This window comes from Bradyrhizobium sp. USDA 4541, from assembly GCF_024171085.1.
GTDB classification, from domain to species: domain Bacteria; phylum Pseudomonadota; class Alphaproteobacteria; order Rhizobiales; family Xanthobacteraceae; genus Bradyrhizobium; species Bradyrhizobium australafricanum.
Genome location: NZ_JALJZF010000001.1, coordinates 7,165,683 through 7,222,488, shown reverse-complemented (window position 1 = coordinate 7,222,488; position 56,806 = coordinate 7,165,683). Strand labels below are relative to the sequence as shown.

General features: G+C 61.2%; 55 protein-coding genes and 1 pseudogene (2 of these 56 only partly in view). 32 read left to right on the top strand and 24 right to left on the bottom strand.

Going from position 1 to position 56,806, the window contains the following annotated elements; translation table 11 throughout:
• From tnpB (J2R80_RS35035) to J2R80_RS35015, 5 genes are all read left to right on the top strand, one after another.
• On the top strand, positions 1-65 hold the 3' portion of the coding sequence (gene tnpB, locus J2R80_RS35035) for an IS66 family insertion sequence element accessory protein TnpB (RefSeq protein WP_092084175.1). Its footprint begins 283 nt before the window's first position; the window shows 65 of its 348 coding nt (coding positions 284-348); its start codon lies beyond the left edge, outside the window; it ends in the stop codon at positions 63-65.
• 47 nt (positions 66-112) lie between these two features.
• Positions 113-1,777, top strand: a complete 1,665-nt coding sequence (locus J2R80_RS35030) for an IS66 family transposase (protein ID WP_253637928.1) — start codon at positions 113-115, stop codon at positions 1,775-1,777.
• A 154-nt stretch (positions 1,778-1,931) separates the two neighbouring features.
• Complete coding sequence (locus J2R80_RS35025; protein ID WP_057016786.1) at positions 1,932-2,330, top strand: transposase; 399 nt, start codon at positions 1,932-1,934, stop codon at positions 2,328-2,330.
• Positions 2,327-2,674, top strand: coding sequence for an IS66 family insertion sequence element accessory protein TnpB (gene tnpB, locus J2R80_RS35020; RefSeq protein ID WP_057016787.1), 348 nt, complete (start codon positions 2,327-2,329; stop codon positions 2,672-2,674). Before J2R80_RS35025 ends, tnpB (J2R80_RS35020) begins: the two co-directional genes overlap by 4 nt.
• A 47-nt stretch (positions 2,675-2,721) precedes the next feature.
• Positions 2,722-4,386, top strand: a complete 1,665-nt coding sequence (locus J2R80_RS35015; protein WP_057016788.1) for an IS66 family transposase — start codon at positions 2,722-2,724, stop codon at positions 4,384-4,386.
• A 472-nt stretch (positions 4,387-4,858) separates the two neighbouring features.
• On the opposite strand, the gene J2R80_RS35010 is transcribed toward J2R80_RS35015, so the two are convergent.
• The 5 genes from J2R80_RS35010 to J2R80_RS34990 all read right to left on the bottom strand — a co-directional run bounded on the left by J2R80_RS35010 (position 4,859) and on the right by J2R80_RS34990 (position 10,943).
• Entirely contained in the window at positions 4,859-5,236 is a 378-nt protein-coding gene (locus J2R80_RS35010; RefSeq protein WP_210189659.1) for a TadE/TadG family type IV pilus assembly protein, read from the bottom strand.
• A 2-nt stretch (positions 5,237-5,238) separates the two neighbouring features.
• Positions 5,239-5,814, bottom strand: coding sequence for a TadE/TadG family type IV pilus assembly protein (locus tag J2R80_RS35005; RefSeq protein WP_092090350.1), 576 nt, complete (start codon positions 5,812-5,814; stop codon positions 5,239-5,241).
• Positions 5,811-7,127 (bottom strand): TadE/TadG family type IV pilus assembly protein, encoded by a 1,317-nt coding sequence (locus tag J2R80_RS35000; RefSeq protein WP_253640192.1) that lies wholly within the window; start codon positions 7,125-7,127, stop codon positions 5,811-5,813. The genes J2R80_RS35005 and J2R80_RS35000 overlap by 4 nt, the downstream gene beginning before the upstream one ends.
• 341 nt (positions 7,128-7,468) lie before the next feature.
• Positions 7,469-9,049 (bottom strand): hypothetical protein, encoded by a 1,581-nt coding sequence (locus J2R80_RS34995; protein ID WP_253640191.1) that lies wholly within the window; start codon positions 9,047-9,049, stop codon positions 7,469-7,471.
• Between the two features lie 835 nt (positions 9,050-9,884).
• On the bottom strand, positions 9,885-10,943 hold the full coding sequence (locus tag J2R80_RS34990) for a hypothetical protein (protein WP_253640190.1): 1,059 nt from the start codon (positions 10,941-10,943) through the stop codon (positions 9,885-9,887).
• A 347-nt stretch (positions 10,944-11,290) separates the two neighbouring features.
• Between J2R80_RS34990 and J2R80_RS34985 the strand changes: the two genes are divergently transcribed.
• The 15 genes from J2R80_RS34985 to J2R80_RS34915 all read left to right on the top strand — a co-directional run bounded on the left by J2R80_RS34985 (position 11,291) and on the right by J2R80_RS34915 (position 25,852).
• A complete protein-coding gene (locus tag J2R80_RS34985) occupies positions 11,291-12,787 on the top strand; it encodes a hypothetical protein (protein ID WP_253640189.1) in 1,497 nt (498 codons plus the stop codon).
• Between the two features lie 273 nt (positions 12,788-13,060).
• Positions 13,061-13,273, top strand: a complete 213-nt coding sequence (locus J2R80_RS34980; RefSeq protein ID WP_209909537.1) for a Flp family type IVb pilin — start codon at positions 13,061-13,063, stop codon at positions 13,271-13,273.
• Positions 13,274-13,592: 319 nt separating this feature from the next.
• Complete coding sequence (locus J2R80_RS34975) at positions 13,593-14,099, top strand: prepilin peptidase (RefSeq protein ID WP_253640188.1); 507 nt, start codon at positions 13,593-13,595, stop codon at positions 14,097-14,099.
• 1 nt (position 14,100) lies between these two features.
• Entirely contained in the window at positions 14,101-15,066 is a 966-nt protein-coding gene (gene cpaB / locus J2R80_RS34970) for a Flp pilus assembly protein CpaB (RefSeq protein WP_253640187.1), read from the top strand.
• Positions 15,066-16,268 (top strand): AAA family ATPase, encoded by a 1,203-nt coding sequence (locus J2R80_RS34965; RefSeq protein WP_245376284.1) that lies wholly within the window; start codon positions 15,066-15,068, stop codon positions 16,266-16,268. The genes cpaB and J2R80_RS34965 overlap by 1 nt, the downstream gene beginning before the upstream one ends.
• The gene (locus J2R80_RS34960) at positions 16,265-17,707 is read left to right on the top strand and encodes a CpaF family protein (protein ID WP_253640186.1); all 1,443 of its coding nucleotides are present in this window, start codon (positions 16,265-16,267) and stop codon (positions 17,705-17,707) included. The genes J2R80_RS34965 and J2R80_RS34960 overlap by 4 nt, the downstream gene beginning before the upstream one ends.
• Entirely contained in the window at positions 17,704-18,636 is a 933-nt protein-coding gene (locus J2R80_RS34955) for a type II secretion system F family protein (protein WP_253640185.1), read from the top strand. The genes J2R80_RS34960 and J2R80_RS34955 overlap by 4 nt, the downstream gene beginning before the upstream one ends.
• Positions 18,633-19,535 carry a type II secretion system F family protein gene (locus J2R80_RS34950; protein ID WP_253640184.1) on the top strand — a complete coding sequence of 301 codons (903 nt, stop codon included), beginning with the start codon at positions 18,633-18,635 and terminating at the stop codon, positions 19,533-19,535. The genes J2R80_RS34955 and J2R80_RS34950 overlap by 4 nt, the downstream gene beginning before the upstream one ends.
• A gap of 14 nt (positions 19,536-19,549) precedes the next feature.
• Positions 19,550-20,956, top strand: a complete 1,407-nt coding sequence (locus tag J2R80_RS34945) for a TadE/TadG family type IV pilus assembly protein (protein WP_253640183.1) — start codon at positions 19,550-19,552, stop codon at positions 20,954-20,956.
• Positions 20,957-20,966: 10 nt separating this feature from the next.
• On the top strand, positions 20,967-21,398 hold the full coding sequence (locus tag J2R80_RS34940) for a TadE/TadG family type IV pilus assembly protein (protein ID WP_253640182.1): 432 nt from the start codon (positions 20,967-20,969) through the stop codon (positions 21,396-21,398).
• Positions 21,379-21,816, top strand: coding sequence for a hypothetical protein (locus J2R80_RS34935; protein WP_253640181.1), 438 nt, complete (start codon positions 21,379-21,381; stop codon positions 21,814-21,816). Before J2R80_RS34940 ends, J2R80_RS34935 begins: the two co-directional genes overlap by 20 nt.
• Before the next feature lie 539 nt (positions 21,817-22,355).
• A complete protein-coding gene (locus J2R80_RS34930; RefSeq protein WP_253640180.1) occupies positions 22,356-24,014 on the top strand; it encodes a type II and III secretion system protein family protein in 1,659 nt (552 codons plus the stop codon).
• Between the two features lie 12 nt (positions 24,015-24,026).
• Positions 24,027-24,434: a hypothetical protein gene (locus tag J2R80_RS34925; RefSeq protein WP_253640179.1), complete on the top strand. Its 408-nt coding sequence runs from the start codon at positions 24,027-24,029 to the stop codon at positions 24,432-24,434.
• 172 nt (positions 24,435-24,606) lie between these two features.
• Complete coding sequence (locus tag J2R80_RS34920; protein ID WP_253640178.1) at positions 24,607-25,155, top strand: tetratricopeptide repeat protein; 549 nt, start codon at positions 24,607-24,609, stop codon at positions 25,153-25,155.
• Between the two features lie 133 nt (positions 25,156-25,288).
• Positions 25,289-25,852, top strand: coding sequence for a hypothetical protein (locus J2R80_RS34915; RefSeq protein ID WP_253640177.1), 564 nt, complete (start codon positions 25,289-25,291; stop codon positions 25,850-25,852).
• A gap of 640 nt (positions 25,853-26,492) precedes the next feature.
• Here J2R80_RS34915 and J2R80_RS34910 read toward each other — a convergent pair.
• From J2R80_RS34910 to istA, 3 genes are read right to left on the bottom strand one after another with little or no spacing between them, the layout of a single operon-like run.
• Positions 26,493-26,774, bottom strand: coding sequence for a hypothetical protein (locus tag J2R80_RS34910; protein WP_253640176.1), 282 nt, complete (start codon positions 26,772-26,774; stop codon positions 26,493-26,495).
• 18 nt (positions 26,775-26,792) lie between these two features.
• Complete coding sequence (gene istB, locus J2R80_RS34905) at positions 26,793-27,536, bottom strand: IS21-like element helper ATPase IstB (RefSeq protein WP_076828398.1); 744 nt, start codon at positions 27,534-27,536, stop codon at positions 26,793-26,795.
• Positions 27,537-27,547: 11 nt separating this feature from the next.
• The gene (gene istA, locus J2R80_RS34900) at positions 27,548-29,086 is read right to left on the bottom strand and encodes an IS21 family transposase (RefSeq protein WP_083715045.1); all 1,539 of its coding nucleotides are present in this window, start codon (positions 29,084-29,086) and stop codon (positions 27,548-27,550) included.
• Positions 29,087-29,572: 486 nt separating this feature from the next.
• Between istA and J2R80_RS34895 the strand changes: the two genes are divergently transcribed.
• The 3 genes from J2R80_RS34895 to J2R80_RS34885 are packed head-to-tail and all read left to right on the top strand — an operon-like array spanning position 29,573 to position 32,030.
• Positions 29,573-29,974, top strand: coding sequence for a transposase (locus tag J2R80_RS34895; RefSeq protein WP_139486052.1), 402 nt, complete (start codon positions 29,573-29,575; stop codon positions 29,972-29,974).
• Positions 29,971-30,318 (top strand): IS66 family insertion sequence element accessory protein TnpB, encoded by a 348-nt coding sequence (tnpB, locus tag J2R80_RS34890; protein WP_092084175.1) that lies wholly within the window; start codon positions 29,971-29,973, stop codon positions 30,316-30,318. The genes J2R80_RS34895 and tnpB (J2R80_RS34890) overlap by 4 nt, the downstream gene beginning before the upstream one ends.
• A 47-nt stretch (positions 30,319-30,365) precedes the next feature.
• A complete protein-coding gene (locus J2R80_RS34885; RefSeq protein WP_253637928.1) occupies positions 30,366-32,030 on the top strand; it encodes an IS66 family transposase in 1,665 nt (554 codons plus the stop codon).
• Between the two features lie 950 nt (positions 32,031-32,980).
• On the opposite strand, the gene J2R80_RS34880 is transcribed toward J2R80_RS34885, so the two are convergent.
• From J2R80_RS34880 to J2R80_RS34855, 6 genes are all read right to left on the bottom strand, one after another.
• Complete coding sequence (locus J2R80_RS34880; protein ID WP_209909499.1) at positions 32,981-33,880, bottom strand: phosphatase PAP2 family protein; 900 nt, start codon at positions 33,878-33,880, stop codon at positions 32,981-32,983.
• Between the two features lie 219 nt (positions 33,881-34,099).
• Entirely contained in the window at positions 34,100-35,221 is a 1,122-nt protein-coding gene (locus tag J2R80_RS34875; RefSeq protein WP_253640175.1) for an acyltransferase, read from the bottom strand.
• Positions 35,222-35,428: 207 nt separating this feature from the next.
• Positions 35,429-35,842, bottom strand: coding sequence for a hypothetical protein (locus J2R80_RS34870; RefSeq protein ID WP_253640174.1), 414 nt, complete (start codon positions 35,840-35,842; stop codon positions 35,429-35,431).
• Positions 35,843-36,085: 243 nt separating this feature from the next.
• Positions 36,086-36,646, bottom strand: coding sequence for a hypothetical protein (locus J2R80_RS34865; RefSeq protein ID WP_253640173.1), 561 nt, complete (start codon positions 36,644-36,646; stop codon positions 36,086-36,088).
• Positions 36,643-37,827, bottom strand: coding sequence for an ERF family protein (locus tag J2R80_RS34860; protein ID WP_253640172.1), 1,185 nt, complete (start codon positions 37,825-37,827; stop codon positions 36,643-36,645). The genes J2R80_RS34865 and J2R80_RS34860 overlap by 4 nt, the downstream gene beginning before the upstream one ends.
• Entirely contained in the window at positions 37,811-38,626 is an 816-nt protein-coding gene (locus tag J2R80_RS34855) for a YqaJ viral recombinase family protein (protein ID WP_253641058.1), read from the bottom strand. Before J2R80_RS34855 ends, J2R80_RS34860 begins: the two co-directional genes overlap by 17 nt.
• Positions 38,627-39,524: 898 nt before the next feature.
• Between J2R80_RS34855 and J2R80_RS34850 the strand changes: the two genes are divergently transcribed.
• Positions 39,525-39,746 carry a hypothetical protein gene (locus J2R80_RS34850; protein ID WP_253640171.1) on the top strand — a complete coding sequence of 74 codons (222 nt, stop codon included), beginning with the start codon at positions 39,525-39,527 and terminating at the stop codon, positions 39,744-39,746.
• A gap of 257 nt (positions 39,747-40,003) precedes the next feature.
• On the opposite strand, the gene J2R80_RS34845 is transcribed toward J2R80_RS34850, so the two are convergent.
• Positions 40,004-40,213 carry a hypothetical protein gene (locus J2R80_RS34845; RefSeq protein ID WP_253640170.1) on the bottom strand — a complete coding sequence of 70 codons (210 nt, stop codon included), beginning with the start codon at positions 40,211-40,213 and terminating at the stop codon, positions 40,004-40,006.
• Positions 40,214-40,547: 334 nt separating this feature from the next.
• On the opposite strand from J2R80_RS34845, the gene J2R80_RS34840 reads away from it, so the two are divergent.
• Positions 40,548-40,937 carry a hypothetical protein gene (locus J2R80_RS34840; protein ID WP_253640169.1) on the top strand — a complete coding sequence of 130 codons (390 nt, stop codon included), beginning with the start codon at positions 40,548-40,550 and terminating at the stop codon, positions 40,935-40,937.
• A gap of 177 nt (positions 40,938-41,114) precedes the next feature.
• On the opposite strand, the gene J2R80_RS34835 is transcribed toward J2R80_RS34840, so the two are convergent.
• The gene (locus J2R80_RS34835) at positions 41,115-41,360 is read right to left on the bottom strand and encodes a helix-turn-helix domain-containing protein (protein ID WP_253640168.1); all 246 of its coding nucleotides are present in this window, start codon (positions 41,358-41,360) and stop codon (positions 41,115-41,117) included.
• 231 nt (positions 41,361-41,591) lie between these two features.
• Here J2R80_RS34835 and J2R80_RS34830 point away from each other — a divergent pair, with 231 nt between their 5' ends.
• Both J2R80_RS34830 and J2R80_RS34825 read left to right on the top strand, forming a co-directional pair.
• The gene (locus J2R80_RS34830; protein ID WP_253640167.1) at positions 41,592-42,569 is read left to right on the top strand and encodes a restriction endonuclease; all 978 of its coding nucleotides are present in this window, start codon (positions 41,592-41,594) and stop codon (positions 42,567-42,569) included.
• A gap of 235 nt (positions 42,570-42,804) precedes the next feature.
• On the top strand, positions 42,805-43,935 hold the full coding sequence (locus J2R80_RS34825; RefSeq protein ID WP_375162620.1) for a hypothetical protein: 1,131 nt from the start codon (positions 42,805-42,807) through the stop codon (positions 43,933-43,935).
• A gap of 147 nt (positions 43,936-44,082) precedes the next feature.
• Here the strand turns inward: J2R80_RS34825 and J2R80_RS34820 are convergent, their stop codons facing one another.
• Positions 44,083-44,928: a site-specific DNA-methyltransferase gene (locus J2R80_RS34820; RefSeq protein WP_253640166.1), complete on the bottom strand. Its 846-nt coding sequence runs from the start codon at positions 44,926-44,928 to the stop codon at positions 44,083-44,085.
• Positions 44,929-44,961: 33 nt separating this feature from the next.
• Here J2R80_RS34820 and J2R80_RS34815 point away from each other — a divergent pair, with 33 nt between their 5' ends.
• The 3 genes and pseudogenes from J2R80_RS34815 (at position 44,962) to J2R80_RS34805 (ending at position 47,394) form a co-directional block, all read left to right on the top strand.
• A complete protein-coding gene (locus J2R80_RS34815) occupies positions 44,962-45,435 on the top strand; it encodes a transposase (RefSeq protein ID WP_253610664.1) in 474 nt (157 codons plus the stop codon).
• A complete protein-coding gene (gene tnpB / locus J2R80_RS34810; RefSeq protein ID WP_076834308.1) occupies positions 45,416-45,769 on the top strand; it encodes an IS66 family insertion sequence element accessory protein TnpB in 354 nt (117 codons plus the stop codon). The genes J2R80_RS34815 and tnpB (J2R80_RS34810) overlap by 20 nt, the downstream gene beginning before the upstream one ends.
• A gap of 52 nt (positions 45,770-45,821) precedes the next feature.
• Positions 45,822-47,394: pseudogene (locus J2R80_RS34805) on the top strand (IS66 family transposase).
• Here the strand turns inward: J2R80_RS34805 and J2R80_RS34800 are convergent.
• From J2R80_RS34800 to J2R80_RS34785, 4 genes are all read right to left on the bottom strand, one after another.
• Positions 47,366-48,010 carry a ParB/Srx family N-terminal domain-containing protein gene (locus J2R80_RS34800; RefSeq protein WP_253640165.1) on the bottom strand — a complete coding sequence of 215 codons (645 nt, stop codon included), beginning with the start codon at positions 48,008-48,010 and terminating at the stop codon, positions 47,366-47,368. The pseudogene J2R80_RS34805 and the gene J2R80_RS34800 overlap by 29 nt on opposite strands.
• Positions 48,011-48,042: 32 nt before the next feature.
• Positions 48,043-48,789 (bottom strand): hypothetical protein, encoded by a 747-nt coding sequence (locus J2R80_RS34795; RefSeq protein WP_253640164.1) that lies wholly within the window; start codon positions 48,787-48,789, stop codon positions 48,043-48,045.
• Positions 48,790-49,214: 425 nt separating this feature from the next.
• The gene (locus J2R80_RS34790) at positions 49,215-50,333 is read right to left on the bottom strand and encodes a hypothetical protein (protein ID WP_253640163.1); all 1,119 of its coding nucleotides are present in this window, start codon (positions 50,331-50,333) and stop codon (positions 49,215-49,217) included.
• Between the two features lie 238 nt (positions 50,334-50,571).
• A complete protein-coding gene (locus tag J2R80_RS34785) occupies positions 50,572-50,838 on the bottom strand; it encodes a hypothetical protein (protein ID WP_016846025.1) in 267 nt (88 codons plus the stop codon).
• 417 nt (positions 50,839-51,255) lie between these two features.
• Between J2R80_RS34785 and dinB the strand changes: the two genes are divergently transcribed.
• Positions 51,256-52,503, top strand: a complete 1,248-nt coding sequence (gene dinB, locus J2R80_RS34780) for a DNA polymerase IV (protein WP_253640162.1) — start codon at positions 51,256-51,258, stop codon at positions 52,501-52,503.
• 114 nt (positions 52,504-52,617) lie between these two features.
• On the top strand, positions 52,618-52,827 hold the full coding sequence (locus tag J2R80_RS34775) for a hypothetical protein (RefSeq protein WP_092084574.1): 210 nt from the start codon (positions 52,618-52,620) through the stop codon (positions 52,825-52,827).
• Positions 52,828-52,908: 81 nt separating this feature from the next.
• Here the strand turns inward: J2R80_RS34775 and pyk are convergent, their stop codons facing one another.
• The 3 genes in view from pyk to oxlT are tightly spaced (at most 30 nt apart) and all read right to left on the bottom strand, a layout consistent with a single transcriptional unit that may run on beyond the window.
• On the bottom strand, positions 52,909-54,324 hold the full coding sequence (gene pyk, locus J2R80_RS34770) for a pyruvate kinase (protein WP_253640161.1): 1,416 nt from the start codon (positions 54,322-54,324) through the stop codon (positions 52,909-52,911).
• Between the two features lie 3 nt (positions 54,325-54,327).
• Positions 54,328-55,623: a glycerate kinase gene (locus J2R80_RS34765; RefSeq protein ID WP_253640160.1), complete on the bottom strand. Its 1,296-nt coding sequence runs from the start codon at positions 55,621-55,623 to the stop codon at positions 54,328-54,330.
• A 30-nt stretch (positions 55,624-55,653) separates the two neighbouring features.
• Positions 55,654-56,806 carry the 3' portion of an oxalate/formate MFS antiporter gene (oxlT, locus tag J2R80_RS34760; protein WP_253640159.1) on the bottom strand. The gene runs 206 nt beyond the window's last position, so the window shows 1,153 of its 1,359 coding nt (coding positions 207-1,359); its start codon lies beyond the right edge, outside the window — the gene reads right to left on this strand; it ends in the stop codon at positions 55,654-55,656.

The following is a 56,806-nucleotide window of genomic DNA, read 5'->3' as shown; positions in this document are numbered from 1 at the left end:
ATCTGCTGTCTGGAATCGATTGGCGTAACCCTCAAGAAACCCATCGGCCGACGCGGGTCGGATAGCCGCTTTTACGGTTTGAATCTGCTGCTTGATCTGATTCAATGGCTTCATGATATCGAAGCCGGACGATCTTCCATCGGACCTCGTCAGTGCCCTGGCGGCGCTGCAGGCCGAGCGTGAGGCACGGCTGCGAGCTGAGGCGGTGGCTGCCAATTGGCAGGCGCAAGCCGCGAATGCGCAGGCGCAACTGTCGGATACCGAGGCGCTGATCGCGCATCTCGAGTTGCGCATCGAGAAGCTGAAACGCGAACTGTACGGGCAACGCTCCGAACGCACGGCACGGCTGCTCGAGCAGTTGGAGCTAGAGCTGGAAGAGCTCGTCACCACAGCGAGCGAGGATGAGCTTGCCGCGCAGGCCGCAGCGGCGAAGACGCAGAACGTCCGCCCCTTCATGCGCAAGCGGCCGGTGCGCAAGCCGTGGCCGGACGACATCGAACGCGAGCGCGTCGTCATTGAGGCTCCAACGACCTGCGCCTGCTGTGGTGGATCGCGGTTGGCGAAGATCGGTGAGGATGTGACCGGGACGCTGGAGGAGATCCCGCGGCGCTTCAAGCTGATCGAGACGGTACGGGAGAAATTTACCTGCCGCGATTGCGAGAAGATCAGCCAGCCGCCGGCGCCGTTCCATGCCACGCCGCGTGGCTTCATCGGCCCACAATTGCTGGCGACGATGCTGTTCGACAAGTTCGGCATGCACATCCCGCTCAACCGCCAGAGTGCGCGCTTCAAGGCCGAGGGGATCGACCTGCCGTTGTCGACGCTGGCGGACCAGGTCGGCCACGGGACCTTCGCCGTCATGCCGCTCTTCCACTTGATCGAACGCCATGTGCTCGCGGCCGAGCGTCTTCATGGCGATGACACCACCATCCGTATCCTGGCGAAGGGCAAGTGCACGACCGGGCGGATCTGGACTTATGTGCGGGATGACCGGCCCTTCGCCGGGCCTGCGCCGCCGGCGGCGGTCTATTACGCCTCGAGCGATCGACGAGGCGAGCATCCCCAGAAGCATCTGGCGGCCTTCGCCGGTATCCTGCAAGCCGATTGCTACAACGGCTTCGAGCCGCTGTTCGACCCGCAGAAGAAGGCGCTGCCGATTACGCCGGCGTTTTGCTTTGCCCATGCGCGGCGGGGCTTCTTCGAGCTGGCTGACATCGAGAAAAATGCTCGGGAAGGCAAGAAGGGCAAGCCGGTCTCTCCGATCGCGCTGGAGGCGGTCAAGCGCCTCGATGCGTTGTTCGAGATCGAGCGCGCCATCAACGGCCGTGGCGCCGACGAGCGGCGCGCCGTGCGCCAGGAAAACAGCAAGCCGCTTCTCGAGGACATGCACGCTTGGCTGCTGCGTGAGCGCGAAACCCTCTCGCGCTCCTCCGAGGTCCTGAAGCCGATCAACTACATGCTCAGGCGCTGGGACGACTTCGCCCGCTTCCTCGACGATGGCAGGATCTGCTTGACCAACAATTGTGCCGAGCGCGCATTGAGAGGCATCGCATTGGGAAGGCGCAACTGGACCTTCGCCGGCAGCCAGCGTGGCGCCGACCGCGCCGCCATCATGCTGACGATGATCACGACCTGTCACCTCAACGACGTCGATCCCAAGGCCTGGCTTGCCGACGTCCTCGCCCGTATCGCCGATCTTCCCGCTTCGCGTCTGCACGAACTGCTGCCCTGGGAATGGAAACTCCTGCGCCAAGCCGCCGGTCAGCAGGCCGCCTGACCTTCACGCAACGCCATCATAGAGCCCGCCGCGCCCGCGCGCATGCGTCAATCAGGCGGTCTTCGTCGTATGCGTAGTATCCCTCCGTTGAGGGCCGCCTTGTTTGACGAACGCGATCGCTGCAGGTCCTAGGGGTAATCCTAGGAGAAGCGCTATGACGATTTCGAGGGCGGAGGTGATCACGTCGGTCGAGCGGCGGCGCCGCTGGTCGCAAGATGAGAAGGAACGGCTTGTTGCAGCGTCGCTGGAGCCCGGCGCCAATGTTTCCGAGGTGGCTCGCGTGGCCGGGCTTCATGTGAGCCAGCTGTTCAGGTGGCGCAAGGAGCTTTGCAGGCACGGCGAAGCGAGCATAGCGCCGTTTGTTCCGGTCGAGATTGGGTCGTCCGCGCCACCGCGGGAGGTGGCCGAAGCGCCGTTGACGACGACGACGCGTCGACGCAAGAGCCACGGCATCATCGAGATTGATCTTGGTACCGGGCACCGCATCCGGGTCGATGGCGACGTTGATGGAGACGCGCTACGTCGTGTTCTCGATGCTTTGGTCCGCCGATGATCCCAGTTCCCACGGGCGCGCGAGTGTGGCTCGCGACAGGCTACACGGACATGCGCCGAGGCTTTCCGTCGTTGGCACTCCAGGTGCAGGAGGTGCTGCGCAAGGACCCGCTCAGCGGTCATCTGTTCGTCTTCCGCGGTCGCCGAAGCGATCTTGTGAAGGTGATCTGGCACGATGGCCAGGGAGCATGCCTGTTCACCAAGAGACTCGAGAGAGGAAAGTTCGTCTGGCCATCGGTTGCGGGTGAAGCTGTGACGATCTCGCCGGCTCAGATGAGCTACCTGTTGTCCGGAATCGATTGGCGTAACCCTCAAGAAACCCATCGGCCGACGCGGGTCGGATAGCCGCTTTTACGATTTGAATCTGCTGCTCGATCTGATTCAATGGCTTCATGACATCGAAGCCGGACGATCTTCCTTCTGACCTCGCGAGCGCCTACCTTGCGCTGCTGGCCGAGCGAGAGATGTTGCAGGCTGAGCGCGATGTCGCCGTCGCGGATGCCGCCAGTGCGCGGGCGGAGCTGTCGGACAACGAAGCGCTGATCGCACATCTTGAGCTGCGGATCGAGAAGCTCAAGCGCGAACTGCACGGGCAGCGATCCGAGCGCTCGGCACGGCTGCTCGAGCAGTTGGAGTTGGAGCTCGAGGAACTCGTAACCACGGCGAGCGAGGATGAGCTTGCCGCTCAGGCGGCGGCGGCGAAGACGCAGAACGTCCGTCCCTTCACGCGTAAGCGGCCGGTGCGCAAGCCTTGGCCAGACGATATCGAACACGAGCGCGTCGTCGTTGAAGCTCCAACGACCTGCGCCTGCTGCGGTGGATCACGGCTGGCGAAGGTCGGCGAGGATGTGACCAAGACGCTGGAGGAGATCCCGCGCCGCTTCAAGGTCATAGAGACGGTACGCGAGAAGTTCACCTGCCGCGATTGCGAGACGATCAGTCAGGCGCCTGCGCCGTTCCATGCCACGCCGCGCGGCTTCATCGGTCCACAATTGCTGGCGACCATCCTGTTCGACAAGTTCGGCATGCATATCCCGCTCAACCGCCAAAGCGCGCGCTTCAAGAGCGAGAGGATCGACCTGTCGTTGTCGACGCTGGCGGACCAGGTCGGCCACGGGACCTTCGCGGTCATGCCGCTCTTCCACCTGATCGAACGCCATGTGCTCGCTGCCGAGCGCCTTCATGGCGATGACACTACCATCCGGATCCTGGCGAAGGGCAAGTGCACGACCGGACGGATCTGGACGTATGTACGGGATGATCGGCCCTTTGCCGGGCCTGCGCCGCCTGCGGCGGTCTATTACGCCTCGGGTGACCGACGAGGCGAGCATCCCCAGAAGCATCTGGCCGCCTTCGCCGGCATCCTGCAAGCCGATTGCTACAACGGCTTCGAGCCGCTGTTCGATCCGCAGAAGAAGACACTACCAATTACGCCGGCGTATTGCTTTGCCCATGCCCGGCGAGGCTTCTTCGAGCTGGCTGACATCGAGAAAAATGCTCGGGAGGGCAAGAAGGGTAAACCGGTCTCCCCGATCGCACTGGAGGCGGTCAAGCGGCTGGACGCGTTGTTCGAGATCGAGCGCGCCATCAACGGCTGTGACGCTGACGACCGGCGCGCCGTCCGCCAGGAACAGAGCAAGCCGCTTCTCGACGACATGCACGCCTGGCTGCTGCGCGAGCGCGAAACCCTCTCGCGCTCGTCCGAGGTCCTGAAGCCGATCAACTACATGCTCAGGCGCTGGGAGGGCTTCGCCCGCTTCCTCGACGACGGCAGGATCTGCTTGACCAACAATTGCGCTGAACGCGCATTGAGAGGCATCGCCTTGGGACGGCGCAACTGGACCTTCGCCGGCAGCCAGCGTGGGGCCAACCGTGCCGCCATCATGCTGACGATGATCACGACGTGTCGTCTCAATGACGTCGATCCAAAGGCCTGGCTTGCCGACGTCCTCACCCGTATCGCCGATCTTCCCACTTCGCGTCTGCACGAACTGCTGCCCTGGGAATGGAAGCTTCTGCGCCAGGCTGCAGAGCCCTCCGATCAGCGGGCCGCCTGATCTTCACCCAACGCCATCATAGCGCTCTCGAGACCCGCGCGCATGCGTCAATCGGGCGGCCCTCGTCGTGTGCGTACTATGCGTACGCCAGGTTGGCGGTCTCTTTCGTAGGAGAGGGCCACTATGATCAAGGGCTTCGCGATAGCCGCATTAGTGGTGCTTGGAGCATCGCAAGTAGATCAGTATCTCACGTATGGTCGGTACACCGACGCGACACTGGCCATGCTGAGGCAGATCAGGCACTCATTTCGTATTTGAAACGACGCTGCGTGAACACAGGGACCCCTCTAGCCTGTCGTGCTATTGTATTGGGGGATTCGGAGCGATCTAGATTAGGCCCGCGGAGGGGAGGCCATCCGCGGCGCCGCTTAGGCGAGCAAGCCCGGCCTCGCATGGATGCATTGCCTACAGGCGGGAGCGCGCGTTTGTTAGACACCAACCGGCGCAGACGCGGGGAAAGAACGATTCAATATCAGGGAAAACAGGCCGTTGCCGAAATCGGGATCACCAATGTCCTGGACCCCACATTCATTGAGTAGTTGACCGACGCGCTGACGGAATTGCCGCAAGCAGCAGTGGTATAGGTGAAGGTGGGTGATACATTTGGGCCGAAATACCGGCTCTTGGTGTAGGCAAGCGTTGTCGCGGCATCCGAGCAGACTGTAGTTTTGATAGACGCACACCGGGCGCCGTCTTCCACGGCAAAGTGCAGGCTGCCGATGAGAAAGAGGCCGATGCACAGTGTGATGGTGCCGACAAGGAGCGCGATCAAAATGGGCGCAATAAGAGCGAACTCGAGCGCTGTCGTTCCGCGTTGATCGAGGCGTAAAGTTTTCAGGAGCTTTCGCACGGTCAGCCTAATCTGATCATTGCCGTTCCGTTGATGGGTGTCGGGAGACCACTGGCGATACTGAGCCCCGGGAATAATGGCGCGTAGCTGAACGTTGTTTGGATGACGATATAATCGCCAGGCTGCAAGGTTGGCATGCCGGCGGCAGAACAATCGGCAGGCTTTGACGTGACATTACTGACGTATTGCAACGCGTTCGACGAATTTATGCAGTAATAGCCCTCCGACGGCGATCCCGAGATCATCGAGACCCGCGTCCCCAGGGATGTGCTCTGAAGGGCATTCTGTATCGCGATTGTCAGGCCGGGGCAGTTCGTCGTGGCCGGCAGTTGCGACAGATCGCAGGTCTTCCACGCGGCCTGGCCGGCCGCTTGCGTGGCGTTCTCCAGCTGCATCCGCTGGTAGATGTAGAGCGATACATCGGTGACGTTTGCGAGGGCGACCGCGAGTATGATTACGAACAGACCGAACTCGACCGCGGCTACGCCACGTTGATCGGTCCCGATCGCCTTGATCTGAGCAGGGAAGCCGCGCGGCGATTTACGTAACGACCTCGGCCATGTCAGGGGCCGTTTCATAAGACCAACATCGCTCTGCCCGGGATCGTCGTGTTCGGCATCGACAATCCTGCAGGAACGCATTCGCCATTCGGCAGAATCATCCCCGTTCCGTTCACGGTGATATCCTTGACGACCATCGCAAAGCAGGATTTACCGAAACCGGCTTTGTTCACGGCGCCGCTCAAGGTGACGCTCGAATTCGGCAGATAGACGAGGCCGGTGATGTCCCACGCCGGACTGTTGCCGGCCGCCGAAACGTCCACACCATTCGTCAGCTTCGGATCCTGGTAGATGGCGACGCCTGACCAGGTTCCGGATGTCGGTGCGGCGATGTCGAGCGTGCCACCCCCCGTCGGGCCGTGGGTGTACGAACCCGAATTATCGCCAGAGAAGATCACTGTAAGGCCGGTCCCCTTGGTCGTCGTCAACGCGTAGCCGTTGGTGTCCAATTGACCGTTTTCGATGACCAGCACCGTTCCCGCCGGCGCGTCGATGGTGACATTTCCGGTCAGTTGAAGATCACCACAGACCACGAAGGTACTGCCGAGTGATTGGGAACCGGACCATTGGTTACTGGCCGGCAAGGCCGGATCTTTCTTTTTGGTCGGTTCCTGCGGATAGGAGCTGCAGGGATCGGGTGGAATTTTGCTGGCGAGGGCTGCATAGGTATCCACGACCGCGGGCACATTCGAATACTGCGTTACGCCGCAGCCGTTATTGGTGTTGTGTGCCGCACCGATCGGTGCCCCCAGATTGCCGCCGTTGCACGTCGATCCCGTGTTCGACATCGCGTTGCAGGCCATGCTGGCCTTTGGTGCACCGTTGGACCGGATCCCTTGAGGTCCAAGCGCCAGCAAGCAAAAGTCTGTCGGCGTGCTCGGCCGTTTTGCAACCGATGCGGCACCGATCTGCTTTGCTGAGCCACCATTTAATGTTGCGTCACCCCTGTATCCGATAACCTGCGACAGATACAGCGGCACATAACCTGAAATGGTCGCGCTATAGCAATTGTTGCCACCGCCGGGACAAGCTGCCGCGTTGGAGACGGTGACGCTGACGTTGCTCGTGCCATCTACGAATCCATATCGCGCCGCGACCGCCTTGGCTTCGACATCGTAGTTTGAGCCGTTGTTGGTCGCAGCCGCGAGAGCGGCCGCATCGGCCGCGTTTTGCATGCCGCGCGTCATCATGGACCAGTTCGAAACCTCAAAGCCGATACCCAGGGCTCCGATCAGAGGAACGAGCAGGACACCCATGATCACGTTGACGGCGCCGCACTCATCCGAGCGCAGGCGGCGGATATGAAAAAACCTCGAATAATAAAAGGCCACGACAATCCTCATTGATCATTCACGAGGACCGGAAAGCACAAATCAATGCTTCAGCCGTGACACAAAATCATTAAGAGAACGCCTATATTTCCCGGAATAAACAATGGAACGAATATTCAATTGCATTTAGACCCCGAGTGAATTCACGTCTATTTGCTAAAATCTTCCTGAAGTTCCGTGGAAGTACGGATTCCGTGGAAGGCCTATGATGGCTGCGCTCGGTCGATTTTCGCGAGACGCCCGCCTTGAGTGCGGCGCTGTTCTCTGGCCGTTCGTTAGCGATGGATGGCAGCCAGAATGACCGTTACGGGGGCGCATGGTAGCTTCCCCGCATCCTCCCCCTAATGCAGCGCGACAGACCGATCCTTGGCCTGCTGGATGCCGCCTGCAAGCGCCTTTGCGTATAGGTCGCGCGCCTTCGTCACATCGCCGCGCGTTCCGTAGGTCTTCCACGTGGAAAGAACGAGGGGATCATATGTCTCCGCGAGCATGAAGCTCGCCTGTGCGCTACCCGTCCCGACAGCGTGTTCGAGTACGATCCGCGCTGCACCGATATCCCCCTGGACGAGCAGAGCGCTGGCGCGCGCCAGCAACCTGGCAACTTCCGGATCACCTTGCGCCTCAGCGGCCGCTGGCTGCTCTGTCGCAGCCGTCTCCGCGGCTTGAGTCAGCGTGGGTTCGCGGCCCGGTGCCGGCGCATCGGCGCTGTCGCGCTCCTTCTTCAGAGACTGTCGCAGCTCCGCCCTCGCGCCCTTGGTGGCCTGCTTCGCCTGCGCCGCTCCGCCCCCGGCCTTGCTTGATAGCGCCAGCTGGCTTTCCAGCTCCGCCCGTACCCTCGCGAGTTCGCCAGTCAGTGCCTCGGCCCTGTCGTGCTCCATCTTCAAAGACTGTCGCAGCTCCGCCGTGGCACTCTCGGCGGCTTTCTTCGCCTGCGTGGCCTCGTCAGTGGCCTTGCTTGACAGCGCCAGCTGGGTCTCGAGATGCCGCCGCATCTTCGCAACCTCGCCCGTCAGTGCCTCGGTCCCGTCTTGCTCCGTTTTCAAAGATTGTCGCAGCTCTCCCGTCACCTTCTCGGCGACCTGATTGCGCTGCGCCGCCTGGTTGCGCGCCTTATTTGTCTGCGCTATCTGCGTCTCAATGATCTGCTGCGACCTCGCCAGTTCATGTGCTAAGTCCTCTGCGCGGCGCTGCTCCTTTTCAGCAGACTGTTGCTCTTCCGGCTCCATTGCCTCCACAGCTTGCTTGCCCTGTGCGGTATCACGCGGTGTCTGTGATATCGCCCGGTCAGCCTGCTGATGAAGTGCCGGATCCCGAACCGATGAATCGGCTTTTTCCAGATCGTCTTTTGGGATCTGGGTCTCTTGCTTGACGGCCTCCACGCCAGCTGTGTCAGACCTGACGTTATCCTGCCCACCAATGTATCGCGTCACATGGGTGGAGAGTTCGGCGTGGAAATACCAGCCGATAAGCGACGCCCCGACGATCACCGCGGCGATCGAGGGGATGGCGCGCCGCGCCGTCAGTCCGCGCTCCTGTTTGCTTCTCTGCGCGGCCCGCGCTTCAGCCAGGACGCCGGTGACCGGGTCCGCGTTCGTAACCAGACGAGTTAACTCCGTCACCCTCGCGCGTTCGGCCAAGCCCGCGGGGAAACAAAAAGAGCGGGGTCCTGGCGACGCCGGGGGGGCGATCGATCCAGTTTCCTTTGGCGGAATAAATTCATCTTGCAGAATAAATTCATCGCCTTCCTCGGGAAGGTGCATTGTTAGCCAATGCGTCGGCGTGATCTCGCTTGGCTCGCCATTTTCCTTGATCCACCCACGCCCCTCAGCGGACCACTGAGCAGATTCAAAGCTTCCGCTTACGTCATCCTCAAGAATGACGAACGTCCCATCCTTTGGAGCGGTGTCGATCACGCGGCGCATGCAAAAAACGCCTATTCGATGCGGTTATCCAATTTTTTAGAAAGACTTCGCCAATGCACAGATTCTACGATTCTACTCCACCCCACCAAAGGCCTCAAGAAATAGTCATTTAGGTCTTTGGCGGTAGTCCGACCGCAGCACGGCGGCGGGCACCTACTAGGCTGGGCGTGGCCGAACTTGTCCGCCACAGCGGCTGCTTTCAGGCGGCTGAGGGAGTCAAATCCGTATTTTTGCGGTTCAATGTTAACTTCCGTGCCAAAGCAGATCACTCGCTTATGCGAGTGGACGCCCTGTGACTGCACCAGAGCTCTTTCGGCCTCGGTCACTGCTGGCGCTGGTGCTGACCAGACAGGTTAATCCATGTGCAATTTGACGATCCGAATTCCAGCGTAGCGCCGGCTCCGAGCTCGCGTGACTCGTGGCCAAAGGCGCGTTCGAGCCAGTCCTCGTAGGTTAAATCTGTTAGCCGCACCGCACTGCCTGCTGTTCAGATTCAAAGCGAAATGCCTGGCCTGATCATCACGCAGGCGGTGGAGCAGGCGTCCTGCGTAATCAAGGCGACGGAGCTGGTGCGGCCGCTGCTGCCGTTTCCCGAATTGCTCGATCGGGAAAATGCCCCGCGCAACGCGTTGGCAGGGCAGGTCCAGCCAAGGACAATGTCGCTGCTCGAGCGAAACGTGCGGATCCAGAAGCTTCATTCGCAGCTTCTCAATGAAGAGCGCAGCCGCGCCGGCCGACGCCGGCAAGCCGCCGCTGGCGGTCACCCACTGGCGGCAATTCCGGGACGTGTTATTGACGTGAGCCATGGTGCGCCTGAATTCATTGATTTCATGGATTATGTTCCGGAGGCGCCGGATGGAGCTAAGGGGCGCCTCGGCGCCAATGCATCATATACAGCAGGAATCGACCAGGGGAGCCCGAGCATGAGCAACGGGGTATACAGCGCTCCCCAATAATCATTGAATGGCTTGCCGACAACAGCAAAGATGCAGAGGTAGGTCGTCACGGTGATGGCAGCTCTAAGCCCATCGCGCCATGCAAAAAGTCCAAGCAGCGCGGCCGGCAAAAGCGCGGCCGTTATCCATAGTGGCGTCAGATTGAAAAGACCGTTGAAATGCGCGGTCTCAAGGACGAACCTGATCCCACCAAACCTTATCCATCCATTTGGATCGGCGCGATCGGTGGGCGCGATTTGTTGCATGACCTCGATCCAATGCCACGAAAAATATGCAAAGTATGCTGAGAGGCCTAAAGCCCACCCAACTAGTTCTCGCGCATTCGCTCGATATGCGGCAAAGGCAACGCAGATCAGGATATACGGTGCAGCCAGTTCTCGGATGAATAGTGCTGCCAGCGCTGCCAATAGACCGACAAGCCATTGGCCATTGCCGTAGTTCAGCACGGACAGCAATATCAGCGCGCCGGTCGCCACTTCTGACATTACGATGCCTCGATCGCGGGCCAACAGAACAATGCTAAAAAAAATCCCGATGATCGCAGGTATAGCTAGCGCTATGTTGCCCTGTGCGCGGATCATCCTGTAAGCGAGAAGAAGCGTCGCTGACGTAAGAACCGCCAGCAACTTTTGCGCCCAGACGATCGACGGTAGAAGCGAAAGAAGCTCCATCCAGGCCGGGGTTCGCCAGTTGAACACTGACCGTAGGCCGTAGCCGTGCGCCAAAAGAATTTCGTGAGCGGCTTCATAATAGCCTACCCCACTGTGCATGAGCGCTAAAATATCTAGGTAAGTGTCGGGATCAGTATATTTGTGAACGACTGAACTCGTGATCGGCGCCGTTTCCGCAAGAACGACGAGCCACAATGCTGAAATGAACGCAACTAAAACGATAGTGAGGGCAATTCTTTGCGGCATGCCCGCGAATCGTGTCATCATTAGACCTCTCGAAATTGTTGAGAGAAACCGGGGAGTTCTTTAGCCTCACTTGCGGAACGAGAGTAAAACTCTCCCGAGATTGGTCAATGGAGTGGGAGTTCTGATCGTAGGCATCCTTCTCGAGATTGGCGCCGCCCAGCGATATAGTTGTGTCGACGCTTCGCTCATCTTGCTACGCAAGCTCGGCCACATCATTACGCATGATCGTGAGCGACAACGGCGGCGATATTGGCGCGCCCGGGCGAGAGGGACTCGGGATCTAGTAGCAGTGCGTCGCGCCCCGGCAAGGCGATGCGGAACGACTACAAGTTTTTGGAGACAATGATCGATTGCGCGGGATAGAAAGCATGCGTTCAAGCCATCATTCGCTTCTGGTGGATACCGAAACCGGGCCGAACCCGGAGCCTGCACGTAGCGATTACCTTCGGCCTTGGTTGCCGCTTATATTTGCCGCAACCGCCTATCTGACGCTTATCACCAGGAGTGCCAACCTATTAAAGGATGCAGACCTCTATTGGCACATAGTTGTTGGCCAGTGGATTGTTGATCATCGTGCCGTGCCTCACGTCGATCTGTTCTCCTTCACGATGCGCGGTGCACCCTGGATAACCAGTGAGTGGCTATCGGAAGTCCTTTATTTCGTAGCGTACAAACTGGCCGGATGGACGGGGCCCTTGATTCTAGCAGCGCTTTCAGCGTCGGTCGCGTTTTACCTGCTTGCGCTCTTGCTTCTGAAGAGACTGCCCAACATACCGGTCATGATCTTGCTGACGGCCGGAATTGCTATGACGTCGTTCCACGTATTCACTCGACCACACGTCCTGGTCTTTCCCCTGATGGTGCTGTGGGCTAACGCGCTGGTCGAGGCGAGCGAGCAGCGGCGGGCTCCTTCCTTCGCATATCTCCCGCTCATCACTCTTTGGGCGAATCTGCACGGAAGCTTCACGCTGGGCTTGGCCTTGATTGCGCCGTTCGCCCTGGAGGCACTTTGGACCGCAGACAAATCCGCTCGCACGACGGTCGCGATGCAATGGATTCGCTTCGGGGTACTGGCGCTTGTGGCCGCCTGCATCACCCCGTATGGGCCGGAATCGATCCTGGTTACTTTGCGCATCTTGCGCCTTGGAGCAATTCTTTCAAAGATCGGCGAGTGGCAACCACTCGACTTCGGCGAATTAAATGCCGTAACGCTGTGCCTCATCGCTGGCCTTGCCTACCTGCTGTACAGCGGCCTCAAGCTGCCTCCGATCAGGATCGCCGCGCTTCTGGCGGTAATTTATCAAACTCTCGCCCACGTGCGGTATGCCGACATCCTCGCGCTGGTTTCGCCGTTCTTCATTGCAGGCCCGTTGGCACAGCATCTGTCGTGGGCCCAGTTGCAGCACGGTCGAAAAGTGGTGCCCCCGACAAGATCGGCGATTTTCGCGGCGATCGCGGCTCTTGTCATAGCCAGCGGTGTGGTCATCGCGGCGATGGATATCGCGCCGCCACTCGTGCCGCGCGCCGCGGTCGAAAAGCTCAAGGAGCAAAAGGCAGATCGCGTTCTGAATGACTACTACTTCTGCGGATACCTGATCTTCCAGGGCGTTCCGGTGTTCATTGATTCACGCGTTGAACTGTACGGGCCGGCCTTTCTCACCCGCTATGCGCGTGCGATTGGGCTCAGCGACGTAGCGGATTTCGTCAGGCTGCTCGATGAGTACAAGATCGACGCAACGTTGCTATTCCCGTCGACTTCGGCGGTGGGCCTGCTCGATCGGTTGCCGGAGTGGGAGCGGGCCTATGCCGATGACGTGGCCATTGTCCACGTCCGGCGTAAAGCAGGCGCGGATACCGTGAAGTAACTGTCCGACCCCGGGAAATCCACGCACCGTATTCACCCGGACCGGCGCGAGTGATGTTGCGGAGCGTCGGAAATTCCGAGTTAATTCAAGAGATTCCGGAGCAATGTCTGCGCAGTATCCGTATTCTTCCCGTGTCGCCGGCGCAGCGTCGGTAGGGTTAACAAACGATTACCGGATGACAGCTATCTCGCGACGGATTATAAACAAAGTCGAGTTGGCACCGGATTTGCCCGCCAACTTGTGGCGTAAATTTGTAACAAGGGATTTTGTCCTATGCTGAAGTATTACATCAAGACCACCGAAGCCTTTAAGCGTCTCCGCGCCGACCAGGATGGCGTTGTGTCGTTCGAGTACGTGATCGTCGCCGCTTGCATCATTGTTGCAGTCGGCGCCGCTTTCGGCCTCAGCGGCGGTGGTGCCCTTTCCACCGGCCTGTCGACTGCGATCAGCGCCGTCGTCACGAAACTCACCAACGCTCTCACGTAAGAGGCTTAATACCGGGACATTGGTATAACCAGTGTCCCGGTATTTCCGGCGCATCTGTTCGGAGAGTTGGATTGTCGCCTTTCGCGCGAAGAGGGGGGATTCCAACGCTTAGCGTCACTGCTGCGGTCTCTGCTAGCGCTGTGCGTGCCGTGTGATCGCCAGTGGAGGTGATAGCGCTGCGCTCGGTACCGCAGTCGGAGGTTAGTGCAGTCAGTCACCCGCTTCGCGCGGCATTGAGATTTGCGAGATTTGGCATCAACGTTTTCTGCAGTGCGCTAATATTCAATTCTTTATTCAATTTTTTTCAGGCGCGTGTTTGATGAGTTGGATTGTTCCCATAGCTTCGGTTCTGGAAATCCTGTTGTTGCTGCATGTGGCAACGATCGATATTGCGACTCGACTGATCAGCAACGAGATTTGCTTAATATTAGCGTTCCTCGGGATCATCGGTCAATTGCTCACGCCGATGCAGCTTGCCCAGTCGCTGATTGTCGCTGCTATTCTTTTTCTCGTTCTGCTCATCATCTACCAGCGCGGCATGATCGGCGGCGGTGACGTCAAGTTAATCGTCGCGTTAGCGATCGGTCTGCCGCCGACCTCCGTGATCCAACTGTTGACTGCGACTGCACTGGCCGGCGGTGTTCTCGCCGCCGTGCATCTCATGATGCGTCGCCTGCCACAACCCCGGCTCGCGCCTGCCGGATCATCTCTGATACGTCGCGTCTATGCAGTCGAGCGCTGGCGCCATTTGCGGCATGCGCCGCTGCCTTATGGGGTCGCTATCGCATGCGGGGGCATCTGGACCATTTTGAGCAAAGGATTTTGACATGTCATCCGCTTTGCGCGTCTCGATCATCATGGTGCTGCTACTGGCGACGACGGCGCTGGGGCTCATCGCCTATGGCATGAACCAGCCAAAGGCACCGGCAGCGGTGGTTGCGGCAACTGCACCGGCTCCGGCCGGCCCTGCCACGGTCGGATATTTTGTTGCGGCGCATCCGCTCTCGAAAGGGACTTTGGCACGTGAGGAGGACTTCACCGTGCGCCAGGCGACGTCGGAGAGCGTCCCCGCGGGCGCGATCCTTGAGACGCCCGACTCCAAGGCGGGACTTCCCGGTTCGCTGGTTCGCCGATTTGTTGACACGGGCAGTCCCGTGACGTTGCAGGACATCCTGCGGCCGCGTGATCGCGGTTTCCTCGCCAGCGTTCTGGCGCCGGACAGCCGTGCGATTAGCATCAAGGTGGACGAGGAGACTGGCGTCTCCGGTCTGGTCAGGCCCGGAGATTATGTGGACGTGGTGTTGACCCAGGTGTTCGAGAAGGCGAATCCCGCACGTCGGGCGGTCAGCGAAACCGTGCTGGGCAACGTGAGAGTCATCGCCGTCGACCAGGAGATTGCTCAGGGCGGTCGAGCCGCGGCCGCTGTGGTTGGTAAGCAGGCACAAACTGTCTCGCTCGAACTCACGCCAGACCAGGTCAAGAAAGTCACCGTCGCAAAGCAACTTGGAACGCTGTCTCTGGTCGTGCGAGCGGCGGTTGAACAGTGGGCCAAAGCCGACACGAATGTAATGTCAAGCTGCGATGTTTCCCCCGAGCTCGCGCGGCAAAACGCTATCGCCGGCCAGAGTACAACGATCGCAATCTATAGCACCACCGGCCTGAAGCAATACTCGGTAAGGCGACAGGATTCGGACGACGGCGAAGCGGGCGTCGGTTGCGATGTATTGTCGGACGCCACCCAGCACGCTGCATCCGCAATGGACGATCCTGGCAAGGTGTCGGAGAAACGTTGATGAGTATGAACATGGCCGTGGTGGAATCCCCCGACGAGACGACGTCCGCCATCACGCGTAACCGTATCGTCTGCTTCGTGAACGACGAGCTTAGCGCCGCGGCGCTGCGCAAGGGTCTCGAGGGTAGCAACCTGGTTATCCGGCGTGGCACCATCCGTCATGCCACTCGTATGCTCGAGACGGACACTGACCTGTTCGCTCTGGTGACCGACATCAGCGGGATCGATGATCCCTTCACCGAACTGGAACGTCTGGCGAGCGTCTGCCCGCCCGATGTCAAGGTATGTCTCATCGGCGAGAACAGGGAGATCACATTCTATCGCGAATTGATGGAGATCGGCCTTACCGAGTACCTCCCAACGCCGATTACCCGCGATATGGTGCTGGACCAGTTTCGTCCGAAGCTGTTTGGCGATGTCGCGCCCGCCCACAACGATCGCGGTGGACATGTAGTGTCGATTTGTGGTGCGCAGGGCGGCGCTGGAGCGACGAGCGTCGCGATCAACCTCGCGCTCCAGCTGGCCGAGACCACCAAGGCTAAGGTGGCGCTGCTCGATTTGCATCTGCAGGGTGGCGAGACGGCGGTGATGCTTGGCGTTCGTCCCGGACCCGGCCTCCGCATTGCCCTCGAAAATCCGATGCGGGCCGACACGCTCTTCCTCGAACGGGCCGCGATCGAGGTGAACGATCGGGTCTGCCTGATTTCCGGCGACGAGGAACTCGATGCGAAGCTCGACATCACCGAAGCCGGCGTGCGGCACGTGCTGGGCCTGCTCCGTCAGCGGTTCAACTACGTCGTTGTCGATGTTCCGGTGCCGTTCCCGGCATCGATCTATCCGGTCATTCAGATGTCCCGTCATGTGCTGGTGCTGTTGGAGGCCGAAGTCACCGGCCTGCGCAATGCCCACGCGCTGCGCAACGCCGTCACCAACATCGCCGGCAAAGATCGCGTGTTTACCTTGCTCAATCGCGCCGACCGCGCCGGCGGCCTACCCAGGGCGACCATCGTCAAGGCGCTGGGCGCTGAGCCGGACATGGTCATCCCCGATCTCGGCAAGGGAATGACCCAGGCGGTCAACCTCGGCATTCCGGCGCTGAAACACGTATCCAGGCTGCGGCGTCACCTCGCCCCGATCGTACGAGAGATCACCGGCGTCGGCTCCATGAAAAGGTCTGGGTGGAAGAGGTGGCTCGGGCTATGAAAAAGTTCGGCAGGCGCGCAGACGAAATGCCAGTGCGGATGCCCGGAGCGGTGCTGGTCGCGCCGCCAGCAGCACCTAGCGCGCATCCGGTCCCGCCGCCCTTGCCGTCGGAGGAGCCAAGCGCAGCGTTACCGGCACCCAGCCTGTTTGCGTCGGCGCCGAAGCATGAACAGCCTTCGCACCATCCGGTGATGCCTGCGTCGCTGCGCGAGCGGGTGATCGAGCAGATCGAGCCGGCGATCGCCACGACGGTCTCCCGCGACGTCCTGCGTCGGCAGATCGAGGAAATCATCCACGGCATAGCCAACCAGGAGCGCCTCGAGCTGTCGGGCCGCGAGCAGCTGTTCCTCGCGGAGGAAATCGCCGACGACATGACCGGCTACGGACCGCTTCGTCCGCTTCTGCTCGATGAGTCGATCAACGACATCATGATCAACGGACCGAGCAGCGTCTATGTCGAGCGGGCGGGCAAGCTCGAGCGGGTTGCGGTTCGGTTTCGCGACAATGATCACATCGCCTCCGTCGCGCAGAAAATCGCTTCGCAGGTCGGTCGCCGCGTCGACGAGTCCAGCCCGATGGTGGACTGCCGTCTGCCTGACGGCAGCCGCGTCAACATCATTCTACCGCCGCTGGCGATCCACAGTCCGTGCATCTCGATTCGAAAATTCCCCAGCCGGCGCTTGAACATCGCTGGAATGATCGAAAACGGCACGATGACCCCCGCTCTCGGACAGCTGCTGGAGATTGCCTCTCGCTGTCGGCTCAATGTTCTGGTCTCCGGAGGCACGGGATCTGGCAAGACGACGCTCCTGAATGCTCTTAGCCAGTTCATCGATCACAGCGAGCGCATCGTCACGATCGAGGACGCCGCGGAGCTACAACTGCAGCAACCGCACGTGATCAGCCTAGAGACCCGGCCTCCCAGCCTTGAAGGCACGGGCCAGGTGACGCAACGCGATTTGTTGTGGAATGCGCTACGTATGCGACCAGATCGAATCGTGGTGGGCGAGGTACGCAGCGTGGAAGCATTCGACATGCTGCAAGCGATGAACACCGGTCATGACGGCTCGATTTCCACGGTGCATGCCAACAGTACCCGCGATGCTCTGACCCGCATCGAAAACATGGTGCAGATGGGACAAGTCAGTCTGCCACCGCGCGCGATCCGAACGCAGATTGTCGCCGCATTGGATCTCATCGTGCAAGTCGAGCGCATGCGTGATGGCCAGCGCCGTATCGTCCAGGTCAGCGAGGTGATTGGGCTAGAAGGCGAGGTCATCACCACCAATGACATCGCTCTGTTCGAGTACAAGGAAGAGGATGTTCACGGGCGGATATCGGGGACCTACCGGTCCACCAACGCGATCCCGAAATTCAAGAGCCGCCTTGTCTATTACGGGCTCGACCGTGCCTGGGCGGAGGCAATGAGGCAGATATGACGCTGACCGCCTTGACTCTCATTGTGCTGACGCTCCTGTTCTGCGCCGCGGTCAACACGCTGTGGCTTGATGCGCGGCAACGGCGGATGGATCGTCAGCTCGAGATCGCTCTACCGGCATCTCAACTGGCTGACTTGCCTTCGATACGCAGAGCGGAAACGGCCTCACGTTGGCAGTTTCTCGAACGGCTGGCCAACTATCATCCTGATATCGTTTACGTCCTGCATCCGGTCTATGTGTTGCTTGCCGGTGTCGCCGCCGCTGGAGGCGTCGTCTATGCCAATCGCCTGGTGGGACTTTCCGTGTTCACAGTGTCCGTCGTGGCGGCTGTCGTTGCAGTCCTGGTGGTGCGCGGCCTGTTCGGATGGCAGCAACATCGCTTTACTAGTCAGCTTTTCCGTCAATTGCCCGATGCCATCCAGCTCGTGACCAGCACTGTCCGATCGGGTTTGCCCGTCAATGAGGCATTCCGAACCATTGCTCGTGAGATGCCGCAGCCAACATCAGGGCAGTTTGCGATCGTTTGCACTGAGCTGAGTGTCGGGAGACCGCCCGAGGAGGCGGTGGAAGCTATCTATCGGCGAACGCAGGTGCCGGAGTACGCGATGTTCGCGGTGACGCTTGCGGTCCAGCTGAAATCCGGTGGCAGCCTGGCAGAGACTCTCCAGAATTTGGGAGAGACCGTAAGCCAGCGGGTTGCGCTCGCTGCTCGCGCGAAAGCGCTTGCGGGAGAGGTGATTTTCTCTTCGCGCGCACTTTCCGTGTCGCCCCTTGTCGTGGGCGGGGTGATGTACATGGTCAGTCCGACAATGATCGATCAACTGTTCTATGATCCCACCGGAAACGTGCTCCTGGTCTATGCCGTGTGCTCGGTGCTGATGGGGCACTTTGTCATTCGCTGGATGGTCAAGAGGGAAACTACGCTATGACCGGCGGTATCGAGATCGCAGCCCTCGCAATAATCGTCGCGGCGGCGACATGCGTGTTGATCATTCGCGAGGTGCATATCCGCGCCCTGGACACCCGAGTGTCGAACGCCGTTCTTGGCATTCCTGATCGGTCGAGCCCGTCCAGGGACCTGGTTGGCTGGCTCTCGTCGATCGGCGCACGCTACCGCCGGCTCTACGCCGACGAGGACATCGAGCAACTGCGAGCGGTTCTCCAATCGGCGGGGTTCAATCATCACCGGACGCTTCCGATCTGGATCGGTCTCAAGATCGTTTGCATGGTTGCTTTCCCGATCCTGGCTTTCTCTGTCGCCCAGATCCTCGGAGATTCGCTCAGCGGTGCGCTTGTCTTCACGCTGATCGGCGTCGTGATCGGAATCATGGGGCCGCGCCTGATCCTGTGGCAGCTCAGGCGGCGCTTCGACAAGTCCGTTCGGGCAGCCACGGCGGATACGATTGATTTGCTGGTCGTGTGCGTTGAAGCTGGCATGGGTCTCGAGAGCGGACTGGAACGTGTCGCAGAAGAAATGAAAGAGGCCAGTCCTGAGATGGCTCAGGTGCTACGCGGCCTTCTGGATGACCTCCGCATTTTGCCGAACCGCATCGATGCATTCGAGAAGTTGGCAAGCACGTCGGAAGGCCTGCGCCGCTTCGGCACCATGGTCAGTCAAAGCCTGCAATACGGCACACCTTTGGGCCAGGCGCTACGCAGCATCGCGGTCGACCTCCGGCGGGAGCGGATTACCAAGCTTGAGGAGAGGGCGCACAAGCTCGGCGCCAAGCTGACCATTCCGATGGTGTTGTTCCTGCTTCCGGCAATGTTCGTCATTCTGGGGGCAAGTACGTTCTTGCACCTCATTCATGCGTTCAAGCAAATCTAGCTGCGGATAAAGCCATGACCGGAGTTTCCTGTCCGAAAGTTGGTCAATCGATGGTGCAGAACATCTCGCGTTTGATGCGGGATCGGCGCGGTGTAAGTGCGCTCATGTTCGTGGCATCTTCTGTCGGGTTTATGAGTATGGCCGGCTTCGGAATGGAAGTCAGCACCTGGTACCTTGAACGACGGCACGGACAAAATACTGCCGATGCAGCGGCCATTGCCGGGGTTTTGGCGATTATCCAAACCACGGGTACCCAAAGCTCAGGCACTTACACCAGCGCACAGACCGCAGGCAGCAGCGTCGCGACTGACAACGGATATACGTCGGGACTGAAGGACACAACGGTCACCATTCAGCCGGGCAGCTATAGCGGCGGGACCTTCAGCGCCGACAGCGGATCTTGTTCGTCGTCAAGCTGCAATGCCGTGAAGGCAACCATCGTTCGGGGGATAAAGCGTAGTTTCACCGCTCTCGTCATGGGAAAGGGCTCGACGAATGTCACCGAGGTCGCGATTGCCGCCCGTTCAAACACTGGCGATGCATGTTCCTTGGCCTTGGCCGGCGGACTTGGATTCAGTGGCAGCGCTGCAGTCACTGCGACAAACTGCTCTCTGGCCTCGAATGCGACCGGCCCGCAGTCCATTACATTCAACGGCGCCGGCTCTAACAAGACACAGGCGAACGCCGTCTTGGTCGGCGCAGGCGGCTGTACGCAAAACGGCAGTGGTAGCCCATGCACTCAGCCAGGCAATCTGATGTACCAGCCGTCTTCACTGGATCCGTATGCAGCTCTGCTGACAGATACGTCCGCGATTCCCTCAACGGTCAATGCCGCGAACTGCCCTAATTCGGCCACGGCAGCCTCTCCGCACGTCATCTCAACCAAAGTGTTCTGTGTGGGAGCAGACTTGACGATCAACAATGCCAGTAGCAGCCTGACACTCACTTCGGGGGGAACCTACTTCTTCTATAATTCGTCCATCAGGGTGTCGGGCGGCTCGCTTATTTGCAATGGTTGTACCATCATCTTCACCGGTAGTTCAGCCAGCCAGCTTGGGTCATTGAGCATCACCGGTGGCACCGTGACGATGAGCGCTACGAAAACACCTGCCTACGCGGACGCGAATTATGCGGGCATCCTGTTCTATATGGACTACAGGTATGCAGAACACCAAGCCGGCTCCTGCGGTAGCCCGCAGGTCAAGATTACAGGTAGCTCGACCATTACCTTGAACGGGGGGATGTACTTCCCCAACGCCAGTGTCTGTATGACCGGCGGTTCATTCTCTACATCGGAGAGCTGCCTCTCGCTCGTCGCTTGGTCGGTATATTACAACGGGAATGCTACTGAAAAGCTGAGCGGTTGTAGCGCCACCGGCACCCAGACCGCCCAAACCAGGGCCGTAAACCTCGTGCAGTAGGGGTAACGCCATGAGGTGCCGCAATTTCCTCGAGAACCAGCGTGGAGCCGCCGCATTTGAGTTCATCCTGATTGCTGCGATGGTATTCACGCTTGCACTCGCCGGCGTAGGTATTGGCGACGTGGCGCAACGAAACATTGCGATCCAAACGGCGGTCAGAGCCGGCGGAGAATATGCTCGTTTCTTCCCCACCGATCAGACCGGCATCCAAAGCGCCATAACAAGCGCTCTCCCCTCGGGATGGACGTTAAGCGCAACGCCCACTGTTACCTGCTCCTGCGCGGGCGTAGCGACCTCCTGTAGCGCAATTGCAACCGGCACCACGTGCAATGCTCCATTCCTGGTCAAGGTCTCGGCCAGTATGCCTGCTTCCAGCATGAATGCGCTGGTCTGGTCGGGATCATTCAACAATCGTGCAAGCTATGAAGTCCGCATCCAGTAAAAAACTCGATCGGTCGGGAGCCGTCTCCTTTGAGCTCGCGCTCATCTTCATCACGTTTGTCCTGCTTTTCATCACAATCAGCGATGTGGCCCGGTTCTATGTGACAACAAACTCGGTCCGCACCTTGTCGAGCGAGCTGGTGCGGCAAACCCTGATCTACTGCGCCACCCAGTCGCAAACGAGTGCATGTACGTTGCCGTCGACGGGTACAAATAGTGTCGCTACCGCGGAAGCGGTCGTGCCATTCCTCAAAGCGGCCGGTTTCGTTTCGCCACCCTCTGCTTCGCGAACCGCAATGAATACGACTACCGGCGCGATGAGCATCACGGCGAGCGCGAGCTACAAATTCAGTCTGATGCTACCCGTATGGAAAGGGGCCATCAGTCACGTTGCTCAGAGTACTCAGCTTGGCTACTGAGAACGTTGCGGCGCCGTTTAGCTAAGACGGGCGGCAATTCGCCTAGCGCGACGATAAATGGTCCCGCTGGGGCAGGGCCATTTGCTGTGTGGTGAGACCGCGCCGGGCATGTTCGCCAGGACTCCGTTTTGAGGAGGCCCGATTCGTTGGGTCTGATTGGAGGACTCAGGGCTGGGCAGGGCGTCAGAAGGGCCTCAGCCTGTTGGGCAGGCCGGCGAATGGCCCGGCGGGCTCCGGAAGTGGTGCGCTGTGGCAACATCGCGGAGTTTTCTCCGACGTTGTCGCAGTCCGGGAAAGCTCTTTCCTTGCAATCGAGGCGCGTGACAGAGGATGATCCAGGAGCCGCCATTTGCGGCCTGGCGTCGGGACGTGCCGGACCGAGCTGGTCTTGTGCTTCGATTCAGCTTGCCAGGGTAAGTAACTATTTGTAGTTGAACAGGTTGTAAGCTCCATGGCGTGGTGCACGAAGGAGACTAGTCAGAACGCCGGGAGCCGTAAATTTACGGATGGCTGCGACAGCGGCGACGAAGGGGATTCGAATGAGTGGCGGTCGCGTTTGGGGTAGCGCGGAGCGTGGTGTTTTTGCCTTGAGCATCATGGCTTTTGGCGCTGTGCTTGCTTTTTTCAATTCCGCCGAGCGCGCGGGAGCTGCAGACCGGCGGGCTACGTCAGGCGGCGTCTTCGTCAGCGAAATGACCGAGGTCCAGCGGGTCAGGGTAACCGTCAACAAGTCGCGCACCTTCAAGGTCGATACTGCTTTTTCGACCATCGTGGCCGGCTCGCCCGATATCGCGGACGTGAAGTCGCTGAGTGATCACCTGATCTACATTCAGGGCAAGAAGACTGGCACGACAAACGTCATTCTGTTCGACAGCTCGATGAAGCAGATCGGCATTCTCGATGTCGAGGTGACCGTCGATGTCGGCAATCTGCAGCAGAATATCCAGTCCGGCACGGGCACGCGCGGCATTCGCGTTTCCGCATCCGAAGGCCAGGTGGTGCTGAGCGGAATCGCCGCCGATGCAGTCTCCGCGGAGCGGGCGCTGACGATTGCCAAGGGCAGCGTTCCCGAGGGCGGCATCGTCGTCAACGCCATGAGCGTTGCGGCGCCGCAGCAAGTGATGCTCGAGGTGCGCTTCCTCGAGGTCAGCCGGCAGGCGGGGCGTGACCTCGGCGTGAACCTTATGGCGGCCAACGCCAATGGGACCAATATCGGGATTTCGGGGCAGGGCGGCGTCGTAGCCGCTGGCCGGACTCCCATTGGCGGTATCAACACTAACAATGGCACCTTCGGTGCCGGGGGCAGCCCCGTTGGATCTGCTCCTACAGGCAGCCTTCCTGTGCTTGGTACGATCGGAACGCTTGTTAGTTCTGCCGGCGGCGTATCCCCGGCTCCGTTCGGAAGTCTGCTGACCAGCATCTTGCGGACCAGCAACGGCAGTTCTGTGGATCTACTGATCACTGCACTGGAAACGAAGGGACTGGCGCGCCGGTTGGCAGAGCCGAACCTGACCACGCTTTCCGGCGATGCCGCGCGCTTCCTGGCCGGCGGCGAATTCCCGGTGCCGATCCCGAACACGACAACGAACGGCTTCCCGACTGTCACGATCGAGTACAAGAAGTTCGGCGTCGAACTGGCCTTCGTCCCAACCGTGCTCTCGCGCGGCTTGATCAACCTCCGCGTCGAGCCCTCGGTCAGCGAACTCGACTTCGCCAACTCGATCACGATCCAGGGCACCTCCGTTCCGTCACTGACCCGCCGCGACGCGCGCACCACGGTCGAGCTGCGCGACGGCCAGAGCTTTGCTATCGCCGGCCTGCTGCAGACCCGCAACACGCAGGACGTCTCGCAATTACCGTGGATCGGCTCGGTGCCCGTGCTTGGAGCCCTGTTCAGCAGCAAGTCATACCAGCAACAGGAAACCGACCTGGTCATCATCGTGACGCCGCGCCTTGTCGCGCCGGCGGCGCCCGGTCAGCAACTGGCATCGCCGCTCGACTCCCGTCTGCCGGCCAATGACGTCGACTTCTTTCTCAATGGCCAGATGGAAGTCCGCAAGCGCTATGACGACTACGTCAATTCCGGCGGCGACGTGAAAGGGCCTTACGGCCACATCATTGCGCCAAATGCGATTGTGCCCGCTCCGCCTCCGGCGGCCGTGGGTGCAAACCAGCCGGTCGTGAAGACCCTGAACTAGAGGAGGCGAGAGATGACCATCAGGTATCTGGCTCTGCTCGCACCCTTCCTGCTCGGCGGCTGCTACGGCGTTTACGGGCATGACGAGATGGACCGCTACGTCCAGCGTTCCGACACCATCACGATGAGCGCCGGCAACGCCAAGGAAGTCAACGCCGCCACCCACACGATCCACCCATGGCCGGCATACGTCGGCGATCGCCGGATCGCGTACGACGCACGGCGTACAGGCGGTGCGGTGACGCGTTATGGCAATCAGCAGCGTCCGCTGGATCAGCTTCCCGACATGGGCGATCCGACGAGGGCGATGGGCCAGCCGCCGCCCGTCACCACAATTCAAAATGTTAACACAACCGGGCTGGGAGCGGGGACCGGAGGATCGGTGGCCGTCGGGGTAGGGGGAGGAGGGCTTGGCAGGTAACCAGCTGACGTTCAGCCTCTCGGGTGCGTTCGTCTGCTGTGACGTAGAGTTTGGAAGCGAGGCTGTGACATAGTTTTCTGGCGCTGACACCGTTCGATCGCGCCATCTGTTTCTGTTAGGTAGTTTCACGATGGTTTGTCTGATGACGCTGGGAAGTCGCCGGAGCTGGGACATGGGACGAGGATTGCGGCGTCTCATTCCGGCGCTCGCCTGCTGCTGGCTCGCGGCCGGCCTTGCGGCCTGCGACTACACGACGCGGGAGGCCGCCATCGTTGCGCCGGTGGATCCGCCGGGCGGCGACCCCGTGCAGGAGCCGACCGACGTCAAATACTATCCCTCCGACGAGCCGGTGCGGATGGGCCTTGAGCAATATAACCGCGGCAACTACGGCATAGCCCAGCGTTATTTCAAGGACGCCGTCGAGAAATCGCCAAAGGACGTGACGGCTTGGATCGGGCTCGCGGCGAGCTATGATCGGATACGCCGCTTCGATCTCGCCGACCAGGCCTATGCGTCAGCGATCCGGCTGGGCGGCGAGACCGTTCAAATCCTCAATGACCAAGGATACTCCTACATGCTGCGCGGCAATCTGAGCGCGGCTCGGAAGAAGTTTGAGAAGGCGTATTCGCTCGATCCCGGCAACCCGGTCATCGCCAACAATCTCGAGCTTCTCAACGGTAGCCGCAAGTTCATCGAGCGGCCGCCGAACAATCAACCATAGGTCGCTCCTCGCGCAGTGACTTGATTTTAATGACGTTTTTCGGCCGACCGGCCTCTGGAAGAGTTCCATTAAGACAAGTTAAATGCTTTCGACCCAAGATAGGCCATGCGTTTTCAAACGTATGGCCTGTTTCATGAATCGCCTTTTCAAACTGCAATTTCTGGGTCCCTGCGTACTGTTCGCCGCCACGCTTTGCGCCGAACTGGCCGCGTTGGCATTGCAATACGCACCGAGCTCCCAACTGCTCTGGTTCATTAATCTCAGGATCTTTGGCATCTTTCAGCGCAGCCACTCCTTGTTGAGCGGCTACGTTGCGATCGACGGTTTTCAGCTCTTCGGGATCGCTTTGCCGCTCTTCCTGCTGGCCTGCCTTGCCTTGGCGGCTGGGGTGAGGCCCGCGTTCACGATCGCAACGCACTTGAGCGCCGGCTATGCGGGCTTCCTGGTCTATTCCTGGCGTGCCGGCGTGCCCACCACGGCACAGGCTTCACTCGGTTTGAACGCGGTTCCCTCCGGCGCCGGCCTGTACCTAGTCGTAACGATTTTGGGGGCTTGCTTCCTATCGTTTGCGATAACGCATTTGCTTTATTTCCAGGCCGTCAGAACGGAAATTGCGGCCTTGGTGCGATGGCTGCGACGAGGCTCGGAACGATCTGGCCTTCCGCCCCAGAGCCTAGCTGCCGGTTGCGGTAACTGACGCTCGTCAGCTCCGAGCCTAAGCGCGGTGCTGAATATGCCATCATCATCCACTAGGCAAAGGGCTTTGCGTCGAGGTTGGGCCGGATTGCACGCAATCCTTTCGTTGAGCAACAAAACGACACCCAGCCCTCGCCAGGGGACCTTGCTGCTCTTCCGCTCTTCCCGCGGAACACGTAGTAGAGGTTGCCGCCGTGCGGGCCGCACCTAAACGCTTCCTGTGCCGGCGGGGCCAGCGAGTTCATGCCACAGCGCATATCGTGTGGCCGGTCGCAATCCGCACCCCCACGCCCGACGAACGCCGTTACCGCCGCGATGTTGCCGCGGCGCCTGTAAGCTCTCCAGGGCGATCTTGAAGCTCGGCTTGCGCACCGCGCCTATGCCTGTCCGTCGCTGCGCGCACGCACTATCACGAGCGAAGACATGCCGATTGATCGCTGATCATGCAAAGAGTTGATCGGGGCTGATAGACGGGACTTGTCTAATACGCGCGACGAGCGGCCGTCATGGTTTAGCTCGCGCCTGCGATGATAAGTAGGTTGTTGATTACAGGTGTCGAGCAGAACGCTACTACCATGGCGATGTTGAAGAGGTTTTTGCTATGCCAAAGCAATGCCATGGCGATAAACGTCAAACCTAGTTTAGGGATCGGCCACCAGACGCCGAACCATGCCTGAGCTGCGGATTCCGATGATCTCGCCCGGGTGTACCGATTTGATCTCGCCCAGGATTCCGAGATGATCTCGCCCACCATTCCGATTTGATGTCGCCCGGGGCGCGAGGCGTTCTGGCTGTTTGGTTTCTGGCATCGGTGAAGCCGCGGGGTCAACCTTGAATCGCGGCTTGAGGCCCTTCTTCGTCTGCTGTTGGTCTGCTGTGGGCATGTGGGCAACGCTCTTTGCGTTGTCCAAGCGCAGCGGCATGTCCACAGCGCCACTGGCTCAGGCCTTTCGATCGGGTTTGCGGGTTCGCCGCAGGCTCTCGCCGTTGAGATCGATCCGGTGGGCGTTGTGGACCAGGCGGTCGAGGACGGCATCGGCGTAGGTGGGATCGCCGATCAGCGCGTGCCATTGATCGACGGGGAGCTGGCTGGTGACGGTGGTGGAGCGGCGGCCGTAGCGGTCCTCGAGGATCTCGAGGAGGTCGTGGCGGGCTGCGGCGTCGAGCGGCTCGAGGCCCCAGTCGTCGAGGATGAGCAGATCGATGCGGCCGAGCGCCCGCAGGAGCCGCGGGTGGCGGCCGTCGCCGCGCGCCAAAGCGAGGTCGGTGAACAGCCGCGGGACACGCTGGTAGAGCACGGAGCGATTGTCGCGGCAGGCCTTGTTGCCGAGCGCCGAGGCGAGCCAGCTCTTGCCGACGCCGGAGGGCCCGCAGATCAGCAGGTTGGCGTGATCGTCGATCCATTGGCCTTCGACCAGCATCGTCAGGAGGCTGCGGTCGAGGCCGCGCGGGGTGCGATAGTCGATGTCCTCGACGCAAGCCTGTTGGCGCAGCTTGGCGTATTGCAGCCGCTTCGATAGCCGCTTGTCGCGTCGCAGCGAGGCTTCGCGTTCGAGCAGCAGCGCGAGCCATTCGGCATGGCCGAGGCTTGCGGCATCGCCGCCGGCTTCGATGTCGGCAAAGGCCTTGGCCATGCCATGAAGGCCGAGCGCGTGGAGTTGATCGAGGGTCGGATGCGTGAGCAAGGCGTGATCTCCTAGTTGTAGTAGCGTGGCCCGCGGATGTTGGGATGAAGGACCGGCGCGTTGTCCGCGGGGCGCTTGGGTGAAGGACGCCGATCGAGGTTGTTGGCAAGGATCGATTTGACCGAGCCGTAGGTGCGCGCGCCGATGTCGATCGCCCGCATGGCGGCAGCATCGAGCCGCTCTTGCCCGTAGGATTGGCCGAGCCGGATGATGCCGAGGCAAGCGCGGAAGCCCTGCTCCGGGTGCGCCCGCTCATCGAGGATCAGGTCGCACAGCGCCGCGGTGGCCGGCCCGATCGTGGCGGCCTCCTTGCGAATGCGCTCGATGGTCCAGCCGGCGTAGCGCCGATGACTGGACGCCATGTGTTCCGGCACGGTGGTGTGCTTGTGGTTGCCGCTCATGCGCTGATGCGCGGCGATCCGCTCGCCCTTGTGGAAAATCTCGACGGTGCGGGCGGTGAAGCGCACCTCGACCTCGGCGCGGACGAAGCGATGCGGGACGCTGTAGTAATGCGCCTCGACCTCGACGTGATAGTCGATGCTGACCCGGCAGATCCGCCACTCGGCGAACACGTAGGGGCTCTCCGGCAAGTCCTTGAGCGCCGGCCGGTCGATCTCCTCCAATAGCTTGCGGCGGGTCACGCCGAGCCGCCGGATCGGCCGCTCCTCGTTGAGCCGGGTCATTAGCTCGGTGATCGCTGCGTTGACCTCGGCGAGGCTGTGGAAGGTGCGGTGGCGCAGCCGCCCGAGCAGCCAGCGCTCGACCATGAGGACCGCCTGTTCGACCTTCGCCTTGTCCCGTGGCCGTCGCGGCCTGGCCGGCAGAATGGCGGTGCCGTAATGCGCCGCCATGTCGGCGTAGCTGCGGTTGATCTGCGGGTCGTAGAGGCAGGCCTTGATCACTGCGACCTTGGTATTGTCCGGCACCAGCAGCGCCGGCACGCCGCCGATCGCCTCGAAGGCGCCGACGTGGCCGCTGATCCAGTCGGCGAGCCCCTGCGTCCAAGTCGCCTGCGCGTAGGTGAAGCTCGATGCGCCGAGCACCGCGACGAAGATCTGCGCGGCGCGTCGCTCGCCGGTGAACCGGTCGATTACCACCGGCACGCCGTCGCCGGCATAGTCGACGAACAGCTTGTCGCCGGCCGTATGCGACTGGCGCATCGTCACCGACAGGCGGCCTTCCCAGGCGCGGTAGAGCTCGCAGAACCGCGAATAACGATACCCGCCGGGTTCGCCCGCGATGTACTCGTCCCACAGGATCGACAGCGTCACATGCTTGCGCCGGAGTTCGCGGTGTACCGCCGCCCAGTCCGGCTCGGCCTGCCGGCGATGGCCCCGCCGGGTGCCGGGACCGGCTCCCGCGCTGGCGAACAGCCGGGCTTCCAGCGCAGCGTCGGTGATGTCGTCGGGCAATGGCCAGGTCAGCCCCGCTGCCTCGAACCGGTGGATCGTCAACCGCACCGTCGAAGGGGCTGTCCCCACCCGCCGCGCAATCTCGCGGGTCGGCATCCCGGCCGACTTCAATCTGATCACATCGCGCACATGGCGCATCGCAAACCTCTCCGTCGGCATCCAGGTCCCCCTTCGCAAAGCCGAAAGGCGGGACCGTATCGGAGCCAGAAGAGGCCTCGTCACCCCGGGCGACATCATCCCGGAATGGTGGGCGAGATCATCTCGGAATGGTGGGCGACATCAAATCGGAACGGTGGGCGAGATCATTCCGGAATGGTGGGCGACATCGAGCGGAATCAGCACTGAGCCATCTGCATGAACGGGTTCGCCTCGCTGAACCCAAGATCCAGAATCTTATTCGTGGTTAAAAGGTCGGCGCATCCAAGTATCAGTACGGCGAAAACGAGCGATGCCTTAACCCAATTCATTTCAGCCTCTCGGTGCCGAACATCGGAATGGCAAAGACCAATTTGATAATGCAGATTCGTTAATTGTTTGGTACGCATCCGACGGGGGCCGTCTTGCGTGATGGGTGGCAATTCGCGAAGCGTGTGGCCTTAAGTCTAGCTTTAAGGTCATCAGGCGATGCGGGTCGAGGTTTTGGGCGGGTTGGAGCGGCGGCGGCGCTGGTCGCAGGACGACAAGGCACGGATTGTCGAGGAGACATTGGCACCGGGCGCGAAGGTGACTGAGGTTGCGCGTCGCAATGGAGTAGCGGCCAGCCTGGTGTTTACCTGGCGTCGACAAGCACGGACATCGGAACAAGTTGTGCCATCTTTTACGCCGGTGCAGATCGCCGCCGTAGCGGCCTCGGCTGAGGAAGCTCCGAAGCTTTTGCCTACGGTTGATGGCCGAGTTCGCTCCGTGACAGCCGCGCGTACTGGATTGATAGAGATCGATCTCGGCAACCGACGGTGCATCCGGGTGGATGCGCACGTCGATCCGGAGGCGTTAGCGCGGGTCCTCGATGTGCTTGGACGCCGATGATTGCGATACCGGGGAATGTGCGAGTGTGGCTCGCGACAGGCTACACGGATATGCGCAGAGGCTTTCCGTCGCTGGCACTCCAAGTGCAGGAGGTGCTGCACAAAGACCCGCTCAGCGGTCATCTGTTCGTCTTCCGCGGTCGCCGCAGCGATCTTGTGAAGGCGATCTGGCACGATGGCCAGGGAGCCTGCTTGTTCACAAAAAGACTCGAGAGAGGAAAGTTCATCTGGCCATCGGTTACCGGAGAATCGGTAACGATCTCGCCGGCGCAGTTGAGCTATCTGCTGTCTGGAATCGATTGGCGTAACCCTCAAGAAACCCATCGGCCGACGCGGGTCGGATAGCCGCTTTTACGGTTTGAATCTGCTGCTTGATCTGATTCAATGGCTTCATGATATCGAAGCCGGACGATCTTCCATCGGACCTCGTCAGTGCCCTGGCGGCGCTGCAGGCCGAGCGTGAGGCACGGCTGCGAGCTGAGGCGGTGGCTGCCAATTGGCAGGCGCAAGCCGCGAATGCGCAGGCGCAACTGTCGGATACCGAGGCGCTGATCGCGCATCTCGAGTTGCGCATCGAGAAGCTGAAACGCGAACTGTACGGGCAACGCTCCGAACGCACGGCACGGCTGCTCGAGCAGTTGGAGCTAGAGCTGGAAGAGCTCGTCACCACAGCGAGCGAGGATGAGCTTGCCGCGCAGGCCGCAGCGGCGAAGACGCAGAACGTCCGCCCCTTCATGCGCAAGCGGCCGGTGCGCAAGCCGTGGCCGGACGACATCGAACGCGAGCGCGTCGTCATTGAGGCTCCAACGACCTGCGCCTGCTGTGGTGGATCGCGGTTGGCGAAGATCGGTGAGGATGTGACCGGGACGCTGGAGGAGATCCCGCGGCGCTTCAAGCTGATCGAGACGGTACGGGAGAAATTTACCTGCCGCGATTGCGAGAAGATCAGCCAGCCGCCGGCGCCGTTCCATGCCACGCCGCGTGGCTTCATCGGCCCACAATTGCTGGCGACGATGCTGTTCGACAAGTTCGGCATGCACATCCCGCTCAACCGCCAGAGTGCGCGCTTCAAGGCCGAGGGGATCGACCTGCCGTTGTCGACGCTGGCGGACCAGGTCGGCCACGGGACCTTCGCCGTCATGCCGCTCTTCCACTTGATCGAACGCCATGTGCTCGCGGCCGAGCGTCTTCATGGCGATGACACCACCATCCGTATCCTGGCGAAGGGCAAGTGCACGACCGGGCGGATCTGGACTTATGTGCGGGATGACCGGCCCTTCGCCGGGCCTGCGCCGCCGGCGGCGGTCTATTACGCCTCGAGCGATCGACGAGGCGAGCATCCCCAGAAGCATCTGGCGGCCTTCGCCGGTATCCTGCAAGCCGATTGCTACAACGGCTTCGAGCCGCTGTTCGACCCGCAGAAGAAGGCGCTGCCGATTACGCCGGCGTTTTGCTTTGCCCATGCGCGGCGGGGCTTCTTCGAGCTGGCTGACATCGAGAAAAATGCTCGGGAAGGCAAGAAGGGCAAGCCGGTCTCTCCGATCGCGCTGGAGGCGGTCAAGCGCCTCGATGCGTTGTTCGAGATCGAGCGCGCCATCAACGGCCGTGGCGCCGACGAGCGGCGCGCCGTGCGCCAGGAAAACAGCAAGCCGCTTCTCGAGGACATGCACGCTTGGCTGCTGCGTGAGCGCGAAACCCTCTCGCGCTCCTCCGAGGTCCTGAAGCCGATCAACTACATGCTCAGGCGCTGGGACGACTTCGCCCGCTTCCTCGACGATGGCAGGATCTGCTTGACCAACAATTGTGCCGAGCGCGCATTGAGAGGCATCGCATTGGGAAGGCGCAACTGGACCTTCGCCGGCAGCCAGCGTGGCGCCGACCGCGCCGCCATCATGCTGACGATGATCACGACCTGTCACCTCAACGACGTCGATCCCAAGGCCTGGCTTGCCGACGTCCTCGCCCGTATCGCCGATCTTCCCGCTTCGCGTCTGCACGAACTGCTGCCCTGGGAATGGAAACTCCTGCGCCAAGCCGCCGGTCAGCAGGCCGCCTGACCTTCACGCAACGCCATCATAGAGCCCGCCGCGCCCGCGCGCATGCGTCAATCAGGCGGTCTTCGTCGTATGCGTACATTGTTTGCTCGAGCATGGTTGGTACTTCAACGGGCTGAGATACGGATTGGTTCCAAGCTGCGTCCCATTGCTCCGTTAACTTCGACAACCTCGTACTCGAACTTGGCGCGCTTTCTGCTTGAGCCAAGCCTTGTACGTCTCGACGGTCGCGAAGACCCTCAAGTGTTCGGGTTCACCAACCTTTTTGGCCGTGTTGGTAGATTCATTGCAGCAGGCCGACCGGGTCTCTGAGATCGCTCAGGCGCTTTCAGCTTGTGCGGGCGAGTTGCACCGAAGTCTTCGTACCGCATTACCCGCCGTCGCTCGATCGCCAAATAGCTGCCAGTAGACACTGCGAGTGAAACAAGTGGATAGAAAGACAACGGCCAAGTAATAGGCAAGCCGAACACGGCTTCGACGCCGATGAAGAGAGCAAAGTGCGTCATATAGATCGAGTGCGAGATGACTCCGAGAAAGTACAGTGGCCCGGATCCCAGTAAGTGGGATGCGACCGACCTTTGATCGGCCGCCACAAGCATGGCCGGAATGGGGCTTTGGTGCAGGTAACGAATGTGCAACTCAAGGCTTGCAAGGCAAGCCCCATTCAGATCGTTGCTGCACCAGGCGCGCCTTCCCAGATACCAAATTCCCGATCTTACCGATGATGGATGATGGGCTGGACGGCGCAAAATTGCTGTTGATTGCTGCCATACCGTGGCAATGAGCCGGGCACTGGCTCTATGGGCCGTAAAAGTGTTGTGCGTTGCAGCGCTCGCTCAATTGGATCAAGAGGATTCAGCCCGACTGACACTGTCGATCGTCACGTCTTTAAGTCGCTTCTGGAAGACGGGGCGGCTCTTTATCGTTTAGCTGGCAATCAGGAGAATGTAGCCTCATGGTGCGCTCGGCTCTGAACGAAGAGTCAGTTGTGCGCGGTCCCATATCGCGACTGCTCTCACCATGAAGATTACCGCGCATGTGATGACGGCACCGGCAATTATATCCACGAAATAGTGTCCACCAATAACTGGCGTCGCACTGATCATGATCACATTCAGTGCGGCCAGTGCCGGGAACAGAAGCGGGATGCCTCTCGCCGTATAGACGAAAATGATTCCGAGCGCGGTATGGAAAGACGGAAAAGTCACGATCCCGTCGATGTTGCTCAGCGAGAGCTGCCGCAGGCTGCCGTCGCGCAGCCCGTTCAGGAGCGGGAGATAGCTGAGATAATCCGCCGAAACCGACTGCAGCACTCGGTGGGTCGGCCACGCGCCGGTCGCGGGCAACACGGCCGAAATGATGGCCATGATCGCCAGCGTCGCAGCGCAGAGCGAGATGAATTCGCCGGTTCGATGTACCCGCCCGGTAACGTTCAGCACCAGGAACAGCAGCGCCGTTTGCGCCTCTGTCGAGTTGTAGCCGATCTGCAAAATCCGCTTCAGCCAGGGATTTGACTGCACGTAATCAAACGCCGCAAGCCAGTCGAGGCCGATTGTCGCGTCTGCCTTGGCAAGGTAGCGATCAATCAGCGGGAAATTGAACGCCGCAACTAGGCACGACAATATGGTCAGCGTACAGCCGAGCGCCAGGTATTGCGCGACGCTGCCGCAGAGCCAGGCGAGGCGCGCATCCGGCCGGGCGAATCGATAGACTATGTAGATTGCCAGCAACCAGCCGACGAGGGCAACGAACCATAGCTCGATCACGACGTGAATTCCGAGATACCGCGCAATGATGAAGTCCAAAAGCGCAACACAGGCGGTCACCGCCCAGCGAAAACCTTCGCCGCTCAATTCCAGCACTCCCAGAATGATTTTATATTTTGAAATGGCAGAAGCTTACACGGCAACCCACGCACGAGCAATGCCAGGTACACCCGTGTTTACCCGGAGGGTAAGGAGGGGGTATCATCGTGACGGGCCCGGAATTACGGTCCATATCACCGGTACCTGATCTTCTATCGCGGGTCGAATTAGGAGGCCGCGTCGCCATGCCCGGCGGCGCGGGGCTTTTCATTTACGCTTCACGCTGGCGTCTCGTCGGACGGCAACTAGCCCTGGCATGTGTCGCTGTGTGTAAAGGCCACGGATCGCATCGCGTGCCGGCCGCTCGATCGCAAAATAGGTCACAACGGAGACCAAGAACGTGGCTATGACGAGGATCGCGTAAACCCATCCAGACCACGCGCCTGGCTCACCTAGCACAAGAAGAAATGCCAGCATAACCGGGAAGTGCATCAGATAAATAGAGTAGGAGATCAGCCCAAGAAAGTGCAACGGTCGTGATCCCAGAATGCGGGACGTTGCAGACGTGGCGTCAGTTGCTGCCAAGACTACGAACGGAAAGAGGAAAAGCATCATCTGCGAGTTGATGAGCATGAAGTATCTGAGGATCAAAATGACCGCGATACAAATCCAGATCAGCGAGGAGTATTGCCTGCACAGAAAATGGATGTCGTCCCGATCCTCATGGATTACGAAGGCGATCCAACCCGCGGTGAACGCTAGGATGCCCTCGAGCACCGGCGCCCAGTAGCTCAACTTGTGCGCAGCGACATAGCTCGTCGGCCCCATGATGCGTTCATCGAGGACGCCCAGCAGCAGCGAATAGCAGAGGGCGGATAGAACGACGAGGGCGAGCAACCTCGCATTGTCGGACCGGGGCGGCTTCGGTAGCTGCAACAGGAGCGGGAAGACGAGCAGATAGCAGAACCATTCAACCGATATCGACCACGCCGGGAAATTCCAGTGATCGCCATATCCTATGACAGGCCACGCGTTGAGCATCAGGGCCTGCAGCACGAAATCCGGAATGGCTCGACTAACCGGGTAGGTCTCTGGGTTTATAATGAGCGGGACGACGTATGCCGCACCAAGACCGACAAGTGTCAAAAAATATAGAGGATAGACCCGGCCGATCCTGGCAACAATATAGCTTGAGAATCTGAAACGATCGCGGCCATACACGTAGGCCAACGTGAATCCGCTCAGGCAAAAAAACAGGACAACGGCGGCATCTTCCCATTGGAAGATCGACCGCAACCCAAAAGGAAGTGGCAGGCGGAAGTGAGCTAGCGCGACGGTGGTCGCCGCCAGTCCGCGAATCCCGGTGAGTGCTCTTAGTTCAGGCCGCATGCTGCCGCCACAATCAATTTCATGGAATTCGTCGCCAGCCGGAAATATTGCTAGGTACCATTGTAATGGGGGGCGAGCAACGAGGTTTGCGCCCGTTGATTAACGGGGGTGCCGCGCGGTCCACTTAGCAATTTGGACGCGCCGGCGGGCGAGGCGATTCAGGACATCGCATCCATGACGCGGCTGAGGGCTGGAAGTTTTCCGTTCTCACTTTGATCCAGTCACAAGGCTTTGGCCGGTTGCGGCGCTCGCGGTGCTTGAGACCGGTCCCTCGAGGCGAGGTCGCAGGCCGCGCGAAACAGCTCGGGCCCGATCTCGTCGGCCGCCGCCGCAGCACCTTCGCAAGGGCGGCCTTCCGCTCGAACGCGGCTCTTCGCGCAGGTCGTCGCCGTCGAGCGCGACCGAGTCGAAGGCGTAGAGCTGGGCGTCCTCGTTATGCCGGTTGGAGTGCAGGGCGTCGAAGTCGGAGACCCCGCGTGCGTCGAGCACGTAGATCTCGCTGGCGATCGCGAACTGCGTCAAGGGCAGCTTCAGCGCGCTCTCGACAATCCACGGGAAGCGCCACGTCCAGTCCAGCGCGGACCTTGAGCTGACGAGCACCGTCTTACCGTCGCGCTGCACCCGGCCGCGATATCTTGCTTTCCTCCGCTGCAATCGCCGGCAGACTCAAATGGGACCGCGTCTCGCCTTGGAGCAAGTGTCCCGACAAATCGTTCGGGTGCAAGCGCTGCATAACCGGAATAATCTGGCCCGTCCTCTTATCGTCCAAGCGCGATAATAGCGCGCCGTTGAACCACATATCGTCTTTTAGAGCACGTTCGGACGAGGCGAACCGGTTTTGCCGGAACCGTGGCGTCGAACGCGCTAGGCCAGGAAGCGATGCTTCTTGATCTCTCTGACGAGGAGCAGGCGTCTGGCTTGCGCTGCATTGAGAAGGCCCTCGAATAAGGCGAAGACCTCGCGCGCCTGAATGTAGACGTCCGTGTTGATGGAATGGTGATCGAAACCGTATGACGCCAGACGCGTCTCGATCTCGTTCGTGGCAACAGGGTCGAGCCGCCAACTCAGCGCGTTCTGACGTGTGTAATAGTCGGCCTCGTCTTCGAACTCAGGCGCGATCCCGGCCATGTCGATACCGCGTAAGGCGGCCTCAATTGCCTTTTGCCGATAGGTCACGAGCAGCCGGTGGCGCAAGTACCGGTAACGCTGGATCTCCCAGGAAAGCTCTGCGATGTCGATCGCGAGCAGCCATTCGATGGCGGACCGCGGCGCCAAATCGGCGAATATCGCTTGGCGTAGCGCGTGGTAATGGTCAAGCCGCTCACCGGGCAGCAGCAGGGGAGGCGTTGCCAGCACCTCAAACTCGACCGGCAATGTTGGCGTTGTTGCAGTTAACTCGTGTGCGGTTTGGAATGGCCCGTTCATGGTGGAGAAACCTCCGATCCCGGGCGCGGGGGTGCGGCCGCGCCGACGACGGCGGCGTCAAGCGGGCGGTGGATCGGACTTGCTGACCACAAGTCATGGGCCACCTGCAACGGCTCGATCTTCAGATTGGCCCACCAGGCCCTTTCGTTTCCGTGCCGATGCAGATCCTGGTGATGGGCGCGGCACAATGGCACGGTGTACTCGTCGCCGACCTTGCGGCCGAGAGCCCTTGGTTGGCCGAACTTCAAGTGGTGGGCGTCGCACGGGCTTTGCCGACAGACGACGCAGGGTTGGTCCCGGACAAACAGCAGGTGCGCCTTGCTTCGCTTGCGGGGCGGCTCCTTAGGATAGGCCAGCCTCGTCTCGGGGGCAGCTGGCGGGAGGGCCTGCGGCGCGTCCTCGATGCCTGCAGGAGCCTCTGGGAGCGACTCCGCCGAAAGGCCCGGGGCTTGGTCGAAGGCAGGAGCCGGTTCGACGATCCCGGCTCGGTCGGCCTCCTCAAGCTTGGTCAGATAGGCGGTCTCGACGAGCTTGGCGTCCGGCTCCCAAAGGGTGTTTTTGAGCGGAAGGCTGGCCTTGGCCCAGACGAGCAGGTCATCGCCGGGAGGCAGGACCGCGAGCTCGCTCAACAGCCGCTCCCGGAGCTCGGCCGACTGCGGGAGACCCAGCACTGGCGCGCGGTTGAGAACGCCCTTGGTAGGCTTGGCCTTCGCGCCAGGGAGCGATTGCGGCGGCGGAGCCGATGGACCGGCCACCGCGTTTGGCGCGTCTAGATCGTCCTCGCCTGCGATGCCAACCAGTGCGAACAAAGCGTAGCGGCGGGCATAGCTGAGCGCCGCGCCCATACGGTGCGGCGCCTCAATGTCTTTCATGGCACAGACCGGCAAGTCCGAGGAAATCCATTCCCCGGATGCATGAGCGAGGAGGGTGGTGAGGTGGATGTGGCCCGCGGTGGGCTCGATCCGAGTGGTCTGGATGGTGGCGATCTCGTGCCGGCTTAGGGTCTTGCGCACGATGTCGAGGCCCGCAGCGAGCGATGCATAGCGGAAGGTTCGATCGTCATCGCGCAGGAATGGCGAGCGGATCGTCGCAGTCAGGGTTTTTTCCGGGTTGGTCAGCTCGGCCTGTGCCTTGGCCAGCGCAGCCGCGATCGCGCCGATATGTTCACTGGCCTGATGCATGGACGCTCTCCATCTCAAGCGGATCAAAGCTGATGGCGCCGGATTTCGCGCGCTTGGCGCGAACGCCATAGCCGAACGCTTCCTTGGCATCCTCGGGCATAAGCTTCTTCAACTCCGCTTTCGCCCGCTCATGGTCGCCGTGGGCGACGCGGGTGCGGAGGTAGCTCGCCGCACACACGGCCCACAGGTTGGAGGCGGTCATGTCGACGACCTTGACGGCCGCCAGGCGCGGGCGCGGCGCCTCGCTCCCGAACAGGGCCGGCGGCTCGCCGCTTTGGACGCAGCGCCAGAACTTCTTCTCTGCGGTCAGCAGAAGATGCTGGTAGAGCGGGTCGGCATGCACCGTGAGCTCGATCCATTTGCCGCCCCCGGTAATAATCGAGAGCACCGCTGATCTTGCCGCGATCACCCACATGTTGTGTTGCAACTGCGCCATGTGCTTTTCGGCTGCCGCTTCCTCACTGAAGGCCCACGGCAGCATGAACTTGGCTTCGAACACCGCGCCGGTTTGTTCGACGATGCCGTCGAGCGTTGCCGCCATCCATCCATGGACAGGGTGACGCACGCGCTTCTGGACGTCTTTGATGGTCTGGTCGCTGTTGCGCTGATACCAGCTGCGATTGAGCTCTTCGGTGGCAGTGCCGAGCTGGACGATCAGATTGCCGGACAAGTCCTCAGGCTCGCTCTCGCCGCGTTTTTCCCGCCAGAGGCGGATAAGATCCGCCTCATCATTGCCCATGATGATGCGGGCATCGGAGCCGCCGATGAAATGGCGGCGGTCGGAAGGGCTGAACTTGATGAGTTGGAAATGTGGCTCCGTTGCGCCACCGGCCTCAATGGTACTCACCGGTTTCTCCTGATGTGAACTGCGCGGCGATGATTGCCGCACTGCCCAAACCTCGCGGGATGCGAGGTGAGAAACCGGGGCCGTTGTATGCCCGGCCGACTCAGTAACGCTCCAATGGCACGGGAATGCCAGTCCTTTCTGCAGCAACAATCTTGCTCCTTTGCGCCTCAAAGCTTGATGCGGACAGCGCATCGGAGCGACTGGTGGACGTGACCGCTAAGGGGGAGAATGGGGCATGGCGTCAGATCGACAAATCGAAGCCAATCGGAGAAATGCCCAGCGCAGCACGGGCCCGAAGACAGGCCAGGGGAAGCTTCGATCAAGCCGGAATGCGCTCCGCCACGGTCTATCGCGGCCAGCTCCGCATGACGATATGGGATGCGAGGCGCTGACACGGGGTCTTCTCGGTTGGATGGCGCGAGAGGCGCCCTCCATTGAACCAACCGACGTCGTACGCACTAAGTTCGAGCTTGCTCGCTTGCGCGCAATCCGTCACGAATTACTGGCTGCCTTCCTAAAGACTCCTGACGCAAAATTGCGAAAACGGCTGCGGGGGCTGGAGCGCTATGAGCGCGCGGCCTTTGCACGACAGACGCGGGCGATGCGGCGCAGCGGCTAGCGCCCCCGATTTGGCATCGAACAAAACAAAGCCAATCGGAATGCCGCCCGCCGGCAATCCTACCGAAGGCGTATCTTGCTGGCGCCGCCGCGTGCGGTGCCGTGCCCCAAGGATCGCGAGCCTCTCGCGTAATCCTGCTCAACGGGCGATAAGCATCACTGCAGAATAGACTGGACCTGCGGCGCAAACGGAGCGTTCCTGCAGTGCGAAGAGCGGGGAGGAGCGCGTGCGATGGACGACCCATGGATCGAGCCGGCCATTACGGCCTGCCTTAAGAAAGTTCACGCCAAGCTCAAGGAGGCCGAGCAGATTGCCAGAGCCGCAGCCGCCTGCGCCGAGACGGGCAGCGCCAGCGAGGGCGTGCGCGTCTCCATGGACATCGAGCAATTAATCTATGACGCCGGGCGGCTCCAGGACGCGGCGTCTTTGTTGCGGACATTGCTGCGAACCTGAGACGACCTGACCTCGCAGGCCGAATTCGAAGTCTTTTCTGGTCGGCTCGAACGCGAATGGGAGCAGCATCCTTTTTGTTTACCCGTTAGCGAAGCCTTCTAGGTTTGCTCATCTCAGCCCGCTTGGCGTAATCCGGTAACGGACTTCGCCGCCGATCTCTTGAACCTCGACCTATTGATTGTGAAGCAAGGTCAGTTTCAGTTTTGGCTGATCGGGTAAGTCGGACGAGCGCATCCATGCCCCGTTCCGAAGATACTCTAGAAACTGCCGATGGCGCTGGTTGAAGGGCACGGCCAAGTCAAACCCAAATTGAATTCGCAATCGATCACGAGGTGAGTAAGAAAATGCAATAAGACCCCAAAACCCAATGAGACGACAATTGCGATCAGCGCAATGCGGATTGGCTGCAATCCACCCACACCACGGAAAGCACTTTTAATAGAATCGTAGACGGCGAGGAGATGCATCGTAGGGCCTCCATGCCGACGCGTCTTGGCCCATTTGGGTCACAGGCAATCCAGTCAAAAAAAATGCGCTCCATGACGCCATTCGGCGCGTTGGCTATGCGCGCCAGCCGAACTCTCTGGGGTAGTCTTCAGGTCGCACGCAACCTCGAGGACAGCGACATCTTCGCATTTCGCCCGGCCGTTGGATGTCTGCATTGGCAACGGTCGGGATAGAGACAACGTTTGCCGCAACGCGACATTGGATCGTGGTGCCTTAACCATGACCCGCTCCGATCGGTGAGTTCATGGTTGATTGGAGTACGAGACCAACTTTTGCAGCACGAGACCGATTTTGATGACCCAAGTTGTTTTCACCTGCACCGATTGCGGTGCGCTTTATTTTGCAGTGCAAGAGCAAAGGCGTGCCCCGGCATCGCCGCGCAGCTTCAATTGCGCAGAGTGCAACGCGCCCGTCCATTCATGGGAAGGCCAATTCAACTACACCCGCTGGAGAAGGTTTGTCCCGGCCCGCAACGCGATCAGAGATCGGGGGGTGATCTTGAGGCAAAGCGAAGCTGTCGATGCAGCGCAGGCATTCAGGTTGCTGCGGGCCTTTCGCTCGATCCGCGACCGTGCCGCCCGATTTAGAATCCTCGAAAATGCTGAGGCCATGGCGAAAAACCAATGGCGCCACAAAACGGCCGACGAACATCAATGCCGGCCCTCGGATATTAGCCTGCACTGATCATTTTTCGCCGATATCGGATGATCGTGCCAGTGCCTGGCAGGTCGCCGGTTTGGCCCGGGAGAGCTTAGCCAGCGCGGCGGTAAATGGCGCCGAGCACGCGGTGGCTTGCGGTGGGTTGGCGATACGCCGGTCCGACGCCGATTGCGCGAGGTAGGCGGCGGGCTTGCCGTGTGCCTAGCGGCCCTTGCCACGCAGAAATTGCCTGAACAGCTTTCCGGGATTGGCACCAAGGGCTTCGGCGATTGCGATGAACTCGATGACATCGAGCCGCCGTTCGGCGCCCTCGTATTTGGCAACAAAAGATTGCGGCTTACCAAGTTTCTTGGCCAGCGCGTGCTGGCGAATGCCGGCCTTCTGTCGTTCCGCGACGAGGAGCGCGATAAGGCGTTGATATTCGGCAGACTGGAGGGATTTTTGCATCGCCGCCGGCAGTGAGGATTCGGGCGACAGACAATCTGATCCCAGATTCGGATTATCCCAAAATCGGATATTATTAACCGTAACTCCTTAGGGTTCGGGACATTCGCTCGACTTTAGGACCGGAACGAGCGAACTGATCGGTCCGCGATGATGCTGTTGGGATTGGCGGAGATGGCGATACAGAGCAGCAGCGTAGGAAGGCCTATCGAGGAACAGAACGGGAGTCGCTCCTTGGCCATACCGAGCGCGCGCCGATGCGAGAGCAGCGCGGATAAACCGTTCCCGTTCAATGTTGGCGAGGTGCGCTACATTAAGCTGGGTGAGCGCGGCAAATGGGCCAGCGAGGCGATAAGGGAAGGCATTCTGCCGTTTGGATATCGCGCCGTAACACATTCGACATGCGTGCAGGGCGATTGGGACAGGGTGCGCCAGGAGCTCGCTGCGATGGGCCGAACGAAAGCCGGAGTAGGACAGGGCCTGCGCGAGCTTCAGGCGTTTTATTCGTTGGGTGAAGATACCCTATGGGTGACCATCGCGGACGGACATCTTTGGTGGACGTTCGCGGACGCGGCCGTGGTTGCGGCCAATGACGATGATGCTGCGGCGCCGGCTCGGTTTCGTCGCACGCGCGGCGGCTGGCGGTGTACCAGCCTGAGCGGGGAGCCACTGACCTCGCGTAGCTTAAGCTCAGCGTTGACCAGCACCGCGAACTACCAGATGACGATCTGCGCGGTCCGGCACGCGGATTATTTGCTGCGACGGATTCGCGGCGAACGCGAACCGCTACGCGCCAAGGCTGATGTCCTGCTAGCGGAAATGACCACAACGGTCGCCGCCATGGTGCGCCGCCTTGACTGGCGGGATTTCGAGACGCTGATCGATTTGATCTTCTCCCGCGGCGGTTGGCAACGAACAAGCCCGCTCGGTGGCAACCAGGCCGACGTCGATTTGATCTTAAGGCCGCCGCTCATCGGCGAGACCGCCTGGGTGCAGATCAAATCACGAACCTCGCAGGCTGAATTCGAGGATTACCTTGGCCGGTTCGAACGCGAGGCGAACTGCGATTTCTTCTTCTTTATCTATCACAGCGCGCCTCGCCCGATTGATGGGCCTGCCCACATGAGGGTCCGTCTTTGGTCGGCCGACCAAATAGCGAGCGCGGCGATCGACGCCGGTCTGGTGCGCTGGCTGTCCGAACGCTCGACGTAACGTGGTCAACTCTTGGCGTCTAATCCTCTCTCGCCGGCAGAAGTAACCTTTCGCGCCGTACCAATTTTAACGGTGTCGAAAAAGTGCCATCGGGGCAACGAGTTGTATTCTAGCAACATCGTTCGGAAAGGAGCGTCGTTAACCTTCTTTGGCCATTGCGCGACCGCGCGCTGTGCCGACAATCCGCCTCGTCACATGCTGCAATCTGGCTCACGAGGAGCCCGTGGAGGCTGGGATGATGGACTCGCGGCAGGTGCGGGCGGCGGCGTTGGGCGGGACGGTCGTTCTGTCGGGCTGTATTGTCTCGTGGTGTGCGGCGTTCGGTTCGGCTGGCATCGAAAGGATCGGCGCGTCAGTTGATGATTCCTACGCACCTGCTGTTGTCGCCGATGCCGTATCCGCGACATCTGCCGCGTCGAACGCTGCCGTCGATGATCCCAATGCCGCGACCATGAGCGAACAGGAAGCGGCGGCGACCACCAATGCTGCGCCGACCGTGCACGAGACGGAACCTGTCGTCGCGGCCGCGTTGACCGATCCGGCGCTGCCGCCGGACACACAACCGGTGCAGGCGCCGGCAGCGAATACGCCGAATCCGGAACCTCGGTTGGTCAAAGCGGTGGTGGACTCCGTCGAAATCCTCGACGAGTGCTGGGACGTCAACGCCTGCATCGACCGCTATCTGTGGGCGCTCTATCAAAGGACACCCAAGGAAGACACCATCAAGGTGCCGGAGCAGAGGCAGGTGAGGGTCAAGAGAAAGAAGAAGATGGTGACGGTTACCAGAACCTTCACTAGGCTCGTCGATGAGGATTTCGCCTGGAAGGACACCAAGGCGGCCGAAAGAGCCGGCATGCCCATGATGGACTACGTCATGGGGGGCGTCGATCGGAGCTTCAAGCTGAAGCTCTTTCATGCGCTTCTCGCGGCGGAGCAGGCCGGCCTGTCGCCCGGCATCACCAGCGCTTTCCGCGATGACTACCGCCAGTCGATTGCAAGCGGGCTGAAGGCCGCCAGCAACAGGTCGTATCACGGCGGCAGCCTTCGTGGCGGCTACGGCCATGGGCTCGCGGCCGACATCGTCAGCATCGACGGCGCGACACGCGACGACCGCTTTAGATCATCGGAAAAGCTCTGGAAATGGGTCGACGCGCACGGCAGGGAGTTTGGCGTCGCGCGCCCCTATCTCGATTTTGATCCGGCCCATCTGGCGCCGATCGATGGCCGAGAATATGCTGCCCACCGCGGCGGCGTCAAAACGCGCCACGTGGCGCTGGGCGCGAAGAAGCGCCGCGCGGCGCACGATAATCACGCCGCGGTGAAACGGGCGAAGACCGCGAAGTCATCAAAGCTGCGAACGATCTGAGGATCATGATGGCCCCTATGGTGGGGTTAGCCCACCGGGTCCGCGCAAAAGCGCGGCCCGACGGCTCCGGCGTAACTTAAAACAAAATATCGAGTTCATGGACGCGATGTCCCGGCCATTGCACTTTGCTTTTGAGAGAACCATTCATCAATCGCGCTCGTTTTCAACAGCGACGGTGCGTGCTTGGAACGGCTCGCCCGTTGCCTTAAGGACGGCGTCGAGGCCGCAGGCGGTTTGCATGCGCCGCACGGCGATGTCGCAATATTGCGGGTCAAGCTCGATGCCATAGCCGACCCGTCCGGTTCGCTCGGCTGCGATCAGGGTGGTTCCTGAACCGACAAAGGGATCGAGGATGATGCCGTTGCGATGGGAGCAATCACGGATCGCGTCGGCGACTAAGGCAACGGGCTTGACGGTTGGATGCAGCACAAGGTCCTCGCGGCCATCGCCGAAGCCGCTTGCGCCGGCGTAGGTCCAGACATTGCTGCGGTTGCGGCCATACTTGCCAAGCCCGATGTTGTTGAGGTGCGGCGCCGTTCCTGCCTTGAAGACCAAAACGAGCTCATGCTGTGAGCGGTAGAGCGAGCCCATACCGGCGTTGCTCTTGACCCAGACGCAGATATTTTTGAGCTCGGTATAAGCCGCCTGGCCGGCGCTCATCATATGCACGATATGGCGCCAATCGATGCATTGAAAATGGATGGCGCCATCATCGGAGTAGGCGACGAGGTGGGCGAAGACCTCGGACAGAAAGTTTGTGAATTCGCCGTCCGACATCTCGCCCGAGGCCATGGCAAATTCGCGATGTTGAATCTGGCCAAGCCCCCCGACATGGCCTGCGATCGGGACATTGTAGGGTGGATCAGAGAACACCATTTGGGCATGCGCATCGCCGAGCAGGGCCAGGTAGGTCTCGCGCTTTGTGGCATCGCCGCAGATCAGCCGTAAGCGCGAATTTCCCCGCACCTTTTGGTTTTGAGTGCTCTGATGCATGAGGTGTCCACTTAAATAGGTGGACACCTCATGATGAGCGACGATGGTCAGAAACTGCGTGTCAGGCTTGTTGGTCGGAACGGTCGCCGGCGCTTTGAGACGACATCGAAGGAGCGTCTTGTGGCGGCCTGCCTTGAGCCTGGCGTTTCGGTCTCGAGACTTGCACTCGAACATGGGGTCAACGCGAACCTGCTTCGGAAGTGGATCAAGAAGGACGCCGCGGCCAGGTCGGCGCCGTCGTCGTCACCCTCGGCGTTCATCCCGGTTCACCTTGAGGGGGCCGCCGAGCGGGGTTTGTCGCGGCAAGGCAGTGTGGAGGCGGTGGATTTGCCGGCGACCTGCGATGAAGTGGGTGGGTCGGAATCCAAGGGGTCTCCAGCTTTTTGTTCTCCGGCCAAAGTGAGCGCGTCGCTGCCGAATGGCGTGAAGCTCGCGCTGGAATGCGGGGATGTGGATGCATTGACGGCGATCATTGGAGCCCTGGGCCATGTTCAGACTGGGCGGTGACCTGCAGGTCTATCTGCACCGTGAGCCGATCGACTTCCGAGCTGGCATCAACAGCCTTGCGGTTCTGGTTCAGGAGACGATGGCGCTCGATCCGTTTGTGCCGGCGGTTTTTGCGTTCTGCAATCGCCGTTGCGACCGGATGAAGTTGCTGTTCTTCGACCGGTCCGGCTTTGTGCTGGTCCTGAAGCGGCTGACCGAGGACAAGTTCCGATGGCCGCGCCGCCAGGAGGCGGTCGTCCGGCTTACGACCGAGCAGTTGCACTGGATCCTCGACGGCATCGATATCGATGCGATGGTCCGTCATCCGGTGCGGCAATATCAGGTTGCCGGCTGAGCCCTTGAGTTGAGCGGTTGACGCGTCGGTACGGTTCAGATTCAAGAATCCGATGAATCGAACCGGCAATCCGAGTGTCGAGGTGCTGTTGGCGCGCATTGCCGCGCTGGAGGCGGAGAATCGTCAGCTCACGGAGCGCGTCGTCAAGCTGGAGGAAGAACTGGCGCTGGCACGCCTGCATCGTTTTGCGCCGCGCAGCGAAAAGCACGTCGACCGTCTCTTCAATGAAGCCGAGCAGGCCGCCGATGAGGATGACGCCGGCAGCCAAACGAACGATACCGCCGAACTTCCGGACACGGGTCTGCCATCGGTCGAAAGCACGACGGGAAAGAAGCGCGGCCGCAGGCCGCTGCCGGCAAACCTGCCGCGCGAGCGCGTCGAGTATGACCCTGCCCGACGATCAGAAGGCGTGTCCTTGCTGCCGTGGCCAGATGCATCGCATGGGCGAGGCTGTCACCGAGCAACTTCATATCGAGGTGAAGGCGAAGGTTTTACAGAATGTGCGCTTCAAATATGCCTGCCGCCATTGCGATCGCACCGGGATCAACGCCCCTGTCGTGACCGCGCCGATGCCGACGCAGCCGTTGCCGGGCAGCGTTGCCACGGCCTCGACGCTGGCGTTCGCGCTGGTTCACAAATATGTCGACGGCACGCCGCTCTACCGCTTGGCGCAGGCCTTCGAACGCGCAGGCGTTCCTGTCAGCCGCGGCGCTTTGGGCCACTGGGTGATCGGCTCGAGCGAGAAGCATCTGCATCGCATTTATGACGCCCTGAAGCTGCGGCTCAGATCGCAGCCTCTCATCCATGGCGACGAGACGACGGTTCAGGTCCTCAAGGAGAAGGACAAAGCGGCCACCAGCACATCGTACATGTGGGCGTATCGCAGCGGCAAGGATAGTCACGAGCCGATCGTTCTTCTGGATTATCAGCCGGGCCGCGGCCAAATCCACCCGCAGGTCTTCCTCGGCGATTACCGTGGCATCGTGATGAGTGACGGCTATAGCGCATGGCGCACGCTGGAAGGGGCCACCCACATTGGATGCATGGCCCACTCCCGGCGGCGTTTTGTCGACGCCCTCAAAGCGAGAAAGAAGGGCGGCGGGCCGCCCGAGCAGGCGCTGCGGTTCTTCGAGCAGCTCTACCGGGTTGAAAGGCAGGCGCGGGACGAGAAACCGGACAGAGACGAAACGCCGGATCAATGCATCCGTCGCTTCCGCCAGCAACACAGCATTCCTGTCCTGAACGCCCTCAAGGAATGGCTCGATCAAATCGCCCCGAAGGTCCTGCCGGACAGCAAGCTTGGCGACGCCGTATCTTACACCCGGAACCAATGGGACTATCTGACGCGTTACACCGAAGATGGCAGGATGCCGATCGACAACAATCTTCTGGAGCGCGACATCAGGGTTTTTGCCACCGGCCGAAAAAGCTGGCTGTTCAGCGACACCGTCGACGGAGCCAGGGCCAGCGCCGTCGTCTACAGCCTAATGCTGACCTGCCGCGCCTCACGTGTCGAGCCGTTAACATGGCTGCGCCATGTGCTCACCGAGTTGCCTCAGCGCGTGGACAACGCCGATATCGCTGACCTGTTGCCCTTCAACTTCCCCAAAGCGGCCACTGCCTGAACGGCTCAGCATCGCCCCGATACGAAGGCCATCCGTCAAATCGCGGCCGACAACGTGCGCGGAAAATCGCGCTTACGATCAGCCGGTGCGGCCCGATGCACCAGATATCGCCGGTTTGGCTGATCGCCGGGCCCTCGGGCGGCGGGATCGGCAGGTCCGCGGCATCCTGCTGGGCGTTGGTCGCCTCGCCGATCAAGATGTCAATTTCGGGTAACTCAAAGCCGGTGATTGTAACGTCCAGATCGATCTCGAGATCCGAGAGGTATTGCAGCTCAAGGCCGAGCAATTTCCGATCCCAGCCGGCATTCTCGGCAAGCTTGTTGTCGGCAATGACATAGGCGCGGATCTCGGCCTCGCTCATTTGCGAGAGGCGGACGGTCGGCACCTCGGCAAGGCCGACGGTCTTTGCGGCCTCGAGGCGGCCGTGCCCTGCGATGACGCCATTGTTGTCATCGACCAGGACCGGGTTGGTGAATCCGAACCGTTGGATCGCCTTGGCGATTTGGGCGATCTGCTGCTTGGAATGGGTGCGGGGGTTATTGGCGCGCGGGTTAAGATCGCAGGTGCTTTGGTAGGTCAGGTCGAGTTTTCTGGTCCAGCGTGGATTATCTAACATGGTGGTCTCCCGTTGTGGTTCGCAGGAGAGACCTACAGATTCAGGATGGCGGCATCATTCAGGATAATGCGCGGTCTATTTGTCTGAAGAGATCCGATTGAGAAACGACCGCCAACTGATGGGGAGGCGCCACTTTCTGATGACGATTTTTGCAGCCCGCTCATGCGGCGGTCCGGACCACCAATCTTGGTCGCGCAGGATCGACCAGCCGCGAAGGCGTCTTGGCCATCACGCACACCTCCTCGATCCATTACGCTCTGATAGGTCGTCTCAGCCTGTTCCTTTAGTTGTTCGATATTTGCGAGATCGCGCTCATATTCGCACCTGAATTGCTCGCAGAGATCGGGATCCCAAGGCGGCGGACCGACGCAGTTGAAAAGCCGTGCAGCGAGCGACATCGGGGTGCCATCGGGTACCACGACGACGGAGCGATTTACAATTTGCGGCGGCGGATCGAGCAATTTGGCGCGCTTGCATTCTTCCAGAAACCGCTTGATCGCGCGGATTTCGCCCCCGACCACACGTTTGAACAGCCCGTGCAGCATCGCCTCATGCGGATGCAGTTTGGTAAGTTTGCCGCCGATGCGGGCTTCGATCGGCCGCTCCAGCAGCGCGGCAATATCAGGGGCGTGCTGTTTGTCTCGGCGCCGGCTGGTCCGTAAAGGCTGCGCCCGTACCCCAAAACGGGTCGCCTTGGGCGGTTTGCCGTAACCGACCTCGTAGGTCTCGTTGCGCGGCTCGTCCTCGCCGCCGGGCGCCTCATCGCCGTTTTTGTTCATTGCGCCGCTCCATCTTTCGCACCGCGGACGCGAGCGACACCTTGGGGCACAGCCCAAGAGCCAACGCACGCCGAAGCGCGGTTAACCGCGTTCAGTTGTGATCATCATCGATTTGGTTTCTGGGGGGCTACCGGTTAGGATCGGCCGGGCGGCTCAAAATTAGATATAGGCCCGGATTTTTGATCGTCAAACATATTTGGCGATGAGGTTAATATGCAAGGCGGCGGCGCCCTGCGGCAGGCACCTTGGGGCAGGAGGTTTGCCGCGCCCGCAGCGAAATTTCCCGTACCGCGAACGCCAATTTTCCCGCGACGCGTTTGTCGGGAATTGCCCGAAAAAATCCTGATCTCCCAGCGGCTTGGCGCAAGAGATTGGGGTGAATGGGCCATATTCTTCGTATTAGCCCTGTTAATTCCCGTAAGGAGCTAATTCGGCATCAGCACGGCATCGACGCGGCGGCTGTTTCGTGTGCTGATGACGATGGCGCCGTTGCGGGTGGCGAATCTCGCACCGAGAAGCCGCGGCACTTTTTCCGTCAACGACGACGGCAGCGGAATCATTCCGCCGGTGACGGGGTCGCCGACGTTGATCGGCGCGACGGCTGCGCCGGCCGAAGGCGCTGCCTTGATGTACTCCCTGATCAACTGAATCTCTTCACGCGAGAGGCTGAGCGCGGCCTGTTCGCCTGCGCCGTCAGCCAGCTTCTTTTCCGCCTCGGCCCTGTCTTGCGCATCTTGCTGCTGGGCGGCATCGCGTCTTGCGACTTCGACCTGTTCGAGTCTGGCGAGGCGTTCCCTCAGCGGCGCGATCTCGCGTCGCAACGCGGTAATGTCCGACTTCAGCGAAGAGAGCTGACCAAGTGCAATCGCGGCGGCAACGCAAGCGACGACCGAGATCAGGCTGAGGCACGCCACCGCCAGGCCCGTCAATCCGCCTCGACGATCCCGGACATCCTCCGCGGGTCGCCGTCGCCGCGCGGCGGCGAATTTCGGCTTGATCGTGCCGAGGAAGCTGACCAGACCGGACAGCCGCGCAGCCACCACCCGGTTCGCCTCTTGAAAGGCGCCGAGTGCAGGCGCAGGGACGACCGGAGAGTGCGCCGAGGGGATGCCGGGAGCGGTAGCCGAACGGCCCGCGCCGGATGGCTGGCGGTCGTCGTGGTCCTCGCGCGTCATACCGGGGAGCTCGAGATCAACGTCGTCGGGGCGGTCGATCGCAGTATCTGCAACGTAATGGCGCGTGTCGGCCGTAGCGGCGTCCAATCGCTCCGCTTCCTGTCGATCGGGTCCTTGTTCGATTCGGGCGGTTTCAAGCGAGCGCCACAGCGAGAGCCCCGAATCGGTGATCTGCAGGCCCGCGTCGTTGATCGATGCCCATCCCGATTGGAAGACGTCGGCGTCGCCAAGCTCGGACGGCCGCTTCGACTGCGTGGCTTCATCGCCGGCCGCGATCATGCGCTTGACCTCGCGGCTGACCTCGTCGATCGCGATCCGCTGCCCGGGCCTTGCGGCCAGCACACTCAAGATCGCCAGATTGAACCTCATGCGGCGCCTCGCGATGCCCGATCAACCGGCCGTGCGGCCGCTCCGCTCCCGTGCAGGTGACGTGCGAGCCTCAGCGGGGTCGAAGCGGATCAATCATGTCGGCGCGGACGTCGGTCGGTCAGGGAGTCAAGCAAGTGTACCGGCTCGCCAAGGGGCAAACAATCCGGCACCAGACCTACGACAGAGGGATAAGTCGGCCCGCAAAAGACACGCGTCGGGATCGCCTTCGTTGCGCGTCTCAGAGAAACTCGCGAAGCCTGGAAAGCTCGATCACATGCTCGGGTGACAGCACGTCGGGAACGAGGGGAGGCTGCGACTTGGTCCGGATCTCGTAAAGATGTCGCGTCTTCTCGGGCTTGCCCATGAAATCCCGAATGCATTGGTCGAGCGTTCCATTGACGACCATATAGGGCGCGCGATCCTCTCGCCTCGAGTTGTTGAGAGAAGGCCATTTGTAAAGGTGGGCCGCAGCTTGGAAGTCCACCTGATGGGATTGGTCGGTCATTGCAAAATATCTACCCGAAAAAGCCCTGCGCGGCAAAGTCAGCCGGCTGATGAGTGAGCTGGTGCGGCAATACGCGCAAGCTGCGGTCGTGCATCGCAGAAGCCGCCGTCATGCATCTCGAACGATCCGCCGATGTGCCTCGCGTCGATGCCTCGCAGCAACTCCCGCTTCGATCTCCCGCGGACCGAGATCGGGGGCGATCGGGCGAAGCCGGCTGAAGGGAGCGCCGGCAGACTCCCTCGCGCGGCGCGCGCAGTGGCAGCGCGCGTTGACGAACCTGGCTCGTTCGCTGCGCCAGCGGCCGTGACGACGCGTGCTGGATTGACTCGATTCCAAAATGTTCCTATTTTGTTCTATTGTCAATTTCCACGTCCGGAGACGGGTGGCTTCGGTCAGGTCAGGGATGAACGGGTCGAGATGGCAGCCGCAGCCACCATCCTTCATGCGGACCTGGATGCATTTTACGCATCGGTCGAGCAGCTGCTCGAGCCGTCGCTGCGCGGCAAGCCGATCGCCGTCGGGGGCGGGGTTGTGCTGGCGGCGTCCTATGAGGCCAAGGCCTTCGGAGTGCATGGCGGCATGTCGGGGCGGGAAGCGCGCCAACTGTGCCCGCAACTGGTTTTCGTCGGCGGCCATTTCAGCGATTACCAGCGGCTGGGTGACGCGGCCATCAAGGTGATCGGCGACTTCACGCCGCTGGTCGAGCGAATTTCGATCGACGAGGCGTTTGCGGACGTTGCCGGCTGCACTCACCTGTTCGGAACGCCTGCCGAAATAGCCGCGTCGATCCGGTTGCGCGTACGCAGCGAGCTCGGCCTTCCGATCTCGGTCGGCGTCGCCCGCACCAAGCATCTGGCGAAGATCGCCTCGCAGGTCGCAAAGCCCGACGGACTTGTCGTCGTTGATCCCGACGCCGAGCTGAGCTTCCTTCACGAATTGCCGGTTGAGTTGATGTGGGGAGTAGGGCCAGTCACCAGGATGCGGTTGGATGCGATCGGCGTCGCGACGATCGGTCAGCTCGCCAAATTGTCGGAACGGTCGCTGACGCACTTGCTCGGTCCGGCAGCGGGCGAGAAACTCGCCGCGCTGGCCTGGAATCGCGATCCGCGACAGCTCAAGCCACACCGGCGCGCGCGATCGGCGGGGGCACAATCGGCGCTTGGCCGAAAGCCTGCGATCGAGCAAGTCATCCGGCCCACGCTGCTTCATCTCGCCGACCGCGTCGCCACGCGGCTTCGGGCGAAATCACGGCCTGGACGAACCGTGACGGTGCGCGTCCGTTTCGCCGACCTGAAGTCGGTGACGCGCTCGATGACGATCGATGCGCCGGTGTGCACGACCATCGTCCTGGCCCGGCTCGCCGAGAATCTCGTGCGCGCTGCTCTTGCCGACCATCCCGGCGAGAAGATCATCTCGCTGCTGGCGATCTCGGTGTCGCATCTCGAGGAGCATTGGGATCTTGCGCTGGAGCTTCCGCTCGGGCTGAAGGATGAAGCGCTTCGGCCCGGAAGTCCGACAGGGATGGCCCGATGGGCGGCGGACCGTGCGATCGACAGGATCCGCGATCGCTTTGGCTGGGAGGCGATCGGATATGGTTCAGCGGCGCTGGAGGCGGTTCATTCGGTGCCCGACGCGTTTCGCAAGCTTGCCGAGAGAGAGCTCTAGCGTTCGCCGGTTCACGTATCTGTCACTGCATTAAGAAAAGGCAATTTGGAATCGCGCGCTTGTGAGTGGCGACCCTGTACGACCGGCTTATTTTGAGCCCGCGGAGGGAGAGCCATGAAGCACAGCGCCGAACTGATCCAGACGATGCGCGATGCGTTGGATGCGGTCATGGCAAGCGTACCGGCGGATCAATCCGTGTTCGGTCTCAAGGCCGCTGTTGCGGAATGCATCCTGCGAGCCGCAGCTCACGGCCAGACCTCGTTCGACGGGCTCGTGACGTCGGCATCCGATCAGCTTCAGTCGATCATCTCGATGCTGACCTAGGCGATCGGGATGCGCGCGACCGTCGCGTTCGCCTTGCCGCGCGGTGCGCTGATGATGCAATCGCTCGGGCCGACGGTTCTCTCAGGGCAGCGATACGACCCGTAGATTGTTGGTCGTTCCCGCTTGTCCAAAGGGAATGCCGGCGACCACGACCAGCAGATCGCGGCTCGATGCAAACTGCTCTGCTTGCGCGAATGCAGTTGCGCGCTCGACCATCTCCTCATAGCTCTGAACGTCGTCGGAAAGCACGCTGTGAGCGCCCCAAAGCAGGCACAAGCGGCGGGACACTTCGCGGCTTGGGGTGATGGCGAGGATCGGGCGGCTCGGCCGCTTGCGCGCGACGCGTGCGGCCGTTGTGCCGCTCGAGGTGTAGGCCACAATGGCCGCGGCGTGAACGACGGAGGCGAGATCGGCCGCTGCCGTGGCCACGGCATGCGGTGGCGTCTGCTCTTCGCCGGGCTGGGTCGCCTCGACGATCGAGCGGTACATCTTGTGTTGTTCGGTGCTGCGGATGATGCGGTCCATCATCTCGACCGCCTCGCGCGGATATCGGCCTGTCGCGGACTCCGCCGACAGCATCACGGCGTCTGCGCCATCATAGATGGCGGTCGCAACGTCGGAGACTTCCGCGCGCGTCGGCGTAGGGGCCGCGACCATCGAGTCCAGCATTTGCGTGGCGACGATCACGGGCTTCACCGCGAGACGGCAGGCCCGCACCAGCTCCTTCTGGCGCCCCGGCACGTCCTCATGCGGGATTTCGACGCCGAGATCTCCCCGCGCAACCATGATGGCGTCGCACAGCTGGATGATATCGTCGATCCGTTCGAGCGCTGCCGGCTTCTCGATCTTGGCCATCAGACCGGCGCGGTCCCCAACGAGGCCTCTCGCCTCGATGATATCCGAGGGCTTCTGCACGAACGACAGGGCAACCCAATCCACGCCAAGTTTCAGGCCGAACTCCAGATCGAGGCGATCCTTCGCGGTCAGCGGTGAAAGATCGAGGACCGTACCCGGCAGATTGACGCCCTTGTGATTCGAGATCGTGCCGCCGACGATCACCTTGGCTTCGATGAAATCGTCACCGAGCCCGGTAACGCGAACGCGGACCCTGCCGTCGTCGATCAGAAGGTCATGGCCAGGCGCAACGGCGGCAAAGATCTCCCGATGCGGGAGGGGAATTGCGGTTCGGTCGCCATCCGATCCGGACAGAACGAACCGAATGGTCTCTCCGGCCACTGCGGCGATCTTCCCATCGCGCAAGGTGCCGACGCGGATCTTCGGACCCTGGAGGTCCATCAGGATGCCGATCGGCCGGCCGACCTCCTGTTCCAGCTTTCGGATCGCCGCGTGAATGCGTGCGTGATCGCTCTGCGTTCCGTGACTGAAGTTCAGGCGGAACGTATCGACGCCCGCCAGCAGCAGCGCCTCGAGCATCTCGGGGGAACTGCTTGCTGGACCAACGGTTGCAACGATCTTGGCTCGTCGATGACGACGCATGGATCACCTCGTCGGTGGCTGGCCGGCTGCGATCAGCACGGCACGGATATCATTGACGTTCGTAAGCGTTGGCCCGGTGCGCACGAGGTCTCCAAGGCGGTCGAAGAACGCGTAGCTGTCATGGGCAGCCAGGTGCGCCCGCGCGTCAAGCAGATTCGCGGCGGCGCGCCGCAGCGTATCCGGACCGATCAAAGCGCCAGCCGCATCTTCCGTTCCATCAATTCCATCGCTGTCGCCCGCAACGGCCCAGATATCGGATGCGCCGGACAGGGCGACGGCAAGCCCCAGCAGGAATTCGGTGTTGCGGCCGCCGTGTCCCGCCGGCCCGCGCCCGATCGTCACCGTCGTCTCGCCTCCGGACAGCAGCACCGCGGGGGCAGGGCCCGGCTGCGCATATCTCGCGACCGACCGGGCGATGCCGGCCATCACGGTTCCGAGTTCCCGTGCCTCGCCCTCGATCGCGTCTCCAAGGATGATCGGCGTCAGGCCTTCGTCCCGGGCGGCGCTGGCCGCAGCGTCAAGCGCATGGAATGGAGCGGCAAGGATGCGGACATCAGCATCGATCTCGCCGGGCTTGGGTGTCTCGTCCGCTTGTTCGAGCACAAGCCGCGCCGCTTCCGGCAGGTCGATTGCAAAGCGGCCAACCATCTCCAGCGCAGCGGCTTTCGTGCTGCTGTCGGGCAGCGAGGGACCGGAGGCAATCGCCGCGGGATCGTCGCCGGGAATGTCTGAGATCACAAGGGTCGTGACGCGGGCGGGACGGGCGGCCAGCGCCAGCCGACCGCCCTTGATCGCGGACAGATGTTTGCGGACGACGTTCATCTCGGCAATCGTCGCGCCGCTTGCAAGGAGTGCCCGGTTGACCGCCTGCTTGTCGGCGAGAGTCATCGGAGATGCCGGCAGGGTCATCAGCGCCGAGCCACCGCCGGACATCAGGGCGATGACGAGATCGTCTGCTGAAAGCCCCTCGACGGCGCGCAGCATGCGAAGGGCCGCGGTCCTGCTCGTGTCATCCGGCACGGGGTGAGACGCTTCGAGCACTTCGATACGGCCGGCTGGAACCGAATGGCCGTGGCGCGTGACGACGACGCCGGAAAGCGCGACGTCAGGCCATGCCGCGTCGAGGCCCGCAGCCATTGCCGCCGATGCCTTACCCGCGCCGACGACGATGCATCTGCCCCTCGGCTTTGCCGGCAGGGCGTCGGCAATCGTGATCCTCGGATCGGCGCTCGCGATGGCGGCGTCGAAGATTCGCCGCAGGGCGGTCCGAGCCCGCACATCCGTCCATCTGTCGTTCAATCGCTTGCGCTCCGGCCGATAGGTCTCTTGTTATGGCGCCTTCTCGAGACGGTCGTAAGACATGGGTGCCTCAAGTCGACCGCCTTCACCGGGAAAGACCTTTGCGCGAGCGATTGCGGCACTTGCCGTCGCTTCACTGCCGAGAATGAACGCGCGCCGCATCGGCTTGATCAGGAACAACGCGGTGAGGGCAGCGGTCGCATTGAGTGCAACCGCGACGATGAACACGGCCTGCCAGCCGAGCTGGGAAGAGATGATGCTCGCGAGCGGCACGAGCAGCGCCGCCGTGCCCTTCGCCGTGTAGAGCATGCCGTTGTTGGTGGTTGCATATTTGGCGCCGAACGTGTCGCCCGACGTCGCGGGAAACAGGCTGTAGATTTCGCCGAAGACGCCGAAATAGATCGCCGTGGCCAGCACGAAGACAACCGGAATGTGACCGTGGGTGGACAGCGTCAGCAACATCACCGCCGCTGTCGCGAACGCGATGAACATCGTGTGCTCGCGCCCGATATTGTCGGAGACCCAGCCAAAGAGCGGACGGCCGAAACCGTCGAAGACGCGATCGAGCGAGATGGCAAACGTCAGTGCCGCCATCTGGAAGCCCGCCAGGGTGACCGGCGTGTCCGCGATCTTGAAGTCATGGGCGATCGGCCCGATTTGCGCGGCGGTCATCAAGCCGCCGGAAGCCACCATGACGAACACCACGTACATGACCCAGAAGACCGGGGTGCGCAACACCTGGGGCGGAGTGTAGTCGATCGCACTCTGCGGCAGATTGAGACGCTTTTTCCTGGGTGCTTCGACGCCATGCGGTGGCCGGACGAACCAGGCCAGCAGGATGACGATGAGGCCTTGTCCGATCCCGAAGGTCAGGAAGGTGCTCTGGTAGCCGCTGGCGGCAATCATGTTGGCAATCGGTACGACGGTGAGGGCCGCACCGGCGCCAAACCCGGCGGCGGTTGCTCCTGCGGCCAGGCCGCGCCGGTCCGGAAACCATTTCAGGGCATTGCCGACGCAAGTGCCGTAGACGGCGCCGGCACCGATGCCCGCGACGACAGCTGCCGCATAAAGCGTGACGAGAGAGGAGGCGTATGAGTTCATGATCCAGGCCAACCCGATCATCAGCCCGCCGAACATGATGACGATGCGGGGGCCGTATTTGTCCACGAACCAGGCCTCCACC

Bases quoted from the DNA above. Each gene is read 5' to 3' on its own strand.
- J2R80_RS35030 (WP_253637928.1), top strand. From the start codon at position 113: ATGATATCGAAGCCGGACGATCTTCCATCGGACCTCGTCAGTGCCCTG.
- J2R80_RS35025 (WP_057016786.1), top strand. From the start codon at position 1,932: ATGACGATTTCGAGGGCGGAGGTGATCACGTCGGTCGAGCGGCGGCGC.
- tnpB (WP_057016787.1), top strand. From the start codon at position 2,327: ATGATCCCAGTTCCCACGGGCGCGCGAGTGTGGCTCGCGACAGGCTAC.
- J2R80_RS35015 (WP_057016788.1), top strand. From the start codon at position 2,722: ATGACATCGAAGCCGGACGATCTTCCTTCTGACCTCGCGAGCGCCTAC.
- J2R80_RS35005 (WP_092090350.1), bottom strand. From the start codon at position 5,814: ATGAAACGGCCCCTGACATGGCCGAGGTCGTTACGTAAATCGCCGCGC.
- J2R80_RS34995 (WP_253640191.1), bottom strand. From the start codon at position 9,049: ATGCGCCGCGTGATCGACACCGCTCCAAAGGATGGGACGTTCGTCATT.
- J2R80_RS34990 (WP_253640190.1), bottom strand. From the start codon at position 10,943: ATGATGACACGATTCGCGGGCATGCCGCAAAGAATTGCCCTCACTATC.
- J2R80_RS34985 (WP_253640189.1), top strand. From the start codon at position 11,291: ATGCGTTCAAGCCATCATTCGCTTCTGGTGGATACCGAAACCGGGCCG.
- J2R80_RS34980 (WP_209909537.1), top strand. From the start codon at position 13,061: ATGCTGAAGTATTACATCAAGACCACCGAAGCCTTTAAGCGTCTCCGC.
- J2R80_RS34975 (WP_253640188.1), top strand. From the start codon at position 13,593: ATGAGTTGGATTGTTCCCATAGCTTCGGTTCTGGAAATCCTGTTGTTG.
- cpaB (WP_253640187.1), top strand. From the start codon at position 14,101: ATGTCATCCGCTTTGCGCGTCTCGATCATCATGGTGCTGCTACTGGCG.
- J2R80_RS34965 (WP_245376284.1), top strand. From the start codon at position 15,066: ATGAGTATGAACATGGCCGTGGTGGAATCCCCCGACGAGACGACGTCC.
- J2R80_RS34960 (WP_253640186.1), top strand. From the start codon at position 16,265: ATGAAAAAGTTCGGCAGGCGCGCAGACGAAATGCCAGTGCGGATGCCC.
- J2R80_RS34955 (WP_253640185.1), top strand. From the start codon at position 17,704: ATGACGCTGACCGCCTTGACTCTCATTGTGCTGACGCTCCTGTTCTGC.
- J2R80_RS34950 (WP_253640184.1), top strand. From the start codon at position 18,633: ATGACCGGCGGTATCGAGATCGCAGCCCTCGCAATAATCGTCGCGGCG.
- J2R80_RS34945 (WP_253640183.1), top strand. From the start codon at position 19,550: ATGACCGGAGTTTCCTGTCCGAAAGTTGGTCAATCGATGGTGCAGAAC.
- J2R80_RS34940 (WP_253640182.1), top strand. From the start codon at position 20,967: ATGAGGTGCCGCAATTTCCTCGAGAACCAGCGTGGAGCCGCCGCATTT.
- J2R80_RS34935 (WP_253640181.1), top strand. From the start codon at position 21,379: ATGAAGTCCGCATCCAGTAAAAAACTCGATCGGTCGGGAGCCGTCTCC.
- J2R80_RS34930 (WP_253640180.1), top strand. From the start codon at position 22,356: ATGAGTGGCGGTCGCGTTTGGGGTAGCGCGGAGCGTGGTGTTTTTGCC.
- J2R80_RS34925 (WP_253640179.1), top strand. From the start codon at position 24,027: ATGACCATCAGGTATCTGGCTCTGCTCGCACCCTTCCTGCTCGGCGGC.
- J2R80_RS34920 (WP_253640178.1), top strand. From the start codon at position 24,607: ATGGGACGAGGATTGCGGCGTCTCATTCCGGCGCTCGCCTGCTGCTGG.
- J2R80_RS34915 (WP_253640177.1), top strand. From the start codon at position 25,289: ATGAATCGCCTTTTCAAACTGCAATTTCTGGGTCCCTGCGTACTGTTC.
- J2R80_RS34910 (WP_253640176.1), bottom strand. From the start codon at position 26,774: ATGCCGCTGCGCTTGGACAACGCAAAGAGCGTTGCCCACATGCCCACA.
- istA (WP_083715045.1), bottom strand. From the start codon at position 29,086: ATGCGCCATGTGCGCGATGTGATCAGATTGAAGTCGGCCGGGATGCCG.
- J2R80_RS34895 (WP_139486052.1), top strand. From the start codon at position 29,573: ATGCGGGTCGAGGTTTTGGGCGGGTTGGAGCGGCGGCGGCGCTGGTCG.
- tnpB (WP_092084175.1), top strand. From the start codon at position 29,971: ATGATTGCGATACCGGGGAATGTGCGAGTGTGGCTCGCGACAGGCTAC.
- J2R80_RS34885 (WP_253637928.1), top strand. From the start codon at position 30,366: ATGATATCGAAGCCGGACGATCTTCCATCGGACCTCGTCAGTGCCCTG.
- J2R80_RS34875 (WP_253640175.1), bottom strand. From the start codon at position 35,221: ATGCGGCCTGAACTAAGAGCACTCACCGGGATTCGCGGACTGGCGGCG.
- J2R80_RS34865 (WP_253640173.1), bottom strand. From the start codon at position 36,646: ATGAACGGGCCATTCCAAACCGCACACGAGTTAACTGCAACAACGCCA.
- J2R80_RS34860 (WP_253640172.1), bottom strand. From the start codon at position 37,827: ATGCATCAGGCCAGTGAACATATCGGCGCGATCGCGGCTGCGCTGGCC.
- J2R80_RS34850 (WP_253640171.1), top strand. From the start codon at position 39,525: ATGGACGACCCATGGATCGAGCCGGCCATTACGGCCTGCCTTAAGAAA.
- J2R80_RS34845 (WP_253640170.1), bottom strand. From the start codon at position 40,213: ATGCATCTCCTCGCCGTCTACGATTCTATTAAAAGTGCTTTCCGTGGT.
- J2R80_RS34840 (WP_253640169.1), top strand. From the start codon at position 40,548: ATGACCCAAGTTGTTTTCACCTGCACCGATTGCGGTGCGCTTTATTTT.
- J2R80_RS34835 (WP_253640168.1), bottom strand. From the start codon at position 41,360: ATGCAAAAATCCCTCCAGTCTGCCGAATATCAACGCCTTATCGCGCTC.
- J2R80_RS34825 (WP_375162620.1), top strand. From the start codon at position 42,805: ATGATGGACTCGCGGCAGGTGCGGGCGGCGGCGTTGGGCGGGACGGTC.
- J2R80_RS34820 (WP_253640166.1), bottom strand. From the start codon at position 44,928: ATGCATCAGAGCACTCAAAACCAAAAGGTGCGGGGAAATTCGCGCTTA.
- J2R80_RS34815 (WP_253610664.1), top strand. From the start codon at position 44,962: ATGAGCGACGATGGTCAGAAACTGCGTGTCAGGCTTGTTGGTCGGAAC.
- tnpB (WP_076834308.1), top strand. From the start codon at position 45,416: ATGTTCAGACTGGGCGGTGACCTGCAGGTCTATCTGCACCGTGAGCCG.
- J2R80_RS34800 (WP_253640165.1), bottom strand. From the start codon at position 48,010: ATGTTAGATAATCCACGCTGGACCAGAAAACTCGACCTGACCTACCAA.
- J2R80_RS34795 (WP_253640164.1), bottom strand. From the start codon at position 48,789: ATGAACAAAAACGGCGATGAGGCGCCCGGCGGCGAGGACGAGCCGCGC.
- J2R80_RS34790 (WP_253640163.1), bottom strand. From the start codon at position 50,333: ATGAGGTTCAATCTGGCGATCTTGAGTGTGCTGGCCGCAAGGCCCGGG.
- J2R80_RS34785 (WP_016846025.1), bottom strand. From the start codon at position 50,838: ATGACCGACCAATCCCATCAGGTGGACTTCCAAGCTGCGGCCCACCTT.
- dinB (WP_253640162.1), top strand. From the start codon at position 51,256: ATGGCAGCCGCAGCCACCATCCTTCATGCGGACCTGGATGCATTTTAC.
- J2R80_RS34775 (WP_092084574.1), top strand. From the start codon at position 52,618: ATGAAGCACAGCGCCGAACTGATCCAGACGATGCGCGATGCGTTGGAT.
- pyk (WP_253640161.1), bottom strand. From the start codon at position 54,324: ATGCGTCGTCATCGACGAGCCAAGATCGTTGCAACCGTTGGTCCAGCA.